This is a genomic window from Cupriavidus sp. 05N38 (assembly GCF_056397345.1).
This window is the reverse complement of the sequence record NZ_JBFTNF010000018.1, coordinates 56,742-107,114: the sequence shown is the minus strand read 5'-3', so window position 1 is coordinate 107,114 and position 50,373 is coordinate 56,742. Positions and strand designations below refer to the sequence as shown.

Below are 50,373 nucleotides of genomic sequence, written 5' to 3'. Positions count from 1 at the left end.
CGCAACGGCAACCGCGACGCCTTCACCGACGGCGCCCGCACCGGCAAGTTCGACCCGTACACCGAAGGTGCCCGTATCGTGGCCGGCCTGGACCGCGTCGGCGTGTCGGCCAGCCCGGCGCGCAACGGCAGCCGCGACGCCTTCACCGATGGCGCCCGCAGCGGCAACCGCGATGCCTTCACCGAYGGCGCCCGCACCGGCAAGTTCGATGTCTTCACCGAAGGCGCCAACGCCTGAACACAGTCGGAGATGGTTCCGGATCGCGACAGGGGGTAGCCGGCAAGTGCCGGCTATCGCACCCGGTGGGGCGTCCGGCTGGCAATTGCTACTAGTCTGGAGTGCATGATGAATCTACGAGACAGCTTCCTGATCGTGGTCGGCTGGGTCGGGCTCTGCCTGGTCAGCGGCTCTATGGTCACGGTGGTCGCCCAAGTGCTGCCTTCCTGAGCAGCCTGGGTGGCTTTTTGCGACTGCACATGGAATTGGCTTGAGGATCTATCGACAGATAGATAAGATCACGCTATGAAAACGCAATCCGTACGCGAACAACTGCTCGAACATACGCTGGTGCTGATCCGCCGCCGTGGTTTCAACGGCTTCAGCTATCGCGATCTTGCCGAGCTGGTCGGGGTAAAAACCTCGAGCATCCACTATTACTTCCCCGCCAAGGACGACCTGGTGCTGGAAGCGGTGAAGGAATACAGCGCACGCGTCACAGAGCGGATCCGCAACATCGACGCCAGCCTGCCGCCGCATGCCCAAGCCGAGGTGTACCTCAGCTTCCTGCGCAATGCCGCCTGCGGTGACCAGATCTGCCTGGCTGGCATGTTGTCGACCGAAACCCTGTGCCTGCCCGAGACGGTACACGCCGAGCTCAAGACGTTCTACCGCATGAACGAGAACTGGCTGATGGGGTTGATCGAACGCGCGCAGAAGGACTACGACAAGGTCTACCTGGTACCGCCGAAGGCGCTGGCGCAAGTGATCTACGGTGCTTTGCAGAACGGCCTGGTAGTGGCACGCCTGTTCGGCGCGCCCGAACGGCTGGAGGCGGCAGCGCAATTGCTGATGGCTTCGCTGTCGGAGTAGAAGTCAGACCAGGCTAGGAGTCAAACCTCGCACGCCAGTCAAGCAGGAAGGGAAACAGGCAGGACGGCAGACAAGCAGGAAGGCAGGCGCTGAGTTGCGTAGTGTCGCCTGCCCGGTACTACCCGGGACAAGAAGGTTGTCGGAGTTCAGGCGCTGAACCCCGACAGCCTTTTTTCATTTGCGGCGCGCGCGGGCGCCTCCGGCAAGACTCACGCTACTTGCGTTCCACCGCGCGCCAGAACCCGCCATCCTCCACCACAGCCCCGTCGACGACCAGTTTGTTCAGGTGCGCGAGCAGGGAGCGCTGTGCCACCGGCAGCATGCGCTCCGGCACATCGYCGTACACGCGCAGCAGCAGGACTTCGAGCGCACTGTCGCCAAGGTCACGCAGCGCGTTCAGCACCTTGGCCTCGCGCTGCAGCCGGTGCCGGATCAGCGTGCGGATCGCATCGGCTGGCTTTGCCATCAGGAACCCGTGTCCCGGCGCCAGCCACTCCAGGTCCTCCTGCTGCAACGCGGCCAGCGATGCCAGGTAGGCGTGCATGTCGCCGTCGGGCGGATTGATGACAACGGTGGAACCCTGCATCACGTGGTCGCCGGTGAACAGGGTTTTTTCCTCCTCCAGCAGGAAGCACAGGTGATTGGAGGCATGGCCCGGCGTGTGGACTACGCGCAGGGTGCAGTCCCCGCCCAGCGCCAGCCGTTCGCCGTGCTCCAGGACGCGGTCCGGCCGGAAGGTCTGGTCCTGGCGCGGTGTGTCCGGCGCGGGCCGGCCGAGCACGGGCGCGCCGGTGGAGGCCTTCAGCTTCGGCGTGCCCGGGGAGTGGTCGAGGTGGGTATGGGTGGCCAGGATCCAGCGCACCGGTCCGGGCGCCGCGGCTAGCACGGCGGCCAGGTGAGCCTCGTCGTCCGGGCCCGGGTCGATCACCGCCCATTCGTTGGTGGCGGGATCGCCCACGAAATAGGTGTTGGTGCCGGGACCCGTCATCACGCTGCCGTTGCCGGCGGTCACGCGCCATACGCGGTCGGACAGGCGCATGGCCAGGCCGGTCGCCAGCTCGTAGCGAGCATGGCCTTCTCCATGCGGGTCGATGCGCTCGATCTCGGCATAGGGCGGCTCGCTCGGCAGCACGGGGCGCAAGCCACCGCTGCCCTGGGCCAGGCGCGGCATGATGCGCGCCACGCCACGCAGCTGCGCGGCATGGTCGAAGCACGCTTGCGCCGTCTCGAAGCGGGCAATCGCGGTGAGCGTGCGCCGGGTCACCGGCACGAACTTGTAGCCCTTGGCGGCGTCGAGGGYGTCGCTCGGGCGCACCCAGATATGCTCCATCGCTTCATCGCCATCGTGCACGGCAGTCTGGCCTGCCGGCGCCAGGGCGACGAAAAAGCGGGTATCGAAGCGCTTGGGCAGGCCGGGCGGCGTGAGCCAGTGGCTGTGATAGGCGAGGCGGTCCACCGCCAGGCGCACGTCGAGGCGCTCGCAGATCTGCGCCATGCCGGGCCCGCCGCTGCGGGCGGACTGGCGCAGCCAGCCATGCTGTTGCGCATCGCGCGCCTGCAGCGCATCGAGCCCGACCAGCGTGCCGGCGGAATCGCTTGCGAACAGCAGGCCGGCTTCTTCGAAGCATTCGCGCACTGCCGCGAGGTAGAAGTCCAGTCCGCCGTCGGGGACGCCGAGGCGCTGGCTTGCCGCCGCGTCGTCCAGGCCGGCACAGAATGCATGCAGGCTCCGGTCCTGGGGGTCCAGCGTGCCGCCGGGAAAGACGAAGGCGCCGCTGCTGCGATCGTCGTTGCGCTCGGGACGGCGCACCATCAGGACTTCCATGCCTTTGGCACCGTCGCGCACGACCAGGATGCTGGCTGCGTGACGCAGGGAGGAGGGACGTGATGCCGGGGGGGATCTGGGTACGGAATGTGGGGCGTTGCCGCTCTTTTGTTCTTCGCTCATGTCTGGCGGATGTCTCGGTGTGCTGGCAGGGTCAGGCCATAGTGTAGCGGCATCGCCCGGTTATGCCACCGAGGGAAAGCGAGACATGGCTCGCGATGCCTTGCCATGTAATGTGTGGTGCCACGGCGCCGGCTCGCGCATGCCGGGCCCGGCGCGCCTCGGCGATGTCCCGGCTGGCGCGCGAGAAGGCGGGGCCGCCGCGTCTGTCCGCAGTGGTCCGGGGAATCGATAAAGGCGGAGGCATGCTTTGCCGCCTAACATGCAGTCAAAAGCCGGCGCCGATCCGGCCGGATCCACGGGAGGAGGGAAGATGAACCGCAAAGGCCTGATCGATGCAGCCGAAGTCCTGGAAGACCTGGCGGCCGGCCTGCAGCCGGACCACGGCCGCCTGGCCGCGGGGGCCCATGCCCTGGGCGCCATGCATGCCGATCATCCGTCGTGGCGCGATATGACGGACGCCGCCTTCGGCCTGCAGGCGCTGGCCGCCGGCGGCGCGCTGGACCTGGACCAGAAGGGGCGCGCCCGCGCCGCCCGGCTGGCCGAGGTGGTGCGCAGCCTGGTGGACTCGCTCTAGGCGGCAGGGCAGGCGGCAGGCCAGGCGGCACAGGGTGCGCTGCCGGCCCGGCCTGGCTGGACTGCCTAGAAGGCCACCATCGCGAAGTCCTCCTTGCCGACGTCGCACAACGGGCAGCGCCAGTCATCGGGGATATCCTCCCAGCGCGTGCCGGGCGCAATCCCTTCCTCGGGCAGCCCGGCGGCTTCGTCATAGACCCAGCCGCAGATGATGCACACCCACTGCCTGAACTCGATGGCGTTGGAGGGCGACGTCGGTTCTTGCTCCACGGCGGCGTCTTGCGTCGCAGCCGGCGCGGGCGCAGCCGCGACAGCGGGCTCGTCCAGGCTGAATACCAGCGGCGCGGCCGTGCCTTGCCCGGGTGCGGCCAGCTTTTCCTGCAGCAGGGTCAGGAGCCGTTGCGCCTCTTCGGCGGTGAGGTCGATCCAGTACGGGTCTCCCGCACCGTCGTTCAAGCGCGCGGGGGAAAACTGCAGTTCTACTGCGGTGCCTTTCTTGTACATGCCTATGGAAATGAATGCGCGGCCGCCCGGTGGCAGGTCACGCGCGGGGCGGAGCGGAATTGGCGGTGGAGCGACCCCTGCCCGGGTCGGATAGCCCCAGCGGCCCGGCCAGCCATTGCTGGAAATCGGCGACGACATTCTCGTTCAGTTCGTGGCCGATCGGGTAGCGCCGCAAGCTGTGCGCGACGCCGAGTGCATCCAGCCACTGGCCGGCGCGTTGCGCCCAGGTCACGGGCAGCTTGTTGTCGAATTCGCCATGGGCGATGAACGCGGACAAGCCGGCGAGCGCCGCGCGAGGCGCGATATGGGGTTCGATCTCGGGCAGGATGCGGCCGCTCAGCACGGCGAAGCCGGTCACGTCGGCGGGCGCGCTGAGCGCCACGCCGGCGCTCATGATGCCTCCCTGGCTGAAGCCGCCGATCACCGTGCGCACGGGCGGTGCGTCATCTTCCGCGCCCTCCGCGCGGTCCAGCGCATGCAGGGCCCGCACCAGCGTGATCAGCTGGCGGCGGCTGCGGTCCGCTTGCGCGGCGTCGATGGCGGGCGCGCCGCCCTGGAAACTGACTTCGAAGAAGCCATACTGGCCCGGCGCGAACGTGAGCGGCCCGCGCACGAGCACGACCTGCACGCGCGGATCGGTCAGCGCGGCCAGGCCGGCGAGGCTGGTCTCGTTGCTGCCGACGCCGTGCAGCAGGATCAGGCGACCTGCGGGTGCGGCGGCAGGGTGGGCCTGACGCAGACGGTAGCGCAGCCCGCTGGCGGAATCTTCGGTCTGGGGGCCGATCTCGGCACTGCCTGGCAGCATGGGATCTCCTTGGTCAGGCCGCGACCGGCGCGGCGGCGGCCTGCGGCTGGCCGAAGACATAGGACTCCATCGACAACACGCCGTAGTCGATGCCGCCGTCGATCACCTGCAGCGCTTCGCCGGCCACGGCCGCGCCGACGGCCACCAGCAGCGGCAGGAAATGCTCGTCGGTGGGATGCGCGCGGGCGGCATCCGGCGCCAGCCGCCGATAGTCGAGCAACGCGGCGGTATCGCCGTCCTGCATGGCCTTGCGTACGGCTTCGCGCACCCAGGCCGTGAACCTGGCGACGTAGGGCGCATCGGYGCCGTCGYGGCCGCGGAACTCGTAGAGGTTGTGCGTCATGCTGCCCGAGGCCACGATCAGCACGCCCTGGTCACGCAGCGGCGCGAGCGCGCGCCCCAGCGCCAGTGCGCCGGCCGGGTCCAGCGGCTGGGGCAGCGAGACCTGGAACACTGGCACATGGGCATCCGGGTACAGATGCCGGACCGGCACCCAGGCGCCATGGTCCAGGCCGCGCTGCGGATCGGCACGGGCAGGGATGCCGGCCTCGCCCAGCAGGGCCACGGTGCGCATGGCCAGGTCGGGATGCCCCGCCACCGGATAGCGCAGCGCGTACAAGGCCGGGGGGAAGCCGCCGAAATCGTGGATGGTTTCCGGGCGTTCGGTGGTCGTCACGCCAACGCCGCCGCGCGTCATCCAGTGTGGCGACACCACCAGCACGGCCTTCGGCGTGGGCAGGGCGCGGCCTAGCGCGGTCAGTTGCGGGCCTGCCAGGCCAGGCTCGATGGCAAAGGTGGGTGCGCCGTGCGAAACGAACAGGGCGGGAAGTGCGGCTGACATGAATACGCTCCGATGGGCCGCGGCACGCCGGCTTGCGCGGGCGTCATGGCCGATTTCGATGGCGCAAGTGTATTAGCTTCGCTGGCCACGATAAACGGCAATCCATGTGATATATAGTCTCGAAAATCGGGACAATCGAATCAAGAGACGAGGACGCCATGGACCGGGCCCTGGAAATGAGTGTGTTCGCCGCGGTGGTCGAGGCGGGCAGCTTTGTCGGAGCGGTGGAGGGCCTGCGCATGTCGAAGGCCGCGGTGTCGCGCCATGTGGATGCGCTGGAGCAGCGTCTGGGCGTGCGGCTGTTGCAGCGCACCACCCGCCGCCTGTCGCTGACCGAGGAAGGCAGGATCTTCTACCAGCGTGCCAAGGAAGTGCTCGGCGCGCTGGACGATGCCGAAGCCGAGATCACCTCGCGCACGCGCGAGCCGAGCGGGCTGATCCGCATCAACGTGCCGCTGACCTTCGGCATCATGCATCTCGCGCCGCTGTGGAGCGCCTTCATGGAAGCGCATCCGCAGGTCGATCTGGACATTACCCTCAACGATCGCGTGGTGGACCTGGTCGACGAAGGCTATGACATGGCCGTGCGCATCGGAGATATGCCAAGTTCGGCACTGATCAGCCGCCGGCTTGCCGGCACCCGCATGACCCTGTGCGCCTCGCCGGCCTACCTGCAGCGGCACGGCGAGCCGCGCCATCCGCATGAACTGGCGAAGCACCGCGTGCTGGCATACGCCAACTGGTCCGGCCGCGACGAATGGCACTTCGAAGGCCCGGATGGCAAGGTGAGCGTGAGCACCCGCGCGCGCGTCTATGCCAACAACGGCGACACCTGCCGCGCCATCGCGCTGGCGCACGGCGGCATCATGCTGCAACCCAGTTTCCTGCTGCAGGAAGACTTGCGCAGCGGCGCGCTGGTCGAGCTGATGCCGGCATATCGGGCGGGCGAACTGGGGGTCTACGCCGTCTACCCGACGCGCAAGCAGCTGCCGCTCAAGGTGCGGCGGCTGGTGGACTACCTTGTGCAGGCATTCGCCAGTGTGTCGTGGGAGAGCGGGCCGGGCGGCGACGCTTCTTCGGCGGGGCCGGGCTAGCCGGACTACCCGGCGGCGCCCGCTGCCGTGACCGATGTGGCCGCAGTGGCCGCAGTGGCTGCAGTGGCTGCAGTGGCTGCGGCTTCCGCAACGATCGCCTCAGGCGCCGCGGCCACCTTCGGCTGTGGTCCGGCGGACACCACGTCATGCACGAAGCGCAGCTTCTCGACCGCCTTCGGCGAGAGCGCGAACGGGTAGCCGTCGGCAAGGCCCAGGCTGCGGTTCAGGCTGTTGAGTACATAGGTCAGCGGATACCAGCGGTTCATCAGGCTATCGAAGCTGGATTCCTCCACCGGCGTCTGGTCCGTCAGTACGGGCTCCCCGGCGGTACTCGGCTTGAGCGCCAGCCCGCAGGCCGCGGCGGTGTCCACCGTATCGACGATATGGAGGTAGTGCGCCCATGTCTCCGCCCAGTCCTCCCACGGATGCATGGCCGCGTAGGCGCTCACGTGCGCCTGCTCCCAGCCGTCCGTCGCGCCTTGCTCGTAATGCGCCGCCAGCGTGTCGGCGTAGTCCACGCGCTCATCGCCGAACAAGGCGCGGAACGGCACGATCCAGTGCGTGCCGGCAACCAGCCGGTCGAAATAGTAGTGGCCGATCTCGTGCCGGAAGTGGCCGAGCAGCGTGCGGTAGGGCTCGCCCATCTCCGAGCGGGTCTTCTCCCGGTGCGCGTCGTCGGCCTCCGCGATATTCATGGTGATGAGCCCGTTGTCGTGGCCCGTCATCACGCGCTCGTCGCCGACGTCCTCGAGGAAATCGAACTGCAGGCCGCCCTCCGGATCGGCTTCGCGCGAAACCACCGGCAGGCCGAGCGCGGCCAGCGTGTAGAGCGCCCGCCGTTTCGCCGTCTCCAGCCGCCACCAGTAGAGGCGGTTGTTCGGCGTCGCCAGGAACGGCGTCGTGCGGGTCAGTTCGCACGACTCGCAAAGCGTGTCCTCGGAATCCGCCGGAATCATCCAGTTGCAGACATCCTGGACCGCGTAGTTGTGGCACTGCTTGTAGAGCGCGCCGTCGGCCCCCTCGTTCAGGCAGCGCCAGAGCCCGTCGCCGGCAGGCTCGAACGCGCACACCTGCGAAATCGCCGGGACATAGCCGAGCAAGGCATTGCACCGCTCGCAGGACACGTTCTCGAAGAACACCAGGTTGCTGCATTTTCCGCAGTGGAAAGTCTTCATGGCTCGTCCCTGTGATCCTTGTGACCCTGCGACCCTGCCGATCCGGCCGCACCGCCAAGCAGCCGGTGCCGTTCGTACCCTCCGGCCGATCTTGCCGCAAGTGTGCCGCGTGTGCCGCGTGTGCCGCCAGCGCATGTCACGTCCGCCGGGCAAAAGGCCGGCACCAGCCGGCACGCCAAGTCCGGGCTGCAAGTTTTACATGGCGGCGTTACAACCGCGTGGGCCAAGATCGCGCAGCCGGGTCGTCGGGTGGCCCGGCAGCGATCGCGGCTATCGCAGCTTATCGATGCTATTGCTGGGGGGAATCCCTGCCGGTCCTGGCGGTGCGGTCGGCCGGCTGCGTGCTCTGCGGGTCCCGCTGGCCGGGCTGGGCGGTCTTGCGGCCTTCACCGGGCTGTTCGATATGGTTTCGTTGCCGGGAGCCGCCGCGTTCCGCCGGGCTCCGCACTCCATGCGGGGGATTCATGGTCATCTCCGTTTGCTGTGGCTTGTGCATGGCTGGCCGGGGGCGTCGCCGAAGGCGCGCTGCCGCCATGCTATCCGGATCGAGCAAGAGGCGTGCCACGAAAGAGGTGGCCGCGGCGGGGGGCGGGAGGGCCGGCAGAAAGCCGTCCGGCGTGAGATCATGGCCGCCTGTTTTCTCAACTTCGGCAAGGGGAGTATCGAATGACCATGGCAAAGGAAAAAGCCATCCTTGCGGGCGGCTGCTTCTGGGGCATGCAGGATTTGCTGCGCCGCTATCCCGGCGTGCTCGCCACGCGCGTCGGCTATAGCGGCGGCGACGTCGCCAACGCTACCTACAGGAGCCACGGCACGCATGCCGAGGCGATCGAGATCGTCTTCGATCCGCAGAAGATCAGCTACCGCCAGATCCTGGAATTCTTCTTCCAGATCCATGACCCGACCACGCGCAACCGTCAGGGCAACGATGTCGGCACGAGCTATCGCTCGGCGATCTTCTACGCGGACGACAAGCAGAAGCAGGTAGCCGAAGCCACCATCGCGGATGTCGACGCGTCGGGAGTCTGGCCGGGCAAGGTCGCAACGGAACTGGCCCCGGCGGGACCGTTCTGGGAGGCGGAGCCGGAACACCAGGATTACCTCGAACGCTACCCTTCGGGCTATACCTGTCACTTCGTCCGGCCGAACTGGCGGCTGCCGGCAAAGGCCGGGGCCGGCGGCTGAGGCCGCGGCTACAGATACAGCTACGGCACCTTCAGGCGCATGAAGAACCGTGAAGGTGCATGAAGGCGGCCCAGGGCGCCTTTGCGAAGGCCGCCGGGCCGGCATGGGTGCGTGGCACTCAGTCGGCTTCGCCGCGGCGCAGGACTTCGCCTAGCGCGGCTTCGATCTTCGCCGCGATTTCCTGAAGCGGCCCGGCAAAACGCCGGATGGCTTCCTGCGCGTCGATGGCAGCCGACAGATACACGACATTGAGGCTGCCCAGCACGCGCTCGCCGTGCCGCAGCGGTACGGCCAGCCCGCCGATCTTCCTTTGCTCGGCCCAGTCGCCGCGATTGGTGCTGAAGCCGTCGGCACGCACGCGTTCCACCAGCTTGCGTATGAAGACTGCATCGTTGGCCAGGGCGGCCTGTTCGGCACCGCCCGCGCCCGCACGCAACATGTTCAGCATGTTCTCGCGCTGGACCTCGCTGCAGTAGGCCAGGTAGGCACGCCCGGCCGACGTCAGCAGCAGCGGCAACCGCCGCCCCACCATGGCGCGGTGGAACGACAGCGGACTGAAGCGATGCGTGGTCTCGCGGATGATCATCGCGTCCCCGTCCGGCGTGACAAGGTCCGAAGGCCACGCCACGCGCTGCAGGAGTTCTCCCATCAGCGGCGCGGCCACCGTCGAGATCCACTCGTCATCGGTGAACCCTTCGCTCAGCCCGCGCACCTGCAGCGTCAGCCGGTAGCTTTCATCGGAATCGCTGCGCCTCACCAGGCCTTCGGTCATCAGCGTCTCCAGCAGGCGGCGCACCGTGGTGCGGTGCAGGCCGGTTTGCTCGCTGAGTTGCTGCGCGGTGGCGCGCCCGCTCTCCATGCGGTTGAGCGCCTGCAATACCGCCAGCCCGCGCGACAGGCCGCGCACGCTGGCATACGTCGAAGATCTTGCCGTTGTCGAGACAGGCACAAAAATCCTTTATAAATCAACGATGTGCATTCCTTGCACATGTTGAACGTTTTTTTGTCGCCTGACAAGCCGGTCACTAGACTCGCTTCATCACACAGATCAGCAAGTTCAGCGGCCGCCCGGGCCGACATGACGATAAATCAGGAGCAAAGATGTCCAATGCCGTTTCCCCCGCTGTCAATCCGTCCACCGCCCGACTGCCGTACGAGAGCATCTGGGGCGAGTTGCGCGGCGTCACCTTCAGCCAGGGCTGGCTCGACGCAAACGGAATCCGCACGCGTTACCTGCACGCAGGCAGCGACGACAAGCCCGCGCTGATCCTGCTGCATGGCGTCGGCGGCCATGCCGAAGCTTATGTGCGCAACCTGCAGGCGCATGCCGGGCACTTCAATGTGTGGGCCATCGACATGATCGGCCACGGCTGGACGGACAAGCCCGATGGCCCGCGCGAGGTGTCGGCCTACGTCGATCACGTGATCGGCGTGCTCGATACCCTGGGCATCGGGCGCGCGTCGTTCTCCGGCGAGTCGCTGGGCGGCTGGGTGGCATCGCGCCTGGCGATCGATCATCCGGAGCGCGTCGAGCGGCTGGTGCTGAACACGGCGGGCGGCTCGCAGGCCGATCCGGTCGTCATGGAGCGGCTCAAGACGCTGTCGATGCGTGCCGTGGAAGACCCCGGCTGGGACTTCATCAAGGCACGCGTGGAATGGCTGATGGCCGACAAGCGCAAGGCCTTCGACGACCTGATCGCCACGCGCCAGGCCATCTATGCCCAGCCCGGCATGGTCGAGGCCCAGCGCGGCAACATGGTGCTGCAGGACATGGAAACGCGACAGCGCAATATCCTGCGCGCGCAGGACTACGGCCGCATCCAGGCACCCACGCTGGTGCTGTGGACCTCCGACGATCCCACCGCCGACGTGTCCGAAGGACGCCGCATCGCGACCATGATCCCGGGCGCGCTGTTCACCGTGATGGACGGCTGCGGGCACTGGCCGCAGTTCGAGGATGCCGAGACCTTCAACCGCATCCATCTCAACTTCCTGCAGGGCAGGGCGGTGCCGGAAGCGACCACCGTCTGACCTGAAAAAAGCAAGGAGGAGACATGAGCAACGCCATCGAGATGGCGGCGGGAGACGGCCGCCCCCAGGATCTGACGACTGACGTGGCCATCATCGGCGCCGGCCCGGTCGGACTGATGATCGCCAATATCCTCGGCCTGCAGGGCGTGCGCGTCGCGCTGGTCGAGAAGCTCGACGAGATCATCGACTACCCCCGCGCGATCGGCCTCGACGACGAGGCCCTGCGCGTGTTCCAGTCGGTGGGTCTGGCCGAAGTGCTGCTGCCGCATACGACACCGCACCACTGGATGCGCTTCGTCACGCCGGGCGGCCGCTGCTTTGCCTCGATCGAGCCCCGCACCGATGAATTCGGCTGGTCGCGCCGCAATGCCTTTATCCAGCCGCTGGCCGATCGCGTGCTCTACGAAGGGCTGGCGCGCTTCCCGCACGTCAGGATCCTGTTTGGCCAGACCGTGTCCGGCTTCACCCAGGACAACAGCGGCGTGACGATACGCACGACCGGTGCCACGGGCGCCGAAACGGTGCTGCGCGCGGGTTACCTGGTGGGCGCGGATGGCGGCAACAGCTTCGTGCGGCGCAGCCTCGATATTCCGTTCGAGGGCCGCACCAAGCCGAACCAGTGGATCGTCGTCGACGTGCGCAACGATCCGATCGGCACGCCCCATATCTATATGCATTGCGATCCGGAGCGCCCCTATGTGTCCGCGGCGCTGCCCCATGGCGTGCGCCGCTTCGAGTTCATGGTGATGCCGGGCGAAACCGAGGAAGAGTTGTCGAGGCCGGAGAACCTGGCCGCGCTGATGCGCAAGCTGGTACCGGAGCCGGACAAGGTCGACTACATCCGCAAGCGCGTCTACACGCACAACGCCCGCCTGGCACGCAGCTTCCGCTCCGGGCGCGTGCTGCTGGCCGGCGACGCGGCCCACATCATGCCGGTGTGGCAGGGGCAGGGCTACAACAGCGGCATCCGCGATGCGGCCAACGTGGCCTGGAAGCTTGCGATGGTGGTCAAGGGCCAGGCGCAGGAGCGCCTGCTCGATACCTATGGCATGGAGCGGCGCGCGCACGCCCGCTCGATGATCCACCTGTCCGAGGTGGCGGGAGACATCTTCGCCCCGGCCAGCCGCACGGGTGCGCGCCTGCGCGACGGGTTCACGCGGGTCATGAACGCCTTCCCGCCGGTCAAGCAGTATTTCGTGGAGATGCGCTTCAAGCCGATGCCGCGCTATGAAAGCGGGGTGGTGCTGTTGCCCGAGCGCGATGCCGCGCCGGGTTTCCTGGCGCGGCGCCTGGAGCGCGCCGGCAACTCGGCATTGGGCCGCCTGCTCGGACTGATGTGCGAGAAGCGCGAGTCGCTGGTCGGGCGCATCGTGCACGGCCGCGATCCGGCCGGCAACTCGCCGGTGGGCCGGATGTTCATCCAGCCGATGGTGCGCACGGAGCAGGGAAGCGTCATGCGCCTGGACGACGTGATCGGCAACCGCCTCGCCATCGTCGGCTGGGGCACCGATCCCACCTTTGGCCTGACGCCGCAGGCACGGGTGGTGTGGGAGCGGCTCGGTGCCTGCTTCGTGATCGCCAAGCCCGACCCGCAACTGGCCTACCGCGCCGACGTTCCGCCCGGGGTCATCGCCGTGGGGGACGTCCAGGGCCGGCTCAAGGACTGGTTCGGCAGGCAGCCCCATGCCATGGTGCTGCTCAGGCCGGACCGCTTCGTCGCCGGGACGTGCTCGCCGCAGGAGGTGTCGCAGTCGATCATGGCGCTGGCCGACAAGCTGGCGCTGGTGCCCGCCGCCGGCACGGCGCACGCGGACGGCGCGTGCCTGCCCGCGCGCGGCATGGCGCCGGATGGCCAGGTCCTGGCGCTCGCCGGAGGGAGCCCGGCATGACGATCCATCTGGAGTGCCTTTCGCACACGCCGCTGCACGGTTATTTCGACCCGGACCCGGCCATCGTCGCCGAGGTGGAGGCGGTGCAGGCGGCAGCGCGCGCCCGCGTCCGGGCCTTTGATCCGGAACTGGTGATCGCCTTCGCGCCCGACCACTACAACGGTTTCTTCTACGACGTGATGCCGCCGTTCTGCATTGGCGCGGCGGCCACCGCGATCGGCGATTTCAAGAGCCTGGCCGGGCCGCTCGACGTGCCGCGCCAGACCGCGCTGGCGCTGGCCGATGCGGTGCTGGCCGCCGATATCGATGTCGCCGTGTCGTACCGCATGCAGGTCGACCACGGCTGCGCGCAGGCGCTGGAGGTCCTGACCGGCGGCCTCGACCGCTATCCCGTCATCCCGGTCTTTATCAATTCCGTCGCGCCGCCGATGGCCTCGTGCCGGCGGGCACGCTTGCTGGGTGACGCGATCGGGCGGTTTGCCGGGCGCCTGGGCAAGCGGGTCCTGGTGATCGGATCGGGCGGCATCTCGCACGAGCCGCCGGTACCCGAGATCGAGCCCGCCATCGCCGCGGGCCACGCAGAGAACGTCGAACGGCTGATCGCGGGGCGCAATCCTTCGCCCGAATCCCGCGCCGCCCGGCAGGCACGCACCATCGCCGCCGCCAGCGCATTCTGCGCGGGCGACAGTGCGCTGCACGCGCTCAATCCCGAGTGGGACCGGGCCTTCCTTGCCTTGCTGGCCAGGCGCGAGCTGACGGCGGTAGACGGCATGACCGACGAGGCCATCACGCGCGAGGGCGGCAAGTCCGCGCACGAGATCCGCACCTGGATCGCGGCCTTCGGCGCGCTGGCGGCGGGCGGGCGCTACCAGGCCGAGATCGACTACTACCGTCCGATCCCGGAATGGATCGCCGGCTTTGGTGTCATGCACGGCCGCTGCGCCACGCAAGCGGCATCTCTTCATCAACCCGAACGCTTCGATTGCCATGCAAATGACCACTAGCCAGCAGACCGTACTCGCGCTCGCCGAGCGCCTGCGCCGCGCGGAAGCCGACCGCGTCCCCATCGGGCCCTTGCGCGACGAGATCGCGGGCGGCGGTGCCGGTGTCGCCTACGCGATCCAGCGCGCCAACGTCGACGCCTGGCGCGAGCAGGGCCGCCGCGTGATCGGGCGCAAGATCGGCCTGACCTCGCTGGCGGTCCAGCGCCAGCTGGGCGTCGACCAGCCGGACTTCGGCACCTTGTTCGCCGACATGGTCTATGGCGACGACGAACCCATTCCCGTGGCCCGCACCCTGCAACCCAAGGCCGAGGCCGAGGTGGCGCTGGTGCTCAAGCACGACGTGCCCGCCATCGACGCGACGCTGGTCGATCTCATCAATGCGGTCGACTATGTGCTGCCCGCCATCGAGGTGGTCGGCAGCCGCATCGACAAATGGAATATCTCCTACGTCGACACCGTGGCGGACAACGCTTCCAGCGGGCTGGTGGTGCTGGGTGCGGTCCCGGTGCCGCTGGCGGGCCTGGACCTGAAGACCGTGCAGATGGAGATGTTCCGCGCGGATACGCGGGTATCGGCCGGCACCGGTTCAGACTGCCTCGGCCATCCGCTCAACGCCGCGGTATGGCTTGCCCGCAAGCTGGCATCGCTGGGCGATCCGCTGCGCGCCGGGGACCTGATCCTGACCGGGGCGCTTGGCCCGATGGTGGCGGTGGAACCCGGGCAGGTCTACGAAGCACGCATCGCCGGCGTCGGCACCGTTCGCGCCCGCTTCGCGCAAGACTGATCCCCGGCCTTCGCCTAGATTCGCCGGGATTCACCGGGAACCCCGCAGCAGCTTCACTTCGCAACACCCTCATCACGGGCACAGAGGCCGCGGTAGCGGCTCGCCCGACCAAAACGACAGGAGACAAGCCGTGCAGACCCAGACCCAGACCCTGACCCAGACTCTGAGCCTCAAGCCGCTCTTGCTGAGCGCCATCGTCGCCACCGTCGCTTCGCTGGCCGCGCCCCTGGCCATGGCAGACACCTATCCGAGCCGGCCAGTCACCCTGGTCGTGCCGTTCCCCGCCGGCGGCGTCACCGACATGATTGCGCGCCAGCTCGCGCAGCAGATGCAGACCGGCCTGGGCAAACCGGTGGTGGTGGAGAACCGGCCGGGCGGCGGCGGGCAGATTGCCGCGCAGGCGGTCAAGCGCGCCGAGGCGGACGGCTACACGGTCTTCATCGGCGCCACCGAGATGTTCGCCATCAACCCGGGCCTGTACCGCAACTTCTCCTATGATCCGCTGAAGGACTTCAAGCCGGTCACCGCGCTGGCCGGCTCGCCGCTGGTGCTCGTGGTGCCGGTGGGCAGCCCCGTGAATTCGGTGAGCGACCTGGTCCAGCTCTCGCGCAGCAAAGGCAGCGGCGTGAACTATGCCTCCCAGGGCATCGGCTCGATCGGCCACCTGCTTGGCGGCCTGTTCGCCGACAAGTCCGGCGGCCACCTGACCCATGTCGCCTACAAGGGCTCCGCTCCCGCCTTGCAGGACGTGATGGCCGGCCAGGTGGACATGATGTTCGATCCCGTCATCACCACCTCGCCGCTTATCAAGGGCGGCAAGGTCAAGCCGCTGGCGATCGCGTCGCAGCGGCGCTCCGCCCAGTTGCCCGAGGTCAAGACGCTGTCGGAGCTGGGTGTCAAGGGGCTCGACGCGGGGGTCTGGTTCGGCATGGTGGTCAAGGCCGGCACGCCCGACGCCATCATCAGCCGACTGAACGAGGAAGCGCTCAAGGCGCTGAAATCGCCGGAAATCGTCAGGCGCTTCACCGATCAGGGCCTCGAGCCCATGCCCATGACACCGCCGCAGTTCGGCGCCTTCCTCAACAGCGAAAACGCGCGCTGGGCGCCGCTGGTCAAGGCCAGCGGGGCCAGCGTCGAGTAAGCCCTGGCGGAGAATCCACGATGACACGCAAGCTCAAGGCCGCCATCGTCGTTCAGGCAATATCGGCACCGACCTGATGGTCGAACCGGGGCGGCGCGGGATGGTGGGCGGGCAGGAGGACATGATCGTCGACGTGGCGCTCGACCTGCTCGAAGGGCGTGCTGGCGGCGAAGGTGCCGGCTCGCGTCGCGCAGCCTGAACCGGGCAATGGTGCCGTGGGCGGCGCGTCTGTCGGGCGGACGCGTTCGCGCTGCGGCGATGCCAGGAAAAAAGGCCGGCATGCATGCCGGCCAAACGTCCTTGCACCCGGTAAGGAAATGACAAGGTCGATATGATCTTTGGCGGCGGGCCCCGAAAGCCCCGCCGGGTCATGCCGCCGCAGGCATCAGAAGCGGTGACGCATGCCAAGCATGGCGCCGGTCTGGTTCTGGCCCGCGATCGTGTTGGTCGCGCTGGTCACGCCGTAGCTTGCCTTGCCCTTGTTGTTCACGTAGCCGAGCAGCAGGTAGGCGTCGGTCCGCTTGGACAGTGCATAGTCGGCGTTGATCACGAACATCCACGAATCGTTGTTGTCCTTGCGGGCATCGGTGTAGTACGCCGCACCGGTCAGGCTGAGGGCCGGCGTCAGCTTGTACAGCGCGCCAAGCCAGTACAGGTTGTCCTGCCGGGTGACGTTGGCAGTGGTGGCATCGTCGCGCAGCCAGCGGTAGCCGGCGAACAGCTTGGCATTGCCGAACGCATAGGCGCCGCCGATGGCGACACGCTTGGCGGCGGCGCCGGAAGTGGCGACGCTGCTGCCCTGGTACTGGTCATAGGCGATACCCACCGAAGCCGGGCCATTCTCATACGCCAGGCCGCCGCCAAAGTTCTTGCCGACCTGGAAGCTCCCCGGGACTTCGCCGCCGTTGGCCACATTGCTGTCCCGGCCGAAGCTGTAGAAGCCGGTGGCGGTGAGGCCGCCGAACCTGCCGGTGTACTTGACGGCGTTGTCGGCACGGCCGTTGAAGCCCTGGGTATCGACCGAGTTGAGCGAGTAGCTGGTGCCGACGGCCATCGGGTCGTAGGCGCCGAACAGGTCGTACAGCGAGTTTTGCTGGCGGCCCAGTGCCACGGTGCCGAAGTTGCCTTGCAGGCCGACATAGGCCTGACGGCCGAACAGGCGGCTGCCCTGGCCGGATTTGCCGGTGTCGAGGTCGATGCCGCTTTCCAGCACGAAGATGCCCTTCAGGTTGTTGCCGAGGTCTTCGGTGCCACGGATGCCCCAGCGCGAACCGGAGAGGCCGCCGGAGGTAACGCCGGTGACCGACCCGCCACCGTTGGCGCCTTGTACATGGCTCTGGAAGCTGATGCCGGCATCGGCAATGCCGTAGAGCGTCACCGCGGAAGCGGCCTGGGCGAAGGCGGACCCGGAGGCGGTGCAAGCTGCCGCAATTGCGGCAAAAGCGAGGAGATTTTTTTTCACGGACATTCTCGGTTTCTATTTGAGCGAGTAGTTGCCTGCTGCCTCTGGCAGCGAGCGGAGGCGTTCCACCCGTATGGCTCCGAGAGATTAAGACGTCTATGTGACAGCAATAAGTAAATGGTTATGAAAAATACAAACACATTGTTTCTTTAAGTGAAACTATGTGACCGCACGCCATCCGCTTCCGCAACGCACCTCCGGCGCACCTCCGGCGGCCCGGTCCCGGCCCCGGTTCTTGCCTGCCAAAGAGGGACCGGCTAGTGTGAGGTAGACCCAGGCCGGGAGAGGGCATCATGCTGGAAGACAGATACGGGCTGACACTGACAACGACATCGACGGCCGCCCGGGACGCCTATGTGGCGGGCGTGGATAGCGTGCTCTCAGGGGTGGCGGGGTACCGGGAGTCCCTGGGGCAGGCCATCGCGGCCGATCCCCGCCTGGCGCTGGCGCACGCCGCCCAGGCGCGCGGCATGTTCCTGGACGCAGAGATCGCGCCCGCGCGCGAGGCCGCCGGCCGGGCGCGCGAGCTGGCGGCCAATGCCTCGGCGCGCGAGCAGAGCCATGTGAACGTCATCAGCCTCGGCGTGGAGGGCAAGCCCGCGCAGGCGATGCAGGCCATGCTGGCGCATTTGCAGGCCTGGCCGCGCGATGCGATGGTGCTGGCGCCGGCTACCAGCGTGTTCGGCCTCTATGGCTTCAGCGGCGATCCGGACCACGAAGAGCAGCTCTACCAACTGCTGGCCTCGCTGGCGCCAGCCTATGGCCAGGACTGGTGGTTCGACGCGGTATATTCGTTCGCCGCCTGCGAAACCGGGCGGCTGGAACAGGCATGGACGCTGATCGAGCACAGCTTTGCCGCCAATTCCCGCAACGCCCACGCCGCGCATTTCCGGGCTCACGTGATGTACGAGCGCGGCGAGACGGCCGCGCTGCTGGACCACCTGGAAGGCTGGCTGCCGGCGCTGCCCAAGCGCAGCCTGACACACTGCCATCTGTCATGGCACGTAGCGCTGGCGGCGCTGGCGGCGGGACGGCTCGAGCGCGCCTGGGAGGCCTATCGCGCCGGCGTCCATCCGGGCGGCGCGTGGGGCCCGCCGATCAATGTCGTCACCGACGCGGCGTCTTTCCTGTGGCGCGCCGAGCTTGCCGGCGAGCCGAGAAACGCAACGCTGTGGAATGAAGTCCATGCGCACGCGCTGCGTTCATTTCCCAAGGCCGGGCTGGGCTATGCCGACGTGCACGCGCTGATTGCCTGCGTGGTCCATGGCGACAGCGTCTGCCTCGAGCGACGCCTCGCGGAGATCCGTCAGCGCATCGCCGAGAACCTGTACCCGCCCGGCGAGGTGGTCGTCGCCCTGGCCGACGGCTTTGCTGCCTACGCAGCCGGGGACTGGAACGGCGCGATCCGGCACCTGGAGCGCGCCTTGCCGCAAACGGTGAGGATCGGCGGCAGCCGCGCCCAGCGCGACCTGGTGGAGCTGACGCTGGTCTCTGCGTTTATCAAGGACGGCAGGGCGGACGAGGCCAGCGCATTGATCGGCCGCCGCGACGTGAGGCACCCCGTGGTCGGCGTTGCGGGGTACGGCTGAGCATGGCACGCCTTCCTGCCTGACGCTCAACGCTCGGCGCGCCTGGCGCAAGTGCCGGCGCGCACAGCGTTCGCTACGACCGCGCGGCGGCCCGCTGCCGTGTCCGCGGCTTCGCGGCAGCGGCGGGCGCCGCCGCGGCGCTGGCCGCTGCCTTCTCCCTGCCCGCGGCCAGCAATCCCGTCAATACGAACTGCTGCACGCCTTGCCGCCATTGCGCCAGCGCGACCTTGGGCCGCGTGGTGGGCCCGGTGGGCTTGGCGCTGAAGAACATGCCGACGCCGTGCATGGCGGACCAGGCGCAGCGCACCATCATGTCGTCGAACTGCTCCGCGAGGCCGTTTTCTTCGAAGTAATCCTGCACCGCCCCAAACAGGAGCTGGTACGACGCGCTGCCCGCTTCGAGCAGTTCGGGATAGTTCTCCTTGCCGACGATCTGCGGGCCGAACATCAGGTAGAACAGGGCCGGATGCCTGACGGCGAATTCGATGTAGCCGTCCATGACCGTCAGCAGCCGCTCCCCGGCGGCCATCTCGGGCGACAGCCGGGCCCGCCGCACGGCGACCAGCTCGCGGAATCCATCGGCGGCAATCGCGGCAAGCAGGCCTTCCTTGTCGGCGAACTGATTGCGTGGCGCGCCGTGGGAGACGCCGGCGAGCCTGGCAGCCGAGCGTAGCGTCAGTCCATGCACGCCTTCGGATGCCAGGATCTCCCTGCCGCAGCGGATCATCTCTTCGCGCAGGTTGCCATGGTGGTAGCTCTGGCGGGGCGGGGGTGGGCTAGCGTTTGTCATGGTGTTGCCGTTTGCGGTGTCGTCAGGCCTCCATGTTAGCGCCAATGGGCATTGCCGCAGGAAAGTCCCCGGCCAGCCAGGGAGYCGTCTGGCGACCCGGCGCCTGCTGTCGCGGCAAGCCTCTCCCTACCCGGCATGCCAGGCATTGCACGGACTACACCGAACTTGCGATGTGCTCGCGCAGCCATTGATGCGCGGGGTCGCGATGGGAGCGCTCATGCCAGAGCATGGACATCTCGTAGCCAGGTACTTCGAGAGGTGGCTCGACAACCCGCAGTGCAGGGTTGTCGCGAACCAGGCGCGCAGGCAGCATCGCCACGAGATCGGTGCTCGCCAGCACCGACATCAGGAACAGGAAGTGCGGAACGGAAAGCACAACCCGGCGCGTCAGGCCGGCCTCCGAGAGCGCCTCGTCCGTGATGCCGCGGAAGCCCCCGCCATCCGGCGACACGATGGCGTGATCGAGTCCGCGGAATTGCGAAAGCGTTGGCCGCCTTCTCAGGCGCGGATGGCCGGCGCGGCCAGCCAGCACATACCGCTCCGTGAAGAGCGCGCGGCAACGCAAGCCCGACGGCGCCTCGTCGCTGGTATGGAACGCGAGATCGATCTCCCCCTGTTCCGCTTGCCTGGCGATGCGCGAGGGCGCGAGCTCGAGCACGGCAAGCCGGGCGCCGGGCGCCGCCGAACGCAGCCCGGCCAGGGCAGGCAGCAGGACTGTCGATTCGCTGTAGTCGGATGCGGCAACGCGCCAGGTATGACTGGACCCGGCCGGATCGAAGGGGCTGGCGGGCGACACCGCGCGATCCAGCGCAGCCAGTGCCTGCCGCAACGGTTCGCGTAGCTCCTCGGCCCTGGCGGTGGGGCGCATCCCGCGTGGCCCCGGCAGCAGCAATGGATCCGCGAAGATATCCCTGAGCTTGGCGAGATGGACGCTGACCGATGGCTGGGAGAAATTCAGGCGTTGCGCGGCGCGCGTCACGTTGTGCTCCGAGAGCAGGACATCAAGCGTCACCAGCAGGTTGAGGTCCAGCCGTCGCAGATTATTCATCGTAATACCTGGAATATTGATTATTCATTTCCAATATACCTGACAAAGGCCTACCTTGCGATCTTCCAGCAACGGAGGCTACTGCCATGAATGTTCTGCTCGTCTATGCCCATCCCGAACCCAGGTCGCTGAATGGCTCGCTCAAGGATTTCTCGGTCAGGCGACTTGAGGATGCCGGGCACCTCGTCCAGGTGTCGGATCTGTACGCAATGAAGTGGAAGGCATCGCTTGACGCGGCCGACAGCATGGACGGGCAGGGCGATGCCCGCTTTGACCCGGCCCTCGATTCCAGGCGCGCATTCGAGAATGGCCGGCAGAGCGAAGACATCGCGCTCGAACAGGACAAGCTGCGGTGGGCGGATGCCGTCATTCTGCAATTCCCCCTGTGGTGGTTTTCGATGCCCGCCATCCTGAAGGGCTGGGTGGAGCGCACCTATGCGTACGGCTTCGGCTATGGCGTGGGCGAGCACTCCGACGCCCGCTGGGGCGACCGCTACGGGGAAGGCACGCTGGCCGGAAAACGGGCGATGCTGATCGTCACGGCGGGCGGATGGGAGTCTCACTACGGCCCGCGCGGTATCAATGGCCCGATGGATGATGTGTTGTTCCCCATTCAGCATGGAGTGCTGTACTACCCCGGCTTCGACGTCCTGCCACCGTTCGTGGTCTACCGGACAAGCCGGATGGACGAAGCCCGGTTCGCAGGGATCCGCGACGCGCTAGGGCAACGTCTGGACGATCTCTGGAAGACCGCGCCGATACCATTTCGCCCGCAGAACGCGGGCGCATACGACATCCCGGAACTCACGCTGCGACCGGATATTTCACCCGATCGGTCCGGCTTCGCGGCGCACCTCGCATAGCGCTTGCCGAYGCGTCAGCGTTCCGGCCGGGGGCGTCCCGGCCGGCTGGCTGGCATTCCAGACGCCGGAACCGGCGCAAAGTGCTTGACTCGTTGTGTCGCGTTCCTGTGGGACTGCGCGGGCGAACGTGACGGGATTGTAATGAGTTGGTCAGGAAGAGGTCAGTGGGCGAAACCAATACTGGGTACAGCTTTTCATCATCTCGATAAAAGCGCCGCGGCTCCGGCGGTACCGGGCGATCCCTACTGATAGAGGTAAATCATCATGAAAGCACTCGTTCGCACCGTACTGATTTCCTGCGCCCTGGCGGTGCCGGCCCTGTCCTTCGCGCAAAGCGTGCAGGCGCCCCTGACCCGCGCCGAAGTGCGCGCCGATCTGATCCGGCTGGAACAGGCAGGCTACCGGCCGGGCGGCGGCGACGACCCGACCTATCCCCAGGACATCCAGGCCGCCGAAGCCAAGGTGCAGGCAGAAGATGCGGCGGCGGCCAGGACGGCGGCAAACACGCAACCGCAGGCGCAGAGCCATCTGCAGGCGAACGCCAGCATGCGGATGAGCGCCGGCCAGCCGCGCATCGATGCCGTGCGCAACCCCTTCTATTACGGCGCGTAATGCGCCGGCACAAGTGCTGCCAGCATGCGCCGGCGACGGCGGGCGGGTCGTGAACATCCCGCCGGGCTGGCAGCCGCGCCGCCTTCCCCGGCATCGCCGCGCATGCGCGCCGAGGGTCCTGACACCTTCGTATAGGACGCCGAGACTTCGGGCTGGCCCGGGCGCGGCCGGCTCAGATCCCGGTCATACGGACAAGCTGTCCTGCGTGCGCCGGCATCATCCGAAGGTATCGGGAGATGCAACCAGGGTGCGCCGGGGCAGTCCGTTGGTAGGTATTGGCCCCGGGATCTTGCCGGCTTAGATTTCATTCGCGGCTGCGGTGTGCATGTCCGTTTTCCCAGTCATCGTCCAAAGGAGTCTCACGTGAAAATTTCGTCTCATGTCGCATCGGTCCTGGCAGTGTCCGCTTGCTTCCTTGCATCGGCCAGCGCAATGGCACAGGATGCCAGGACGCCCCACGCGCCGGTCAGGAATATCGTTCTGGTCCACGGTGCCTGGGTGGATGGGTCTGGCTGGAAGCCGGTCTATGACATCCTGACAAAGGACGGCTTCCACGTCAGCCTGGTGCAGGAACCGTTGACCTCGCTTGAAGACGATGTCGCGGCGGCCAAGCGTGTCCTCGACCTGCAGAACGGGCCGACGATCCTGGTGGGCCACAGCTATGGCGGCTCGGTCATCACCGAAGCCGGGGTGCACCCGAACGTGGCCGGACTGGTCTACGTCGCCGCGCATGCGCCGGATGTCGGCGAGGACGAGGCGGCGCTTGGCAAAGGCAAGCCCAGCTTCACGTCGAAACAGGCCGGCGCCATCGGCAAGACCGACGACGGCTACACGTACCTGAACCCGGCTGTCTTTGCGAAGGACTTCGCTGCGGATCTGCCGCGCAAGACGGCCGAGTTCGAAGCACACGCCCAGATCCTGACGGCCGCCAAGGTCTTCGGCGCGCCGATGACCGCGGCCGCGTGGAAGACCAAGCCGAGCTGGGGCATCGTGGCCGCCGACGACAAGATCATCAATCCGGATCTGGAGCGCTGGTATTACACGCGTGCGCAGAGCCACATGACGGTCATCGCCGGCGCGAGCCACTCGGTGTATGAGTCGCGCCCGAAGGAAGTCGCCGCTGTCATCGAGGAGGCGGCCAGGCACGCCGCGCTGTGATCCCCGGGGACGGAGCCATCGACAGCCTGCAGATGCGACCATGAGGTCCGGGCGCGTGGCCGCTTTCTGCGCGATCGCCCTGAAGCCATCGAATTCGGCCGTCCCTATTTCGCCGGAGCGGACCGGCTCGCCGATGTGCCTTCTTCCATGCATGGCCCCGGCTCCACGCCATCAGCGATCTGTGGCCTATACGTACATATGATTCCACCCGGCAACCGCGGCACATAAGATGCTGGCAAAGGGTTGGGCGTAACCGCGATCGGTGCGCCAGCCCGATGCTCAGCCAGGTCGAGGTAGTCGCTTGTACAACAATCAGAGCTTGCAAAGGAAGGAAATCGCCCCGCTTTCCAGGGCTTGGGAACTGCTGGACCGCTACCGCCACCGGCTCTACCTGGCCGGCATCGGCGGTGCCCTGCTGGCCTTCCTGATGGGCTTCCTGCTGATCCGCGAGTCTCTCAAGCCGCTCGCCGAGATCGCGCACCACGCGCTGGCGGTGACGGTGGCGCGCCTGAACACCCGTCTCGACGTGCCACACGCGCCGCGCGAACTCGATGTCCTGCAGAATGCGCTCAACGCCATGCTGGGTCGTCTCGACCACGGCTTCGCGCGTTTGTCGCAATACACCGCCGACCTTGCGCATGATCTGCGCACACCCCTCGCCAACCTGCGCGGCACCGCCGAGGTGGCCCTGGCGCGCCCGCGCACGGCCGACGAATACCAGGCCGCGCTGGAATCCAACCTGGAAGAGTGCGGTCGCCTGGAGCGCATGATCAGCAACGTGCTGCTCTTGGCGCGCACCGAACATCCCGAGTTCGTGGTGCAGCAGCAGGAATTCGAAGTGCCGGCGGAGCTGGCGCGGATCGCCGACTACTTCGAAGGCGTGGCCGAGGACGCTGGCGTGAAACTGCAGGTGGGCGGCCACGCGCACCTGCGCGCCGACGTGGAACTGTTCCGCCGCGCCATTGGCAATCTGCTTGCCAACGCCATCCGCTACACCCCGCGCGGCAGCGGGATTTCGCTGTCCGCCACGACCGGCGCGCAGGTCGTGATGGTCACCGTGGCCAACGCCGGCACCCCCATCGACCGCGCCTTGCTCGAGCGCATCTTCGACCGTTTCTACTGCGTCGATCCCGCGCGCAGTTCCAGCCAGCGTGCCACCGGCTCGGCCGGCCTGGGCCTCGCCATCGTGCGCAACATCATGCATCTGCACCGTGGCAGCGTGCGCGCCGAGAGCGATGCCGCCGGCACGCGCTTCATCCTGAGCTTCCCGGCGCCGTAGCCGCCGGGTCTTGCCAGCCGCCGCCGAGCGCCTTGAGCAGCCGTACGCTGGACTGCATGCGCCGTCCCTGCACCTGGACCAGCGTGCGCTGGTGATCCAGCGCCAGGGTCTGTGTCGTGACCACGTCCAGGTAGCTGGCGGCACCGGCCTGGTAGCGGTTGTTCGTCAAGGCCAGCGAGCGCGCGGCGGCCTCGCTGGCGCGCTGTTCGCTATCGGCCTCGTGCGCCAGGCCCTGCAGCGCGGACAGATTGTCTTCCACATCCTGGAAGGCGGCTAGTACGGTCTGGCGGTATCCGGCCACGCCGGCATCATAGGCGGCGGTGGCGCCCGCCAGCTCGGCCTTGCGCCGGCCGCCGTCGAACAGCGTGCCGACCAGTTGCGGGCCAAGCGCCCAGAACAGGCTGGGCGCGCCCAGCCATGGCGCGAAGAAGGAGCTTTCCAGTCCGGCGCCGGCCGACAGCGCGAGAGTGGGAAAGAAGGCGGCGTGGGCTTCGCCGATTCTGGCGTTGGCCGCCGCCACGCGGCGCTCGGCGCCAGCGATGTCGGGCCGGCGCTGCAGCAGTTGCGATGGCAGCCCCACCGGAATGTCGGGCACGCGCAGCGGGCCGGCCTGCGGCGGCAACGAGAAGCTCGATGCCGGCGTTCCGGTGAGCGCGGCAATGGCGTGTTCCAGCGTCTGGCGCTGGATCGCGAGCTCGTCGGCCTGGCTGCGCGTACCCTCCACCTGCAACTGGGCCTGGGCTACCGCGGCGTCGTCTGCCGCGCCGATGCGCTCCTGCGACTGCACCATCGCCAGCGCGGCGGTGTAGGCCTGCAGGGAGGCATCGAGCAACTGCCTTTGCAGGTCCAGGGCGCGCAGGCCGAAGTAGTCGACTGCCAGTTCACTGCTGACTGCCAGTCGCATCGCCTCCAGGTCTGCCTGGCTTGCCTGTGCGTCGGCATGAGCCGCATCGGTGGCGCTGGCCACGCGACCGAACAGATCGGGCTCCCACGAAGCGGACAGCGCGGTGCTGTAGTCGTTGACGGTCTTGCCGGCAAGCGAGTGCCCCAGTACGTTCTGCGAAGTGCGCGCGCGTGCCACGGCTACGCCGGCGGCGACCTGGGGGAAGAAGGCGGCACGCTGTACGTTCACCATGGCGCGGGCCTGCTGCAGCCGCGCCGCGGCCTGCTTCAGGTTCTGGTTGGAGACCTGGACCCTGTCCTCCAGCGCATCGAGGCCGGGTTCCTGGAACACGGCCCACCAGCTTCCGCGCGCAACCATGTCGGCCGGCACCGCCACCGCCCAGCCCTTGTCCGCGCCCGCGGCACCTGAGAAATGCGCCGGCACGGCGGTTGCGGGCGGATGGTAGACCGGTGCCGAGGCACAGCCGGCCAGGGCGCATATCACGCAGGCAGCGATGGCCTCGCGCGCCAGGCGCCACGAACGCGGTGCGCGCGACGGCATTGATGATGTCTTCATGGCGCTCTCCCTGGTCCCTGTCGCCGGGCGGCGGCGACCGCCGCTGCCTTGGCTGGCGGCATCGCCGCGGGCGTTGCCGTATCCGTGGCGCCGGCGGCGACGACATGCACCGCCTCGCCCGCGCCGATGGCGTCGCCCGGGTTGTTGATGACGCGATCCGTGCCGCTGATGCCCGCCACGACTTCGACATAGGTGCCAAAGTCGCGCCCGAGCGTGACGCTGCGCAGCGCAACCTTGTTGTCGCTGCCGGCAATCGCGACGATGACGCCCGCGGGCCGGAACAGCAGCGCGCTGACTGGCAGCTGAAGGGCCGGCATGGCCGATCGCAGCATCAGGTGGGCCTCGGCGAAGGCGCCGGGCAGCAAGGTGCCGTCAGCGTTGTCGACATCCACTTCGGCGCGCAGCGTGCGCGTAGCCGGATCGAGCGAATCGGTGGTGCGTGCCACGCGCGCGGCAAAGCGGCGGCCGGGATAGTCCTGCACGGTCAGGTAGGCCGGCGTCTGCGGCGTCACGGCGGCCGCGGCGGATTGCGGCACGTCGACGAACACGCGCAGGGTCTGGGTCTGCTGAATATGGAACAGCTCGCCCTGGGCACCGGCCACGCCCGGAGTGCCGCTGGCCGTGACCAGGGCCCCCACGTCCACGCGGCGGGCGGTGATCACGCCATCGAATGGCGCCTTGACTTGCTCGTAGGAGACCAGCTCCTGCAACCGCGCCACATTGGCCCGGGCCGAGGCCAGCAGCGCGCCCCTGGTGGCCAGGTCGGCCTGCTTGGTGTCGGCGTCCTGCCGGGAGACCGAGTGGGTCTGCACCATCTCTTGCCAGCGCTGCGCGGTGACCTTGGCCAGGTCCAGGGCGGCCTGCGCCGAGGCCAGGTCCGCCACCGCCTGCCGCAGCTGCGCGTCCAGCTCTGGCGTGCGGATCACCGCCAGTAACTGGCCGGCCTTGACGCGAGCGCCGATGTCGGCATACCAGCGGTCGACAAAGCCGCTGGTGCGCGCGTAGATGGCGGCGTCGGCATACGGCATCACCGAGCCTGGCAACAGCAGCGCCTGCTCGGCGGGCGCCGGGTGCGGCGTCACCACCGACACGTCGACGGCATTCTGTGCGGTGACCTGGCGCGCCAGCACGGTGCCGGCGCGCAGCCGTGGCACGATGCCGGCCGCCAGCAGCAACGCCACCCCACCGGCCAGCAGCGTGGGTGCCAGCCACGCGCGCCGGCGGGATGCGGTTTGGGGCGGGCAGCCCTCGTTTGGCGTGTTCATGAAGACTCCTTGGATTGCTGTTGGGGCGTAGCGGTGAGCGCGGTGCCAGCGCCGGCGACAGGCCCGGCCGCCGGCGCGCCTTTGCGCCTGGCCAGCCAGGCATGCACCGCGCCAAATACCACTGGTACGAACATGAGCGTGGACACGGTTCCGAATGCCAGCCCGCCGATGACGGCGCGGCCGAGCGGGGCGTTCTGCTCGCCGCCGTCGCCAAGGCCCAGCGCCATCGGGAGCATCCCGATCAGCATGGCCAGCGCGGTCATTAGCACCGGCCGGAAGCGGGCGAAGCCGGCGTGCAGGGCGGCCTCGGGCGGGGCCATGCCGCCCTGCATCGCGTCCCGCGCCGCGTTGATCACCAGGATGCTGTTGGCGGTGGCAATGCCGATGCACAGGATGGTGCCGGTCAGCGCCGGCACGCTCAGCGTGGTGCCGGTGGAGAACAGCATCCAGGCGATGCCCGCCAGCGACGCCGGCAACCCGCTGACGATGACGAACGGATCGATCCACGACTGGAAGTTCACCACCATCAGCAGGTAGACCAGTACAACCGCCAGCACCAGCCCGGTGCCGAGCCCGCGATAGGATTCCCGCATCGACTGAACCTGTCCCCGCAGCACGATGGAAGAGCCGGGCGGCAACTGCGCGCGGGCGGCATCCACCAGCCGGCTCGCGTCGGCGGCGACGCCGCCGAGGTCGCGTCCCTGCACGGAGGCGAAGATGTCGAGCACCGGCTGCACGTTGTAGTGCGAGACCACCGCCTGCTGCGAGCTGCGCGACATGGTGCCGAGCGTGCCGAGCGTGCCGAGCTGGCTCTGCGCGCCGGTGCCGGCGGCGCTGTTGCCCACAGGCAGGTTTGCCAGCGTCTGCAGCGAATGGATGTCGTACTGCGGCACCTCGGTCAGCAGCGGATAGCTGACGCCGTTCTTGGGGTCCAGCCAGAAATTGGGCGTGGTCTGCGCGCTGCCGGAAAGGGAAATCAGCAGGTTCTGCGCCACGTCATGCTGGGTCAGGCCCGCCTGCAGCGCCTTGGTGCGGTCGACGTTGATGTCCAAGGTGGGCGCGTCCGCCGGTTGCTGGATGCGCGCATCGACCAGTCCACGCACGCTGCGCAGCTGCGACAGCAGGCGGTTGGCGACGACGCGATTCTCGTCGACGCGGCTCCCAACGATCTGGATGTCGATCGGCGCGGGCAGGCCGAAATTGAGGATCTGGCTGACGATGTCGGCCGGCAGGAAAGAGAAGGTGACGCCCGGGAAGGCCGCGGTAAGCCGGTTGCGCAGCATCGCGACGTAGTCCGCGGTGGGGCGGTGGCCCGGCTTGAGGCTGATCATCACGTCGGCGTCTTCCGGGCCGATGGGGTCGGAGGTGTCGTAGGTCAGGTTGATGCCACTGACCGGCACGCCGATATTGTCGAGGACGCCGCCGCGCTCGCCGGGCGGGATCGCGTCCCTGATGCGGCTCTCGACCTGATCGGTCAGCGCCGCGGTCTGCTCGATGCGCGTACCCGTCGGCGCGCGCAGGTGCAGGCGGATCTCGCCGGCGTCGACAGCGGGAAAGAAGTCACTCCCGATGAACGGCAGCAGCGCCAGCGAGCCCAGGCAGAACAGCAGGCACAGCGCCACGAAACGGCCCCGCTGCGCCATGGCCCACGACAAGGCGGCGCGATAGCGCTTGCGCAGCACCTCGAAACGCCGCTCGAAGCGCTGCTGGAGCCGTGCGAGAGCGGCGAAGCGGCCGTGGGGCCGGGCGTCGCCCGCGGCGCGCGCGCGCAGCAGGTACATCGCCAGCGTCGGTATCAGGGTGCGCGAGAAAAAGTAGGAGGCGCACATGGCGAACACCACCGCTTCGGCCAGCGGCACGAACAGGTAGCGCGCCACGCCGGACAGCAGGAACATCGGCACGAACACGATGCAGATCGACAGCGTGGAGACGAAGGTGGGCACGGCAATCTCGCCGGAGCCGTTGAGGATGGCGTCGTGCAATGGCTCGCCGTTCTCGATGTGGTGGGTGATGTTCTCTATGGCCACGGTGGCATCGTCGACCAGGATGCCCACCGCCAGCGCCAGGCCGCCCAGCGTCATGATGTTGATCGTCTGGCCCAGCGCGGAGAGCGCGGTCAAGGAAGTCAGCACCGCGAGCGGGATCGACACGGCGATGATTAGCGTGGCACGCCAGCTGCCCAGGAACAGCAGGATCATGGCGGCGGTCAGGCTGGCGGCGATCAGCGCTTCGCGCACCACGCCGGAGATCGCGGCGGTGACGAACACCGACTGGTCCGACAGCGTGCTGATATGCAGCGAAGGTGGCAGGGCGGCGCCGATCTGCGGAAGCATGGCCTTGACCCGGCTGATGATGTCCAGCGTCGAAGCGCTGCCGGTCTTCTCCACCTGCAGCAATGCGGCGCGCTTGCCGTCGCTGCGCACGATATTCGTTTGCGGCGCGTAGCCGTCGCGCACATGGGCCACGTCGCGCACGTAGATCACATTGCCGCCGACGCTCTTGACCGGCAGGTCGTTGAGCGCGTCCACGGTATCCGTGCTGCCGTTCATGCGCACGTTGTACTCACGCTCGCCCATTTTCGCGGTGCCGCCCGGCAGCGTGAGGTTCTGCGCGTTGACGGCGCTCACCACGTCCGCCGGCGTCAGGCCCTTGGCCTGCAGCGCGGCGGGATCGATGTCGATCATGATCTGGCGGACCTTGCCACCGAAGGGCAGGGGCACGGCGGCGCCCTGCACGGTGGCGAGCTGGGTGCGGATGAAGCTGTTGCCCAGGTCGTAGAGTTTCTGCTCCGGCAGCGTGTTGCTCGACAGGCCGAGTTCCAGCACCGGTACGGTCGAGGCGTTGTAGCTGATGATGTTGGGCGGCAGCGTGCCGGGCGGCAGGATGCGCAGGATCGAGGCCGAATTGGCGGCCGCCTCGGCGATTGCACGGTTGATGTCGGCGCCGGGATGGAAGAAGACCTTGACCACCGACACGCCGTTCAGCGATTGCGATTCGATGTGCTCAATGTCCTCCACGTCGGTGGTCAGCGCGCGCTCGTAGCTGGAGGTGATGCGGTGTGCCATGTCCTCGGCAGAGAAGCCGTTGTAGGACCACACGATGCTGACCACCGGGATATTGATGTCGGGAAAGATATCGGTCGGCGTGCGTTCGATGGCCAGTGGGCCCAGTACAAGCAGCAGCAGCGCGAGCACGATGAACGTATAGGGTCGCCGCAAGGCGAGTTTGACGATCCACATGGTTGGTTCCGGGCGAGAGATCGAAGGGAGGCTGCCTTCGATCGATAGGCGGGCAGCGCTTGGTGATGTCGCCAGTGTGGTGGCTGCGCATTTACCCGGTCCTGACCAATGCATTACGGAATTGTCATGTTGCGCGGGCGGCGCAGGCAGGATCACTCGGCGCGCACGGATGCCACGGATGCCATCGAGGCCAAGGTGACAAGCTTGTCATCAATTGGTCAGCCTGAGGTCACCGGGCGAGACCAACAATGGTTACAACTTGTCCGTCATCCCGACGCAAGTTCCACAACCGCCACGCGCAAGCGGGCCATCCCGTCGAAACACCGGAACACCGGAACACCGAAAGAGGTAACCATCATGAAAGCACTGATCCAAGCCGTACTGCTCGCCTGCACCCTGACAGTCCCGGCACTGTCGTTCGCCCAGAGCGTGCAGGGCCCCGTGACCCGCGCCGAAGTGCGCGCCGACCTGATCCGCCTGGAGCAGGCCGGTTACAGCCCGCACGGCGACGACGCGAACTATCCGCAGGATCTGCAGGCGGCCGAGGCCAAGGTGGCGGCCGAGACCGGCAGCGCAAGCACGGGCACCCCGATGCACGCGCAAGCGCAAGGCCAGGCGCGCCTGCACGCGTCGCTAGGCACGCCCGCTATCGACCAGGTGCGCAACGCCTTCCAGTTCGGCGCATGAGCGCCGCACGCTCGTGCGCGCCGCGCGCCCCGCTTGCCGCCACGCGCGGCAGGGCCGCGGTGCCGGTGCATGCGCTGGAGCGATACGCCAGTCTCCAGCGCTATTGCGCCGCTGCTGGAGTGCGCTGCGAGCAGGGTGGGCCGATGCGCCGCTCACCCGCAGTGCGAATCTGCAATGACCAGGCATGCGGGAAAAATTTCCTGCCGGGAACCTAGCAGAATCCTGATAACGGGCTACGCCCCGCACAAGCCGGAGATCACACCAGCTTTGTGCCGGGCCCGGGCCGCCATCGGTAGGAACTCGTATACAACGCACGAACTCGTGCCGCGCACGGAAAGGATTGGCTATGACTGACAACGTTGGAGGCCCCTTGGGGCAAAAACCCAAGCTGAGCGCCGGTGCGGTGGCGATCCGATATGGCGGCATCGGGGTGGCGACACTCGTGCTCGCCGGCGCCTTCGCCTATGCGGGCGGCTGGCTCTCACCGGATCGCCTTACGCAGGACAAGGTCGTTTCCGGCTTCGAAGCGGCGAACGGAAAGCACGCAGGGTTCCGTCGCAATCATGCGAAGGGCCTCTGCGCGACAGGCTGGTTCGATAGCAACGGTTCGGGATCAGCGCTTTCCCAGGCCAGGCTGCTAGCCCGCGGGCGCGTGCCCGTGGTCGGGCGAATCGCCTTCGCCGGCGGCATGCCATTCGTTGCCGATGGACCCAGTCTCGTGCGAAGCCTTGCTCTGCAATTCAAGCCCGACGGTGGACAGGAATGGCGCACGGCGATGGTGGATATCCCCGTTTTTCCCTTCAGCACGGTGCAGGCGTTCTACGATCAGATGATGGCGTCGATTCCCGATCCGAAAACCGGCAAGCCCGACCCTGAGAAGGCGAAAGCGTTTGCTGCGGCTCACCCGGATTTCGTGGCTGCCGTCGGCATCGTGGGCCATCGCGCCGTCTCGTCTGGTTTCTCGAACAGCACCTATAACGCACTGGATACCTTCCTGTTCGTGGACAGGGCGGGCATCCCGGTACCGGTTCGCTGGTCCGCCGAGCCTGTCCAGCCATTCGCGCCGGTCGGCAAGCAGCAGGGCGCCGATCCGAACTACCTGTTCGACGCGCTGATCTCGGAGGTGGCTCAGCATCCCGTGCAGTGGAAGATGGTGGTGACCGTCGGCCAGCCGGGAGACCCCGTCAACCCCGACAAGGCGTGGCCCGATGGCCGGCAGAAGGTCGACATTGGCACGGTCACGCTCGACAAGGTGTCGAGCGAAGACAGTGGTACCTGCACCGACATCAATTTCGATCCAACGATCTTGCCGGCCGGAATCGAAACGTCCGCCGACGACATCCCGAGCGCCCGCTCTGCAGCCTATTCGCGTTCCTTCACCGTTCGCGAGAACGAGCGTCGCGAGAAGCCGACCAGCGCAGTCACACCGCAAGAAGTGAATGCAGGAGCAAAATCATGAGAACCACCATCCAAGGCTTCTCGGCGCCGTCGCGGATCCTTCACTGGCTGATGGCAGCGCTGATCCTGGCCATGTTGTTCATCGGCATCGGCATGGTAGCGACCGTCTCCGGCCGCTATGCCTTGCTACTGTCGATTCACAAGCCGCTCGGCGTTGCCATCCTGGTGCTCGCGGCAGTACGCCTGGTGAACCTCCTGATCAACCCGCCCCCGCCGCTGCCGGCCGCGCTTTCGCCGCTCCAGCGTCTGGCGGCACGGGCTTCGCATGCCATGCTCTATGTCCTGATGTTCGCGATACCGCTGATCGGTTGGGGCATGCTCTCGGCGGGCGGCTACCCGATCGCGCTCTATGGGCAAGCACAACTGCCGCCCATCCTGCCGCACAGCGCCGCCTTGTATGCGACGCTGCGCAATGCGCACACCATGCTTGCATTCTTGCTGTTCGCAACCGTTCTGGTTCACTTCGCCGCGGCGCTGTATCACGGGCTGATCCGGCGCGACGGTGTACTGGAAGGCATGACTACCTGGAAGCCTCAGCGATAGTCGCGCCAACCCTCCTTGCAGCTACCACGTGAGAATGGCGAGCGTTCCCGAATCAGGGGCTCGCCGCTCGCGCCGCGGGCGTGCAGATTCCTCGCTGGTCGTGGCGCTGGCTTGGTCTCGTCAGGGACGATGGGTGCTGCCCCGACGTATCGGAGGCGATGATCGGCTTCGCGATGGGTGGATTGCCGCTGGGCAGGATCACATGCCGTCAGAGCCGTACCCAGAGCGCGACGACGACGGCCATCGCGCAACTTGCGGCACAGATTCCGATCCAGGCCACTGCCAGCAGGACGTCGCGCGGCTTGTCGATGTTGAAGGTGTAGCCGTACTTGTCGCCGCTGTGGGTGCTGGTGCGCGGATCGCTGGCGTTGGCCAGGGTAGCGGACAGGATGCTGGCGCCGATGAGGCCGGCCGCGGCAAGGAGGCGTTTGTCGCGAGTGGTCATGATGTTCTCCAGTCGGGTAGCAGGATGGTGCCGGCGCGGAGGTCCGGCGGGTAAGGCGCGGCGTTGCGCAACACAGCTTGCTTCGCGGATCTGCCTGCTTCTACAACTCGGCTGGAACAGGGAGCGCCTGGCATTCGGGTGTGTCGAGCAGGCTTGCTTTGCCTTGCTGGAAGAATAGATTGGTCCTTGCGTGTGCGCACTCGTGCATGGGTTCGTTGTACTAACGCATTGGTAGCGGCAAGTCATCCTTTGGTTTAGGTGTGGCCGCGATAGGCCATCGCTACCCGCCGATGACCTGTGCGGAATCGGCAAAGCACCTGTACCCGCGCCGTGGCCTGGGCCAGGCGAAGGCGGTGCATGGAGCCGGCAGCCAGCGCGTAGCCAGCGCAGCTTGCCACTGCGTGGCGTTCGTCGGGCCACCGCGGTGGCATCGAGCACTGCCGCCAGGATCATGGCCTCGGCATTGCACGGCCGCGGGCGGCGTGGCGCACGGTGTCGCGCAATTCACGCAGCCGTACGCGCGAATGCGGCTTTCATCTTCCAGCTATGGGGGGTCTCGCCGAAGAAGCGCTTGAACACGGTGGTGAAGTGCGATTGCGAGCGCAAGCCGCAGCTCAGCGCAACGTCGAGGATGTTCTGGGAATCGGGGGGCAGGGCCCGGATTCCCGGGGAACGCGCGCGCGCTGACTGCCCGCACGCCCCCGGGATTGGCCGGGTTGCCTATTGCAGCGTGATATGTTTCTCGGTGACGACCTTGGCCCAGCGGTCCGCGTCCTTGCGGATCTGCGCATCGAACGCGGCGGGCGCGGTGCCGCTCGGCTCGGTGCCCAGCTCCAGCAGCTTGGACTTGACCTCGGGCAGGGCGACTGCCTTCGCGACCTCGGCGCTGAGGCGGTTGACCACCGCGTCCGGCGTGCCCGCCGGGGCAAACAGGCCGAACCAGCCTACGTCGGCAAACTGCGGATAGCCTTGCTCGACGAAGGTAGGCACGCTTTCGAGGCCTTTCCATCGGCGTGGACCGGTCACGCCGATGGCGCGGACGGTGCCGGCCTGGACATGTGGCTTGATCGCGAGCGGGTCGACGAACAGGCCATTGATCTGCCCGCCGATCAGGTCCTGGATCGCGGGCGCCGAACCTTTGTAGGGTACGTGCATCATGTCGAGCCCGGTGGCGGAAGCCAGCAGTTCGCCCCAGAGGTGCGAGCCGGTGCCGGCGCCGAAGGAACCGAAATTGAGCTTGGTGGACGCAGCCTTGCCATAGGCCACGTAGCTTTTCAGGTCGGTCACCGGCAGCTTGCGGTCGACCACGAACACGACCGGCGATGCGGCGATTTCCGCCACGCCCCTGAAGCTCTTGATGGCGTCATAGGGCAGGTCCTTGAACAGCGCCGGCTGGATGCTGTGCGCCGAGTTGTTCATCAGCAAGGTGTAGCCATCCGGCGCGGCCTTCGACGCGATCGAGTAGCCCACTATGGTCTGCCCTCCCGGGCGGTTGTCCACCACGACCGGCTGCCCCATCTGCCGCGACAGGGCCGCGCCGAGGGTCCGGGCGATGATGTCGGTCCCGCCGCCGGCGGCATAGGGCACGATGATGCGGATCGGATGCGTGGGGAAATCCGCGGGCTTCCCGGCGCGCGCGGGGTGGGGCGCCAGCATCAGCAAGCTGGCGGCCCCGGCCGCGAGGTACGCGGCCGTGTTGGACCTGGTCATGGTTGTCTCCTGTTTTTTTTCGATCTACTCGTTTTTCGATCTACTCGTACACCACCGAGTACTTGATGGTCAGCGTGGCGAAGGCCGCGTCGATGGTCGACATGGCGGCATTGCGCTCGGCCGGGCCCATGGCGGCGGGCAGGACCAGGGTCGAAGTCAGTCCCAGGTCGCCGCGATCCTCGACACGGATGTCCTGCACCGGTACCGGCGCGTCGCTTGCGGCATCCGCGAGCATCTGTTGCTGGGCGCGCCGGATGGCGTCGCCGCGCAGGACATTCTTCTGGATCTTGCCGACCGCTGTCTTTGGAATCACGTCGACCAGGTAGAACTGCTTGGGCACAGCGGCGCGCTCGGGAATCACTTCATAGGCATAGTGCTTCAGGCGGCCGAGCGGGTAGTCGCTGCCCGGCTTGAGCGCGATGTAGGCAACCGGCAGTTCGCCGGCATGCGCGTCCGGGATGCCGATCGCGGCGGCATCGAACACCGCCGGATGGCGATAGAGCGCCTCCTCGATCATGCGCGGATCGATGTTGTTGCCTCCACGGATGATCAGGTCCTTGGCCCGGCCGGTCAGCCAGAAGTAGCCTTCCTGATCCCGGTAGCCGAGATCGCCGGTGTTGAACCAGCCGCCCTCGAACCAGATACCACGGTTGTGCTTCGGATCGAGATAGCCGGCAAAGATGTTGGGGCCGCGCACGATCACCACGCCGGGCTCGCCGGGCTCGCAATCGCGCACGATGCGGTTATCGGCCACCTTGACCGCCTTCATCTGCTGGTAGGCCTTGCGAAATCCGATCGAGCCCGTGCGCGCCTCGCCGTAGCGCGGGTTGCAGGCGCTCAGCGCGGTGCCTTCGGTCAGGCCGTAGCCTTCCATGATGACCGAGCCGGTCTTCTTGCCGAAGGCCTCGGCGATCGCGGTCGACAGCGGCGCCGTGCCGCAGGTCGCGGCCTGCAGCGAACTGATGTCGGCACCGTCGATCGGGATGTTCAGCAGCATGTTGACCACGCTTGGCACCATGCTGATGGTGGTGACGCGGAAGCGCTCGATGATGCGCCAGATGTTGCGGATCACCGAAGGGTCGCGCCAGCCGCCGGAGGTCAGCATGACTACCGAGGCCCCGCGCGCCAGCGGCATCAGGCAGTTGGTCAGCACGCCCGTGACATGGAACATCGGCACGCCGCAGACGCGCACGTCCTCGGGCTGGACGTCATATTGCATGCCGCTGACCCAGGCCATGAAGACCTCGTTGCCATGGGTGTGGAGAGCGAGCTTGGGTGTGCCCGTGGTCCCGCCGGTATGGAACATCGAAGCGGTGTCCGCGGGAGCGATCCGCCGCCCGCTGTCGAGCGACTCGGCGCTCAGGCGCGGCAGCTCGGCCAGGAGGTCGACGATGCCGTCCTCACTTGCGGGACCGCCGCCTGCCTTGATCCAGTGCCGGACTTCGGGCAGGTCCTGCCGGATCAGCATGGCTTTGTTCCATGCCTCGATATCCGCGTCGGGGCCGTAGACAATCACGGCCTTCGCCCCCGCATTGCTCAGCAGGGCACGGATGATCTCCGGCTCCAGCATCCAGTTGACGGGGCAGGCGATGCCGGCGGCCTCGCTGCCCCAGATTGCGTATTGCGACTCCGGCGCTACTGGCATGAGAATGCCGATCACGTCGGTCGGGCCGATCCCGAGCGAATGCAGCAGGTTGGCGGTCTGGGTGATGCGCCCGAACAGCTGCCCGTGGGTGACCGTGGTGGCGCGGTCCAGCTCGTCACCCGAGGCGAAGTGGTACAACGCCGGGGCGTCGGGCGCGCGATCGCGCGCCAGGCGCAGCAGATCGTAGGTGCTGTCGGGCAGCTTGCGCCCGGCCAGCGGCGTCTGCTCGAAGCGCTCGATGTCGGCCAGGGTCGCGACCTGCAGGCGGGGATGGTAGATATCCTGCGCCGGGTCCGCGGCGCCAGGCGCGTGCGCGCCGGCGGCGGTTGCCAAGGTTGCTTGCGTCATGATCAGGATCCCCGGTAGGCCGGACGGCGCCTGTTCAGGAAAGCGTCGCCGCCTTCGTGCATGTCATCGGTGCTGAAGAGCGTGGCGAAGGCGAGCTGTTCCATCATCAGCGCCGTGTCCAGGTTCGTGTCCTGTCCGTTGTTGATCATCAGCTTGGCCATGGCGATGGAGTGCGGCGACTTCTCCGCGATGCGGTGCACGTAGGCCTTGGCCTCCTCGAGCAACTGCGCGGCGGGCACCACCTTGTTGACCAGGCCGATGCGGTAGGCCTCGTCGGGCTTGATGATCTCGCCGGTGAAGATCATTTCCTTGGCGCGCGTTGCGCCGACCAGCCGGACCAGGCGCTGGGTGCCTCCGCGCCCCGGGATCAGGCCGACATTGGTTTCGGTCTGCCCCATCAGGGCATTGTCGGCGGCCACGCGCAGATCGCAGGCCATGGCCAGTTCCAGGCCGCCGCCGAAACAGGGTCCGGCAATGGCCGCCACCACCGGTATGGTGCTGTGATGGATCAGCGCCCACAGGTCAGACGAGCCGCTGGTGGGGCCGAACGCGTCGATCGGGCGGCGCTTGAGCATCTCGACGAGGTCGCCCCCCGAGACGAATGCCTTGGTGCCGCCCCACAGGACGATGCCGCGGATTGTCTTGTCGGCCATCAGCGACGACATCGCCGCGTAGATGTCATTGCGCAGCGCGCCGTTGAGGGCGTTGTACTTCTCGAGCCGGTTCATCGTGACGATGCCGCAGCTGCCATCCCGGTCGACGAACACGGTGTCGTATTCGGTGATGCCGGTGCTCGGGTTCTTGGTCATGTTGCTGTCTCCTGGCTTGTTGGCGCTTCTTAGTGGATGAATTCGAACAGGCCGGCGGCACCCATGCCGCCTGCCGCGCACATGGTCACCACGCCGTACTTCGCCTTGCGGCGGCGCCCCTCCAGCAGCAGGTGGCCAACCTGGCGCGCGCCGGTCATGCCATAGGGATGGCCGATCGCAATCGCGCCACCGTTGACGTTGACGCGTTCCTCGGGCAGCCCCAGCTGGTCGATGCAGTACAGCGCCTGGCAGCCAAAGGCCTCGTTGAGTTCCCACAGGTCGATATCGTCGACGGTCAGCTCGTTGCGCTCCAGCAGGCGGGGAACGGCGCGCACCGGCCCGATGCCCATTTCGTCCGGCTCCACGCCCGCGGTCGCCAGGCCGATGAAATAGCCGAGCGGCACCAGGCCGCGCCGTTCGGCTTCCTTCTCTGACATCACCACGAGCGCCGCGGCGCCGTCCGACAACTGGCTGGAATTGCCGGCGGTCACCTGGTATCCCTCGCCCTTCACCGGGGGCAGGGCGCTGAGCTTCTCCAGCGTGGTGTCGGGGCGGTTGCCTTCGTCGGCTTCGAGCAGGCATGCCTCCGAGACGGTTTGCCCGGTCGCCTTGTCGGTCACGCCCTTGGTCGTGGCAAGCGGCACGATCTCATCCTTGAACAGGCCGGCCTGCTGGGCACGGTCGGTGCGCTGCTGGCTGCGCACGGAGAAGGCGTCCGATCGTTCGCGCGACATGCCATAGCGCTTGGCCAGGATCTCGGCGGTATCGATCATGTGCARGTACACATCCGGCCGGTGCTGGGCAAGCCAGGCTTCCTGTTGCGCCGTCTTGAGCGTCACGGGCTGCGACAGGCTGATCGATTCGACGCCGCCGGCGACCATGACCGGCACCTTGTCGATCAGTACCCGCTGCGCAGCGAAGGCGACCGCCTGGAGGCCGGACGCGCAGAAGCGCGTGAGGGTCGTCCCGCTCACCGATACCGGCAGGCCGGCGCGAATGCCGCCGGCACGGGCGACATTGCCGCCGGTGGCCGCCACCGGCTGGCCACAGCCGAAGATGATGTCTTCGACTTCGGCACCGTCGAGCCTGGCGCGCCGCACGGCATGTTCGATGGCATGCCCGGCCATGGTGGCGCCATGCGTCTGGTTGAACGCGCCGCGGCCGGCCTTGCCGATGGGGGTACGGGCGTAGGAAACGATTACTGCGCGAGACATAGACTCTCCTTGGATGGTGGCTGTCGCGGGGGATTCCCGATCCCGGTCCGCAACGAATATAGACAGTGGATACATTAAGGCGGACCGATCCGGCTGGACGCGATGCCTGGATGGCATCGGCTGGCCGCGGAAGACTGCATCGGCTCATCAGTGTATCCACTGTCTACATGCTAGTGAGCGGATCTGGAGAGGTCAAGCGCTCAGCGTCGTTGCGCGGGTTTACCTCGATCTTGCGGTGAGCAATGGACGGGGGAAGACGGCGGCCGCCGGCCGTCGGCGGCTATCGGGATGCCTGCACGGCATCCACGATTTCGCTCGACAGCGTTTCCGAGCGCGCCGCGCGGGCGAGTACCAGGCCACCGACCATCGTGGCCAGCATCAGGATCGCATCCTTGCGCGAGGACTCACTGTCATCCCCCGCGATCAGCCGGATCAGCGAGCCGACGCGGGCCTCGAATCGCTTCCGGGTCTTGGCATCGAGTCGCGAGACATCCGTGCCGAGGGCGGCGATCGCGCAGCCGCTTTCCGGATGGTCGCGGTGCTTCTTGCTCATGTAGGCTTGAAGGATGGCACGCTTGCGCTGCTTCGCCGGCGCCGCGGACGCGGCCGCATCGAGAAAGGCCATGGTCTGGTCGAAGGCAGCGTCGACCGCGTCGGCGATCAGGGCATCCTTGGAATCGAAGTGCGCGTAGAAACCGCCATGGGTCAGGCCGGCGCTCTTCATCAACTGCGCCACGCCAATGCCGTTGACGCCGTGTTCGCGAAACTGGGCCGAAGCCGCCGAGATGATCTGATTGCGGGTTTCGGCCTTGTGATCTGGCGAGTAACGCACGATGGGGACTCCGTCATGATGAAGGGCAGCGACGCCCGTTGAAATGACGGCCATCATACATTCATGATGATGATGCCGGTGAGCCGGCTGTCATCGCTGTGCAATCTATAGTATGACGGGCATCATGGAATAACCAGGCCGAAGTGACGGATGCGGTGGAGCGGCGATCGTGCCTGGCTCTTCCTAGGGTAAGCACCGAGGTGGAAGTGAATTGCATTGCTTGACGACCCCGGATCGCCTGCCTAGGATGTAGACACCGGATAGATATTGCCTGCGTCGCCGCTGGCGCCGGCCGGATACGGTTGTGGCGAGAGCCGGAGCGGCGTGGCCAACCCGGGGCGAGTGACCCGACAGCGTGGAGGAATGAGATTTGGAACTGACTGGAAGGCAAGTCATCAAGGCGCCCAGGGCGGAGGTCTGGCGGCGCCTGAACGACCCTGGCACGTTGCAGCGGTGCCTGCCGGGGTGCGAGCACTATCAGAAAGCCGAGGGCGACGCCTATGACGCGGTGATCGTTGCCGCCATCGGTCCCATCAAGGCCCGCTTCAAGGGTACCGCCCGCTTCTCCGACCGGCAGGAGGGAATCGGCTATCGCATAGAGGGAACCGGCACCGGGGGCATGGCAGGCTTCGGCAAGCTCGACGCGGATGTCCGCCTGGAGGACATCGATGGCGGCACGTCCCTGCACTATGCCGCAGTTGCACAGATGGGCGGCAAGCTGGCGCAGATCGGTTCCCGGCTGGTGGGGGCGGTCGCCAACAAGTTCCTGGCGGATTTCTTCTCCCGTTTCGAGACACTGGTGATGGAATCGGGCGAGGGTGGTGCCGCCGTGGCGGCTTCCCCGCCGCAGGGCGCGCCAGTCGCCGCGGCGCAGTGATCCGTGGCCTGCGATGAGACGGGGATGAGGAGGCAGCGTGCCGGAGGAAGCTGGTTTCTTTTTTTTCATTCTTTAGTATGATGGTCATAATTCCATAGCGTGCGGCCGCCTCGCGGGCGGCCGGCACATAAAGGAGGCAAGGTGGCGCAAGTGAAGATACACAACACCATCAATGGCGTGAGCGCAAGCACCGAGACGGAGCCGAGGCAGCTCCTGGTGCACATGCTGCGGGACGCCATGCGCCTCACCGGCGTACACATCGGCTGCGACACCTCCCAGTGCGGAGCCTGCACCGTGCTGCTCGACCAGCGCACGGCAAGGTCCTGCACGGTGCTTGCCGTGCAGACCGACGGGAGCGCGATCCACACCATCGAGGGCATGGAGGACGATCCCACGGTGAACGTGCTCAAGGCAGCCTTCAATGAATGCCACGGCCTGCAATGCGGATTCTGTACGCCAGGGATGCTGCTTGCCGCGCGCGCGCTGCTGCTGCGCGTGCACTGTCCGTCGGAGGCGCAGGTGAGGGAGGCGCTGCACGGAAACCTGTGCCGGTGCACCGGCTACCAGAATATCGTCGACGCCGTCCTGCTGGCGGCGACAAGGCTTGCGCAGGGCAATGCGGTGGCCGTTGAGGAGCATTGCCATGAGTGAAGCCCCGCAAGACGCCACGACGCGCTATATCGGCAAATCCGTCAGGCGCCGGGAAGACCGGCGCCTGATGAGCGGGCGCGGCAGGTTTACGGATGACTTCCAGTTCCCCGGGATGGTATTCGCCGCCTTTGTCCGGTCTCCCTTCGCCCATGCGGACGTCCGCCATGTCGACACGGCGCAAGCGCTCGCGCTGCCCGGCGTCGTGGGCGTATTGACCTACGCGGATATCCAGGGAAAGGTCGGCGATATCCGTCCGAACTGGGTCGTGGGGGACTCGAAAGTGCCGGCCCATCCGCCGCTTGCCGCGGGGCGGGTGCGCTACGCCGGCGAGGCTGTCGCCATGGTGCTGGCAGGCACGCGAGAACTCGCGGCCGATGCCGCCGAGCTGGTGGCGGTCGAGTACGGGGAACTGCCAGCCGTGGCCGATGCGCAGGCGGCACTGTCTGCGGGCGCGCCGCAACTCCACGCCAATGTGCCGGGCAACCTGATCGGCGTCTACCGCGTCAAGGGCGGCGACTATGACGACGCGCTCAGGCAGGCCGACCGCGTGGTGTCGATCCGCCTGGTCAACCAGCGGCTGATACCCAGCCCGCTCGAGCCGCGCGCGCTCTGCGCCAGCTATGACCCGGTCGACGAGCAGCTGACTTTCATCGTGCCTACCCAGGTGCCGCATATGTCGCGGCGCTGGCTCTCGGAAGCCCTGGGCTGGCCGGAGCACCGGATCCGGATCGTCGCGCCCGACATCGGGGGCGGGTTCGGCGCGAAGATGCACTTCTATGCCGAAGAGGTGCTGGTAGCGTTTGCGTCCAGGCATTTCGGCCGGCCGGTCAGCTGGACCGAGTCCCGCAGCGAGAGCCATGTGGCCACCACGCACGGCCGCGCCCATGTGGAATATGTCGAAGCCGCGGTCAAGGATTCCGGCAAGGTACTGGGCATCAAGGTGCAATCGTTCGCCAACCTCGGGGCCTATCTTTCCAATATGGCCACCGGTATCCCGACGGTCAACACGGCCAGCTACGTCACGGGCAACTACCAGATCAGCTCGGTCGACGTCGAGGTCAATCTCGTCACGACCAACACCACGCCGGTCGACGCCTATCGCGGCGCCGGCCGGCCGGAGGCGGCCTATATCGTCGAGCGGATGATGGATGCGGTCGCCGGTGAGCTGGATATCGATCCGGTCGAGCTCCGGCGGCGCAACCTGGTGCAGGCCGACCAGTTCCCCTATCAGCCGCATAACAATGCGCGCGGAAAATGGGATAGCGGCAACTACCAGGCGTGCCTGGACAATGCCACCGAACTGGTCGACTACACCGGCTGGCGCCTGCGCCAGGCGGAGCTGCGGCAGCAAGGCAAGTACATCGGCATTGGCGTGACCTGCTACCTGGAACTGGTGGGCATGGGCATCTCCGCCCTGTTGCTGAGGGTCGGCTTCGATCGCGGCGGGTGGGAGAGCGCCCATATCCGGGTGCACTCCGACGGCAAGGTAACGCTGTTCAGCGGATCGATGCCGCAAGGGCACGGCCATGCCACCAGCTACGCGCAGATCGTGGCCGAGGTGCTGCAACTCCCGATGGAGGACGTCGATGTCGTGCAAGGCGACACCGACCGCGTGCTCGCGGGCCACGGGACGTTCAATTCCCGCTCGATGCCGGTCGGGGGCTCGGCGGCCTACCTGGCCGCGGGCAAGATTCTCGCGAAGGCCCGCAAGATCGCCGCGATCATGCTGGAGGCGCCGGAGGAGGATGTCCGCTACGCCGACGGCCGGTTCTCGACAGCGGCGGCGGACACCACCGTTGCGTTTTCCCGGGTGGCGCGCATGGCTTATGTCGCGAGCAAGTTGCCCAGGGATGTCGAGCCCGGGCTGGAAGAACGCGTGTTCTACGAGCCCACCTCGATGGGGGCGCCCAACGGTTGCCATGCGGTGGTCGTCGAGGTGGACATCGAGACTGGCATGGTAGAGATACTCGACTACGTCGCGGTAGACGATGTGGGGGTACTGATCAATCCCATGCTCTGCCACGGCCAGATGCACGGCGGTATTGCGCAGGGCATCGGCCAGGCCCTCTTCGAGGAGGCGAGGTACGACGAGGCGGGCCAGCTTTTGTCGGGATCGCTGCTCGACTACGGCTTCCCGCGGATCGAGCAGGTTCCCCGCATGCGCACCAGTTTTCACGTCTCGCCCTCGCCGACCAATCCACTCGGGGTCAAGGGCATCGGCGAGGCCGGCTGCGTCGGCGCGCCGCCGGCGGTGGTGGCGGCGGTATGCGACGCGCTGAAGCCATTCGGCATCTCCCATCTCGATATGCCCCTGACGCCGCCCAAGATCTGGCGCGCGATCCACGAGGCCAACAGGAGCGAGGCATGATCCCGTATCCGTTCGACTATGTCAGGGCAAGCAGCCTGCCCGACGCGCTCGCACTGCTGTCAGGCGATGCGGACGCGAAGCTGGTGGCCGGAGGCCATTCGCTTCTGCCCCTGATGAAGCTGAGGCTGGCCAGGCCGTCCCTGCTGGTGGACATCGGCCGGCTGCCCGAGCTGAAGGGCGTGGAAATCCACCAGGATCACATCTCGATCGGCAGTGCCACGACCCACGCCGAACTGGAGTCGGACAGCCAGCTGAGGGCATTGGCCCCGATGTTTGCCCGGGTTGCGGGCGTCATCGCCGATCCCGCGGTGCGTAATCGCGGAACCATCGGCGGGGCGCTGGCAAACGCCGATCCGTCGGCGGACTGGCCGGCTGCCATGCTCGCGCTGGAGGCCGAAATGGAGCTGGCCGGCGCCAACGGCACGAGACGTGTGCCGGCGCACGCGTTCTTCGTGGGGTTCATGTCCTCGGCCGTGCAGCCCGACGAGATCCTCGCCCGCATCCATATTCCCATGCCGGCCGCGCTGCGGGTCGGATACCGGAAGTTCCGCCATCCATCGTCGGGCTATGCCGTGGCCGCCGCCGCCGTCGCGCTGCGGTTCGCGGGGAGCCGGTGCGTGGGCGGCACGATCGGGATCACCGGCGTCGCCGACACGGCTTTCCGGCCTTATGCCGCCGAGGCTTTGCTGGGCGCCGGCTTCACGGGCGGGGCCGATGACATGGATCGCATCGCAATGGCGGCGTTTGCCGGCGTGACGCCGCTGACGGACAGCTTTGCCGATGCAGCGTACCGGCTTCAGCTCGGCAAGGTCATGCTGAAACGGGCGCTGGCGGATGCCATGGAGATAACGGGCCCGGGTGCCTGGCAGGCGCACCGTCCGCCCGGAGATTTTGCGAAACCGACAAGCAAGGAGTCAACGGAGTGAATGCGATGAAAGCAAGAGAAGTCGTGCTGTGCCAGCCGGTTCGCACAGCCATCGGGGCCTACAACGGCGCGCTCAAGGCTACGCCTGCGACCGAGCTCGGCGCGACGGTGATCGGCGAGACCTTCCGTCGTTCTGGCCTCGACCCGGCCCTGGTCGGCAGCGTGGTGTTCGGCAACGTGGTGCAGGCAGGCAACCGGATGAATCCGGCGCGGCAGGCCGCCATCGGAGCGGGCCTGCCGGTTTCGGTGCCCGCGATGACAGTCAATCGGGTATGCGGCTCCGGCGCGCAGGCCATTGCCACGGCGGCCGACGAAATCCGCCTCGGCTATATGGACGTGGCGATCGCCGGCGGCATGGAGAACATGGACCAGGCGCCCTACCTGATGCCTGCCGCCCGCTGGGGAAGCCGCATGGGCGATGCGGCGCTGCATGACAGCATGCTGCGGGACGGCCTGGTGGATGCGTTCTCGGGCGAACACTCCGGCTGGCATACCGAGGATCTGGTGGAGCGCTGCAAGATCAGCCGCGATGAACAGGACCGCTGGGCCGAACGCTCGCAGAGCCGTTTTGCCCGCGCCCAGGCGCAAGGCCGTTTCCTCGCGCAGATCGTCGGCGTGCCGGTGAAGGCGAAGGGCGGCGCGGTGATGTTCAGCGTGGACGAGGCGAATCGCCCGGACACCACGTTCGAGGTCCTCAGCCAGCTGCGGCCGGCGTTCCGCAAGAACGGCACCATCACGGCGGGCAATGCGCCGGGGCTCAATAGCGGCGCGGCAGCCATGCTGGTCGCCGAACGTTCCGTGGCCGAGGAAAGGGGACTGGCGCCGATGGCGAGGCTGGTGGCCTATGGCGTCGGCGCCGTGGAGCCGGGCCTGTTCGGCCTCGGCCCCGTGCCGGCCGTGCGCCAGGCCCTGGAGCGTGCGCAATGGGCGCTGGGCGATATCGAGCGGATGGAAATCAACGAGGCATTCGCGGCGGTGCCGCTGGCGGTTGCCGCCGAACTGGGCCTGCCGCACGACATCATCAATGTGGATGGCGGCGCCATCGCGCACGGCCACCCCATCGGCGCGACCGGCGCGATCCTGACCACGCGGCTGCTGCACTCGATGCGCGCGGACGGGATACGCCGGGGCATCGTGACCCTGTGCATCGGCGGCGGCCAGGGCATCGCCCTCGCGGTCGAGGCCCTGGCCTGAGCAGGCAGGCGAGGTGGCGAGGCGGCGAGGGACCGCTATCAGGCGCCCACGCCAAACCTTGCCGCCGGCGCGCTGCGCGAAAGGTTCGGGAACAGGGCCGTACGCGCGGATTCGTAGGCGTTCCAGTCGGCCACGTCGGGCAGTGACGGCACCGTGAAGACCTCGCCCTGGTCCAGCCCGGCGAGCGCCGCGTCGACCATGTCGTCCGCCGACATCACCCAATCCTGCGGCAGATTGTCCGCCGGCTGGCCGGCGACATCCCAGAACTCCGTGCGGGTCGCGCCGGGCAGCACGGCCTGCACGCGCACCCCCTTGTCGGCAAGTTCATGCTTGAGCGACCGGGTCAGCGCCAGCACGAAGGCCTTGGACGCGCCGTAGACGCCGTTCAGCAGTTCGGGGGAAATCGCCACGACCGAGGCAATGTTGATGATCGTGCCGGTACCGCGTTCCACCATGCCGGGAACGGCCGCATAGGTCAGCCGCGTCAGCGCCACCACATTCAGCTCGATCATCGACTGCATCTTGTCCACGTCAGAAGCCAGCAGCGGCGCGACCGCGCCCACGCCGGCATTGTTGACCAGCGTGGTGATGCTGGCATCGGTGCGCAGCAGCGTTTCGATGCGGCGGACGTCGGCTTCCGCGCCCAGGTCGGCCGTGACGATCTCGACCGAACGGCCAGTCTCGTCGGTCAGGCGCTGCGCCAGCGTCTCCAGGCGCTCGCGGTTGCGCGCCACCAGTACCAGGTCGTAGCCGCGCCGCGCCAGGCGGTCCGCGTAGATGGCGCCGATGCCGGAAGATGCGCCAGTGATCAGGGCCGTACCGGGTTGTGTGGTATTCGTCATGTCTTCTGCTCCAGTCTTGCCGTGGCCGACACCATGTCGGCCAGCACAGGAGCTAGAGTAGGCGCCAGGCCTGATGGCATCAATGTCGTAGATCCAACGTTTTAGGACATGGCCCCGCCAAGCTATCGCAGGAGGCAATTGCGCGGCACGAGCGGCCGGCACATGGCGGCGGTACCGCCCTGGACCGGCTGGCGCCGGGCTTTCGCAGGCCGGATGGCACTTGCCCCGGCGCACCCGGATGGCCTTCGCCTGCAATGCAATGCGGGTGGCGGGCAAGGTTGCAATGCGGACAAGATCGCACTAACTTTTATTTGTTCGCCACGGTCGGTAYGACGATTCGGCCGCGAAAGTTCCGCGCGCAACTGTCTCGAAGGAGTAGCCAGCATGACACGTGTTCTGCTAACGAACCTGAAGCCCGACATCTCCGACGAGGATATCCGCGCCTTCCTGGCCAAGTACGGCCTGCCGCCTTGCGATGAGATAGAACATGTGCCCGGGGATGGCACGCGCCCCGCAGCGGAACTGGTCTTCCATGCGATCGACGCCGACACCTTGCGCAAGGCGCTGCCTCGAATTCATCACATCTTCTGGAATCAGCGCGAGCTCAGCGCGCTCATCCTGTCCGATCGATTTACCTGAACCCGGCGCAGCGGCTGGTCACGACCAATGCGTGGCATGTCCGCTGTGAAGGCAGCCAATCTGGTCTTGCCTGACGGCCTGAAGACTGCAGCGAGGCTGGTCGCCGGCACTCAAGGACGCTGCCTCAGGCGGTATATGGCCCGGGTGGCTGGCCTTCACCCAGCGAGCGCAGGAGTGTCGGAACCTTGGCCCTGCTGGTGGCCTGCACTTTTGTGATGAGGGTATGGTCCACGCGATTCACGCCGTACGTCTGGGCGATGTCGGATCGCAGTCGGTGCCACAAATGACAGGTCATCTCCGCGTCGACCATGGCCCGGTGAGCTCGCCCGGGTTTGGGCAATTGCAGCATGTCCACCAGCGTCGATAACCTGTGATTGCCGGCGTGCGGGTAGAGCCGCCTCGACACGAGCATCGTGCAGGCAAAGGACTGGTCGGCGGCCATGCCGAGAAGCCCAAGCTCAGACTGCCAGAAGCGCCGGTCGAAGCCGGCATTGTGTGCGACGACAGGGTGGTCGCCAACGAACTCGGCTGCTTCGCGCATTACCTTTGACGCGGCGGGTGCCGACGCGATCATGTCGTTAGTGATGCCCGTCAGATTCACGACATCGGAAGGGATACGCCTGCCCGCATTCATCAGGCTTTGATAGCGGTCGACGATCTGCCCGTCGCGCAAAAGGATGACGGCAATTTCCGTAGCCCGGTCACCTTGACGCGGCGACAGCCCCGTCGTTTCGAAATCCAAAACCGCAACTGTCTGCACGTTGCCTTTCCCTGTAAGTCTTTAGGCTCCAATCTCTGCTGTCGGATGCAGCCTCGTCATCGCCCAGCCGTGCGTCAGCTGCCGGGAACGCACCATGTTCGATGGCTCCCTGCATATCGTCGAGGGCTTCCTCAAGCCCTGCGACGAATTCCGGCACCGTGCGAATGCTACACGAGAAGCTGCAAGCCTATGCCGAGAGGGGCGGTCGCCGATCCTCTGGCGAATCCACAAGAGGCCCGTTGACTTGCCCTGGCAGGGGGATCGGGTCGCGCAGCAGCGGGTGACAACGGTACGACCGCACGAGGCGCTTGCCACTTATACCGCGGAGACGCCGCTCGCCTGTGCCGCGGCGCCGAAGATCGGCGGCGCAGTGACGATGGAACGAAGCGCGGGCTCGGCAGGCCTGAGGGCGGCGAGGTCGGGAACGGGACGGCGCAATGCCGCCGATGCGGCAAACGCCGTTTCCATCGCCTGGGCCACGCCCAGGGTTTCACCGTCGCCCCGGAACCGGCCGGTCACCTGCAGGCCGAACGGCATGCCGAGGTCGTCGGTGCCGCAGGGCAGCGAGATGGCAGGGTGCGTGGTCAGGGTCACGACATACGTCAGGGCCAGCCAGCGGTAGTAGTTCTCCTGTTTCTCGCCGTTGATGGTATCCGCGTACAGGCTGGTCCACGGGAACGGCGAGACCGGCGTGGTGGGCGACAGGATGACGTCGTAGTCCCGATAGGCCTGCTGGAAGCGCTGCAGGATGCGGTTCTGCTCGGCCTGCGCCCACGCGCTATCGGCCAGCGACATCTTCGCGCCCATCTCGTAGTTCGCACGGGTGTTGGGGCCGAGGCTGGCGGGATCGCGCTGGTAGGCCTCGTGCATGCCGGCGACGAAGCTCTCGGCGCGCAGCACGTCGAAGCAGCGGTGCACATCGCCCAGGTCGAAGGTCACCTCATCGCACTGCTTGAACAGATGCCGCATCGCGGCAATCTTCGCGCGGAACACGCGGCGGATACCGTCGTCCACCGCGCAGCAGCCGAAGTCCTCCGTCCAGCCGACCCGCAAGGCCGACAGGTCCACGCGTGCCGGCGAGAGGAAAGCGGCCGGATTTACCTCGTAGCTCAGCGGATCGGTGACCGATACACCCGCCGAAGCCGCAAGCTGCAGGCAGGCATCGGCGACTGTGCGGCCCATTGGGCCGACCACGGAGATCGGGGTCCAGCCCAGCAGCTTGCGCGAGTTGGGTACGATGCCTGGCGAGGGCCGGAAGCCGACCACGCCGCACTTGGCCGCGGGAATGCGCAGCGAGCCACCGGTGTCGGAGCCGGTGCAGACCGGCAGGAAATCGGCCGCCAGCGCGGCGGCCGAGCCGCCGGAGGACCCGCCCGCATTGAGGTTCGGGTTGAAGGGGTTGCCGGTCGCGCCCCAGACGGCGTTGCGGGAGTTCGCGCCGGCGCCCATTTCCGGGATGTTGGTCTTGGCAACGACGATGGCGCCGGCCGACCGCAGCCGCGCTACCAGCACGTTGTCCTCGGTGGGCAGATGGCCGCGAAACAGCGGCGAGCCGTAGGTGGTGAGCAGCCCCGCGGTTGCCTCCAGGTCCTTGACGCC

At 67.1% G+C, this 50,373-nt stretch carries 43 protein-coding genes and 4 pseudogenes (1 of these 47 cut by a window edge); 25 read left to right on the top strand and 22 right to left on the bottom strand.

What is annotated here, in order from left to right; all coding sequences use genetic code 11:
• Both AC1DK4_RS15670 and AC1DK4_RS15665 read left to right on the top strand, forming a co-directional pair.
• A pseudogene (locus AC1DK4_RS15670) lies at positions 1 to 237 on the top strand (copper resistance protein CopQ); the annotation flags it as partial.
• A gap of 285 nt (positions 238 to 522) precedes the next feature.
• Positions 523 to 1,089: a TetR/AcrR family transcriptional regulator gene (locus AC1DK4_RS15665; RefSeq protein WP_441619841.1), complete on the top strand. Its 567-nt coding sequence runs from the start codon at positions 523 to 525 to the stop codon at positions 1,087 to 1,089.
• A gap of 214 nt (positions 1,090 to 1,303) precedes the next feature.
• Here AC1DK4_RS15665 and AC1DK4_RS15660 read toward each other — a convergent pair whose 3' ends face one another.
• Complete coding sequence (locus AC1DK4_RS15660) at positions 1,304 to 3,037, bottom strand: MBL fold metallo-hydrolase (RefSeq protein ID WP_477131624.1); 1,734 nt, start codon at positions 3,035 to 3,037, stop codon at positions 1,304 to 1,306.
• A gap of 310 nt (positions 3,038 to 3,347) precedes the next feature.
• Between AC1DK4_RS15660 and AC1DK4_RS15655 the strand changes: the two genes are divergently transcribed.
• Positions 3,348 to 3,611 carry a hypothetical protein gene (locus AC1DK4_RS15655; RefSeq protein ID WP_441619837.1) on the top strand — a complete coding sequence of 88 codons (264 nt, stop codon included), beginning with the start codon at positions 3,348 to 3,350 and terminating at the stop codon, positions 3,609 to 3,611.
• Positions 3,612 to 3,676: 65 nt separating this feature from the next.
• Here AC1DK4_RS15655 and AC1DK4_RS15650 read toward each other — a convergent pair whose 3' ends face one another.
• From AC1DK4_RS15650 to AC1DK4_RS15640, 3 genes are read right to left on the bottom strand one after another with little or no spacing between them, the layout of a single operon-like run.
• Positions 3,677 to 4,114: a rubredoxin gene (locus AC1DK4_RS15650; RefSeq protein WP_441619835.1), complete on the bottom strand. Its 438-nt coding sequence runs from the start codon at positions 4,112 to 4,114 to the stop codon at positions 3,677 to 3,679.
• Positions 4,115 to 4,151: 37 nt separating this feature from the next.
• Positions 4,152 to 4,919, bottom strand: coding sequence for an alpha/beta hydrolase (locus AC1DK4_RS15645; RefSeq protein WP_441619834.1), 768 nt, complete (start codon positions 4,917 to 4,919; stop codon positions 4,152 to 4,154).
• A gap of 13 nt (positions 4,920 to 4,932) precedes the next feature.
• Complete coding sequence (locus tag AC1DK4_RS15640) at positions 4,933 to 5,760, bottom strand: dioxygenase family protein (RefSeq protein WP_477131623.1); 828 nt, start codon at positions 5,758 to 5,760, stop codon at positions 4,933 to 4,935.
• Positions 5,761 to 5,918: 158 nt separating this feature from the next.
• Here AC1DK4_RS15640 and AC1DK4_RS15635 point away from each other — a divergent pair, with 158 nt between their 5' ends.
• Positions 5,919 to 6,854, top strand: coding sequence for a LysR family transcriptional regulator (locus tag AC1DK4_RS15635; RefSeq protein ID WP_441619830.1), 936 nt, complete (start codon positions 5,919 to 5,921; stop codon positions 6,852 to 6,854).
• Positions 6,855 to 6,859: 5 nt separating this feature from the next.
• Here AC1DK4_RS15635 and AC1DK4_RS15630 read toward each other — a convergent pair whose 3' ends face one another.
• Entirely contained in the window at positions 6,860 to 8,029 is a 1,170-nt protein-coding gene (locus AC1DK4_RS15630) for a zinc-binding metallopeptidase family protein (protein WP_441619828.1), read from the bottom strand.
• Positions 8,030 to 8,695: 666 nt separating this feature from the next.
• Here AC1DK4_RS15630 and msrA point away from each other — a divergent pair.
• Positions 8,696 to 9,214 carry a peptide-methionine (S)-S-oxide reductase MsrA gene (gene msrA, locus AC1DK4_RS15625; protein ID WP_441619826.1) on the top strand — a complete coding sequence of 173 codons (519 nt, stop codon included), beginning with the start codon at positions 8,696 to 8,698 and terminating at the stop codon, positions 9,212 to 9,214.
• Between the two features lie 118 nt (positions 9,215 to 9,332).
• Here the strand turns inward: msrA and AC1DK4_RS15620 are convergent, their stop codons facing one another.
• On the bottom strand, positions 9,333 to 10,163 hold the full coding sequence (locus AC1DK4_RS15620; RefSeq protein ID WP_441619824.1) for a DNA-binding transcriptional regulator: 831 nt from the start codon (positions 10,161 to 10,163) through the stop codon (positions 9,333 to 9,335).
• A gap of 152 nt (positions 10,164 to 10,315) precedes the next feature.
• Between AC1DK4_RS15620 and AC1DK4_RS15615 the strand changes: the two genes are divergently transcribed.
• The 6 genes and pseudogenes from AC1DK4_RS15615 to AC1DK4_RS15590 all read left to right on the top strand — a co-directional run.
• On the top strand, positions 10,316 to 11,245 hold the full coding sequence (locus tag AC1DK4_RS15615) for an alpha/beta fold hydrolase (protein WP_441619822.1): 930 nt from the start codon (positions 10,316 to 10,318) through the stop codon (positions 11,243 to 11,245).
• Positions 11,246 to 11,268: 23 nt separating this feature from the next.
• Positions 11,269 to 13,134, top strand: a complete 1,866-nt coding sequence (locus AC1DK4_RS15610) for a bifunctional 3-(3-hydroxy-phenyl)propionate/3-hydroxycinnamic acid hydroxylase (RefSeq protein ID WP_441619820.1) — start codon at positions 11,269 to 11,271, stop codon at positions 13,132 to 13,134.
• The gene (locus tag AC1DK4_RS15605; RefSeq protein ID WP_441619818.1) at positions 13,131 to 14,138 is read left to right on the top strand and encodes a 3-carboxyethylcatechol 2,3-dioxygenase; all 1,008 of its coding nucleotides are present in this window, start codon (positions 13,131 to 13,133) and stop codon (positions 14,136 to 14,138) included. Before AC1DK4_RS15610 ends, AC1DK4_RS15605 begins: the two co-directional genes overlap by 4 nt.
• Complete coding sequence (gene mhpD / locus AC1DK4_RS15600; protein WP_441619816.1) at positions 14,122 to 14,922, top strand: 2-keto-4-pentenoate hydratase; 801 nt, start codon at positions 14,122 to 14,124, stop codon at positions 14,920 to 14,922. Before AC1DK4_RS15605 ends, mhpD begins: the two co-directional genes overlap by 17 nt.
• 130 nt (positions 14,923 to 15,052) lie before the next feature.
• Positions 15,053 to 16,063: a Bug family tripartite tricarboxylate transporter substrate binding protein gene (locus AC1DK4_RS15595; RefSeq protein ID WP_441619814.1), complete on the top strand. Its 1,011-nt coding sequence runs from the start codon at positions 15,053 to 15,055 to the stop codon at positions 16,061 to 16,063.
• Positions 16,064 to 16,133: 70 nt separating this feature from the next.
• Positions 16,134 to 16,262, top strand: a pseudogene (locus AC1DK4_RS15590) (4-hydroxy-2-oxovalerate aldolase); the annotation flags it as partial.
• 186 nt (positions 16,263 to 16,448) lie between these two features.
• Here the strand turns inward: AC1DK4_RS15590 and AC1DK4_RS15585 are convergent.
• Positions 16,449 to 17,525 (bottom strand): porin, encoded by a 1,077-nt coding sequence (locus AC1DK4_RS15585; protein ID WP_441619812.1) that lies wholly within the window; start codon positions 17,523 to 17,525, stop codon positions 16,449 to 16,451.
• Positions 17,526 to 17,818: 293 nt separating this feature from the next.
• Between AC1DK4_RS15585 and AC1DK4_RS15580 the strand changes: the two genes are divergently transcribed.
• Positions 17,819 to 19,114 carry a tetratricopeptide repeat protein gene (locus AC1DK4_RS15580; RefSeq protein WP_441619810.1) on the top strand — a complete coding sequence of 432 codons (1,296 nt, stop codon included), beginning with the start codon at positions 17,819 to 17,821 and terminating at the stop codon, positions 19,112 to 19,114.
• 73 nt (positions 19,115 to 19,187) lie between these two features.
• Here AC1DK4_RS15580 and AC1DK4_RS15575 read toward each other — a convergent pair whose 3' ends face one another.
• Together AC1DK4_RS15575 and AC1DK4_RS15570 are read right to left on the bottom strand one after the other, a co-directional pair.
• Positions 19,188 to 19,904 (bottom strand): TetR/AcrR family transcriptional regulator, encoded by a 717-nt coding sequence (locus AC1DK4_RS15575; RefSeq protein ID WP_441619808.1) that lies wholly within the window; start codon positions 19,902 to 19,904, stop codon positions 19,188 to 19,190.
• A 154-nt stretch (positions 19,905 to 20,058) separates the two neighbouring features.
• Positions 20,059 to 20,952, bottom strand: coding sequence for a LysR family transcriptional regulator (locus tag AC1DK4_RS15570; RefSeq protein WP_441619806.1), 894 nt, complete (start codon positions 20,950 to 20,952; stop codon positions 20,059 to 20,061).
• Between the two features lie 86 nt (positions 20,953 to 21,038).
• Here AC1DK4_RS15570 and AC1DK4_RS15565 point away from each other — a divergent pair, with 86 nt between their 5' ends.
• The 4 genes and pseudogenes from AC1DK4_RS15565 to AC1DK4_RS15550 form a co-directional block, all read left to right on the top strand.
• A complete protein-coding gene (locus AC1DK4_RS15565) occupies positions 21,039 to 21,815 on the top strand; it encodes an NAD(P)H-dependent oxidoreductase (RefSeq protein ID WP_441619804.1) in 777 nt (258 codons plus the stop codon).
• 264 nt (positions 21,816 to 22,079) lie between these two features.
• On the top strand, positions 22,080 to 22,427 hold the full coding sequence (locus AC1DK4_RS15560; RefSeq protein WP_441619802.1) for a DUF4148 domain-containing protein: 348 nt from the start codon (positions 22,080 to 22,082) through the stop codon (positions 22,425 to 22,427).
• A gap of 363 nt (positions 22,428 to 22,790) precedes the next feature.
• The gene (locus AC1DK4_RS15555) at positions 22,791 to 23,585 is read left to right on the top strand and encodes an alpha/beta fold hydrolase (RefSeq protein ID WP_441619800.1); all 795 of its coding nucleotides are present in this window, start codon (positions 22,791 to 22,793) and stop codon (positions 23,583 to 23,585) included.
• A 355-nt stretch (positions 23,586 to 23,940) separates the two neighbouring features.
• Positions 23,941 to 24,864 (top strand): annotated as a pseudogene (locus AC1DK4_RS15550) (heavy metal sensor histidine kinase); the annotation flags it as partial.
• On the opposite strand, the gene AC1DK4_RS15545 reads toward AC1DK4_RS15550, so the two are convergent.
• Genes AC1DK4_RS15545 through AC1DK4_RS15535 form a run of 3 tightly spaced genes read right to left on the bottom strand, consistent with a single transcriptional unit; the run spans position 24,839 to position 30,827 of the window.
• On the bottom strand, positions 24,839 to 26,323 hold the full coding sequence (locus AC1DK4_RS15545) for an efflux transporter outer membrane subunit (protein ID WP_441619798.1): 1,485 nt from the start codon (positions 26,321 to 26,323) through the stop codon (positions 24,839 to 24,841). The pseudogene AC1DK4_RS15550 and the gene AC1DK4_RS15545 sit on opposite strands and share 26 nt — an antisense overlap.
• Entirely contained in the window at positions 26,320 to 27,588 is a 1,269-nt protein-coding gene (locus AC1DK4_RS15540; RefSeq protein ID WP_441619796.1) for an efflux RND transporter periplasmic adaptor subunit, read from the bottom strand. The genes AC1DK4_RS15545 and AC1DK4_RS15540 overlap by 4 nt, the downstream gene beginning before the upstream one ends.
• Entirely contained in the window at positions 27,585 to 30,827 is a 3,243-nt protein-coding gene (locus AC1DK4_RS15535) for an efflux RND transporter permease subunit (protein WP_441619794.1), read from the bottom strand. Before AC1DK4_RS15535 ends, AC1DK4_RS15540 begins: the two co-directional genes overlap by 4 nt.
• A gap of 357 nt (positions 30,828 to 31,184) precedes the next feature.
• Here AC1DK4_RS15535 and AC1DK4_RS15530 point away from each other — a divergent pair, with 357 nt between their 5' ends.
• The 3 genes from AC1DK4_RS15530 (at position 31,185) to AC1DK4_RS15520 (ending at position 33,515) form a co-directional block, all read left to right on the top strand.
• Positions 31,185 to 31,514, top strand: coding sequence for a DUF4148 domain-containing protein (locus tag AC1DK4_RS15530; protein WP_441619792.1), 330 nt, complete (start codon positions 31,185 to 31,187; stop codon positions 31,512 to 31,514).
• Between the two features lie 346 nt (positions 31,515 to 31,860).
• Positions 31,861 to 32,973: a catalase family peroxidase gene (locus AC1DK4_RS15525; protein ID WP_441619790.1), complete on the top strand. Its 1,113-nt coding sequence runs from the start codon at positions 31,861 to 31,863 to the stop codon at positions 32,971 to 32,973.
• Positions 32,970 to 33,515 (top strand): cytochrome b, encoded by a 546-nt coding sequence (locus tag AC1DK4_RS15520; RefSeq protein WP_441619788.1) that lies wholly within the window; start codon positions 32,970 to 32,972, stop codon positions 33,513 to 33,515. Before AC1DK4_RS15525 ends, AC1DK4_RS15520 begins: the two co-directional genes overlap by 4 nt.
• A gap of 208 nt (positions 33,516 to 33,723) precedes the next feature.
• Here the strand turns inward: AC1DK4_RS15520 and AC1DK4_RS15515 are convergent, their stop codons facing one another.
• The 7 genes and pseudogenes from AC1DK4_RS15515 to AC1DK4_RS15485 form a co-directional block, all read right to left on the bottom strand.
• Positions 33,724 to 33,960: a hypothetical protein gene (locus AC1DK4_RS15515; protein WP_441619786.1), complete on the bottom strand. Its 237-nt coding sequence runs from the start codon at positions 33,958 to 33,960 to the stop codon at positions 33,724 to 33,726.
• 504 nt (positions 33,961 to 34,464) lie between these two features.
• Positions 34,465 to 34,596, bottom strand: a pseudogene (locus tag AC1DK4_RS15510) (AraC family transcriptional regulator); the annotation flags it as partial.
• 84 nt (positions 34,597 to 34,680) lie between these two features.
• The gene (locus AC1DK4_RS15505; protein ID WP_441619784.1) at positions 34,681 to 35,670 is read right to left on the bottom strand and encodes a Bug family tripartite tricarboxylate transporter substrate binding protein; all 990 of its coding nucleotides are present in this window, start codon (positions 35,668 to 35,670) and stop codon (positions 34,681 to 34,683) included.
• 40 nt (positions 35,671 to 35,710) lie between these two features.
• Positions 35,711 to 37,663 carry an acyl-CoA synthetase gene (locus tag AC1DK4_RS15500; protein ID WP_441619782.1) on the bottom strand — a complete coding sequence of 651 codons (1,953 nt, stop codon included), beginning with the start codon at positions 37,661 to 37,663 and terminating at the stop codon, positions 35,711 to 35,713.
• A 2-nt stretch (positions 37,664 to 37,665) separates the two neighbouring features.
• On the bottom strand, positions 37,666 to 38,472 hold the full coding sequence (locus AC1DK4_RS15495; protein ID WP_441619780.1) for an enoyl-CoA hydratase/isomerase family protein: 807 nt from the start codon (positions 38,470 to 38,472) through the stop codon (positions 37,666 to 37,668).
• Positions 38,473 to 38,501: 29 nt separating this feature from the next.
• Complete coding sequence (locus tag AC1DK4_RS15490) at positions 38,502 to 39,686, bottom strand: acetyl-CoA C-acyltransferase (protein ID WP_441619778.1); 1,185 nt, start codon at positions 39,684 to 39,686, stop codon at positions 38,502 to 38,504.
• Between the two features lie 280 nt (positions 39,687 to 39,966).
• The gene (locus tag AC1DK4_RS15485) at positions 39,967 to 40,575 is read right to left on the bottom strand and encodes a TetR/AcrR family transcriptional regulator (RefSeq protein ID WP_441619777.1); all 609 of its coding nucleotides are present in this window, start codon (positions 40,573 to 40,575) and stop codon (positions 39,967 to 39,969) included.
• A gap of 313 nt (positions 40,576 to 40,888) precedes the next feature.
• On the opposite strand from AC1DK4_RS15485, the gene AC1DK4_RS15480 reads away from it, so the two are divergent.
• The 5 genes from AC1DK4_RS15480 (at position 40,889) to AC1DK4_RS15460 (ending at position 46,533) form a co-directional block, all read left to right on the top strand.
• The gene (locus AC1DK4_RS15480; protein ID WP_441619775.1) at positions 40,889 to 41,395 is read left to right on the top strand and encodes an SRPBCC family protein; all 507 of its coding nucleotides are present in this window, start codon (positions 40,889 to 40,891) and stop codon (positions 41,393 to 41,395) included.
• Positions 41,396 to 41,545: 150 nt separating this feature from the next.
• Positions 41,546 to 42,046, top strand: a complete 501-nt coding sequence (locus tag AC1DK4_RS15475) for a (2Fe-2S)-binding protein (protein ID WP_441619773.1) — start codon at positions 41,546 to 41,548, stop codon at positions 42,044 to 42,046.
• Positions 42,039 to 44,414: a xanthine dehydrogenase family protein molybdopterin-binding subunit gene (locus AC1DK4_RS15470; RefSeq protein ID WP_441619771.1), complete on the top strand. Its 2,376-nt coding sequence runs from the start codon at positions 42,039 to 42,041 to the stop codon at positions 44,412 to 44,414. Before AC1DK4_RS15475 ends, AC1DK4_RS15470 begins: the two co-directional genes overlap by 8 nt.
• Positions 44,411 to 45,340, top strand: coding sequence for an FAD binding domain-containing protein (locus AC1DK4_RS15465; RefSeq protein ID WP_441619769.1), 930 nt, complete (start codon positions 44,411 to 44,413; stop codon positions 45,338 to 45,340). The genes AC1DK4_RS15470 and AC1DK4_RS15465 overlap by 4 nt, the downstream gene beginning before the upstream one ends.
• A gap of 5 nt (positions 45,341 to 45,345) precedes the next feature.
• A complete protein-coding gene (locus AC1DK4_RS15460; RefSeq protein ID WP_441619767.1) occupies positions 45,346 to 46,533 on the top strand; it encodes a thiolase family protein in 1,188 nt (395 codons plus the stop codon).
• 38 nt (positions 46,534 to 46,571) lie between these two features.
• Here AC1DK4_RS15460 and AC1DK4_RS15455 read toward each other — a convergent pair whose 3' ends face one another.
• Complete coding sequence (locus AC1DK4_RS15455; protein ID WP_441643433.1) at positions 46,572 to 47,375, bottom strand: SDR family NAD(P)-dependent oxidoreductase; 804 nt, start codon at positions 47,373 to 47,375, stop codon at positions 46,572 to 46,574.
• A gap of 384 nt (positions 47,376 to 47,759) precedes the next feature.
• Here AC1DK4_RS15455 and AC1DK4_RS15450 point away from each other — a divergent pair, with 384 nt between their 5' ends.
• Entirely contained in the window at positions 47,760 to 48,014 is a 255-nt protein-coding gene (locus AC1DK4_RS15450; protein WP_441619763.1) for an RNA-binding protein, read from the top strand.
• A gap of 124 nt (positions 48,015 to 48,138) precedes the next feature.
• Here the strand turns inward: AC1DK4_RS15450 and AC1DK4_RS15445 are convergent, their stop codons facing one another.
• Together AC1DK4_RS15445 and AC1DK4_RS15440 are read right to left on the bottom strand one after the other, a co-directional pair.
• Positions 48,139 to 48,774, bottom strand: coding sequence for a 3'-5' exonuclease (locus AC1DK4_RS15445; protein ID WP_441619761.1), 636 nt, complete (start codon positions 48,772 to 48,774; stop codon positions 48,139 to 48,141).
• Between the two features lie 315 nt (positions 48,775 to 49,089).
• Positions 49,090 to 50,373 carry the 3' portion of an amidase gene (locus AC1DK4_RS15440; RefSeq protein ID WP_441619759.1) on the bottom strand. 240 nt of this gene lie beyond the right edge of the window, so only the last 1,284 of its 1,524 coding nucleotides appear in the window; its start codon lies off the right edge, out of view; the stop codon is at positions 49,090 to 49,092.

Coding starts and splice junctions, on each gene's coding strand:
- AC1DK4_RS15665 (WP_441619841.1), top strand. CDS start 523: ATGAAAACGCAATCCGTACGCGAACAACTGCTCGAACATACGCTGGTG.
- AC1DK4_RS15655 (WP_441619837.1), top strand. CDS start 3,348: ATGAACCGCAAAGGCCTGATCGATGCAGCCGAAGTCCTGGAAGACCTG.
- AC1DK4_RS15650 (WP_441619835.1), bottom strand. CDS start 4,114: ATGTACAAGAAAGGCACCGCAGTAGAACTGCAGTTTTCCCCCGCGCGC.
- AC1DK4_RS15645 (WP_441619834.1), bottom strand. CDS start 4,919: ATGCTGCCAGGCAGTGCCGAGATCGGCCCCCAGACCGAAGATTCCGCC.
- AC1DK4_RS15635 (WP_441619830.1), top strand. CDS start 5,919: ATGGACCGGGCCCTGGAAATGAGTGTGTTCGCCGCGGTGGTCGAGGCG.
- AC1DK4_RS15630 (WP_441619828.1), bottom strand. CDS start 8,029: ATGAAGACTTTCCACTGCGGAAAATGCAGCAACCTGGTGTTCTTCGAG.
- msrA (WP_441619826.1), top strand. CDS start 8,696: ATGACCATGGCAAAGGAAAAAGCCATCCTTGCGGGCGGCTGCTTCTGG.
- AC1DK4_RS15615 (WP_441619822.1), top strand. CDS start 10,316: ATGTCCAATGCCGTTTCCCCCGCTGTCAATCCGTCCACCGCCCGACTG.
- AC1DK4_RS15610 (WP_441619820.1), top strand. CDS start 11,269: ATGAGCAACGCCATCGAGATGGCGGCGGGAGACGGCCGCCCCCAGGAT.
- AC1DK4_RS15605 (WP_441619818.1), top strand. CDS start 13,131: ATGACGATCCATCTGGAGTGCCTTTCGCACACGCCGCTGCACGGTTAT.
- mhpD (WP_441619816.1), top strand. CDS start 14,122: ATGCAAATGACCACTAGCCAGCAGACCGTACTCGCGCTCGCCGAGCGC.
- AC1DK4_RS15580 (WP_441619810.1), top strand. CDS start 17,819: ATGCTGGAAGACAGATACGGGCTGACACTGACAACGACATCGACGGCC.
- AC1DK4_RS15575 (WP_441619808.1), bottom strand. CDS start 19,904: ATGACAAACGCTAGCCCACCCCCGCCCCGCCAGAGCTACCACCATGGC.
- AC1DK4_RS15570 (WP_441619806.1), bottom strand. CDS start 20,952: ATGAATAATCTGCGACGGCTGGACCTCAACCTGCTGGTGACGCTTGAT.
- AC1DK4_RS15565 (WP_441619804.1), top strand. CDS start 21,039: ATGAATGTTCTGCTCGTCTATGCCCATCCCGAACCCAGGTCGCTGAAT.
- AC1DK4_RS15560 (WP_441619802.1), top strand. CDS start 22,080: ATGAAAGCACTCGTTCGCACCGTACTGATTTCCTGCGCCCTGGCGGTG.
- AC1DK4_RS15545 (WP_441619798.1), bottom strand. CDS start 26,323: ATGAAGACATCATCAATGCCGTCGCGCGCACCGCGTTCGTGGCGCCTG.
- AC1DK4_RS15540 (WP_441619796.1), bottom strand. CDS start 27,588: ATGAACACGCCAAACGAGGGCTGCCCGCCCCAAACCGCATCCCGCCGG.
- AC1DK4_RS15535 (WP_441619794.1), bottom strand. CDS start 30,827: ATGTGGATCGTCAAACTCGCCTTGCGGCGACCCTATACGTTCATCGTG.
- AC1DK4_RS15530 (WP_441619792.1), top strand. CDS start 31,185: ATGAAAGCACTGATCCAAGCCGTACTGCTCGCCTGCACCCTGACAGTC.
- AC1DK4_RS15525 (WP_441619790.1), top strand. CDS start 31,861: ATGACTGACAACGTTGGAGGCCCCTTGGGGCAAAAACCCAAGCTGAGC.
- AC1DK4_RS15520 (WP_441619788.1), top strand. CDS start 32,970: ATGAGAACCACCATCCAAGGCTTCTCGGCGCCGTCGCGGATCCTTCAC.
- AC1DK4_RS15515 (WP_441619786.1), bottom strand. CDS start 33,960: ATGACCACTCGCGACAAACGCCTCCTTGCCGCGGCCGGCCTCATCGGC.
- AC1DK4_RS15505 (WP_441619784.1), bottom strand. CDS start 35,670: ATGACCAGGTCCAACACGGCCGCGTACCTCGCGGCCGGGGCCGCCAGC.
- AC1DK4_RS15500 (WP_441619782.1), bottom strand. CDS start 37,663: ATGACGCAAGCAACCTTGGCAACCGCCGCCGGCGCGCACGCGCCTGGC.
- AC1DK4_RS15495 (WP_441619780.1), bottom strand. CDS start 38,472: ATGACCAAGAACCCGAGCACCGGCATCACCGAATACGACACCGTGTTC.
- AC1DK4_RS15485 (WP_441619777.1), bottom strand. CDS start 40,575: ATGATGGCCGTCATTTCAACGGGCGTCGCTGCCCTTCATCATGACGGA.
- AC1DK4_RS15470 (WP_441619771.1), top strand. CDS start 42,039: ATGAGTGAAGCCCCGCAAGACGCCACGACGCGCTATATCGGCAAATCC.
- AC1DK4_RS15465 (WP_441619769.1), top strand. CDS start 44,411: ATGATCCCGTATCCGTTCGACTATGTCAGGGCAAGCAGCCTGCCCGAC.
- AC1DK4_RS15460 (WP_441619767.1), top strand. CDS start 45,346: ATGAAAGCAAGAGAAGTCGTGCTGTGCCAGCCGGTTCGCACAGCCATC.
- AC1DK4_RS15455 (WP_441643433.1), bottom strand. CDS start 47,375: ATGACGAATACCACACAACCCGGTACGGCCCTGATCACTGGCGCATCT.
- AC1DK4_RS15450 (WP_441619763.1), top strand. CDS start 47,760: ATGACACGTGTTCTGCTAACGAACCTGAAGCCCGACATCTCCGACGAG.